General features: G+C 71.6%; 51 protein-coding genes (2 of these 51 only partly in view). 26 read left to right on the forward strand and 25 right to left on the reverse strand.

What is annotated here, in order from left to right; translation table 11 throughout:
• The 5 genes from AC5L38_RS19220 to AC5L38_RS19240 all read left to right on the forward strand — a co-directional run.
• Nucleotides 1-164 carry the 3' end of a hypothetical protein gene (locus tag AC5L38_RS19220; protein ID WP_495244171.1) on the forward strand. 505 nt of this gene lie to the left of the window's left edge, so only the last 164 of its 669 coding nucleotides appear in the window; its start codon lies off the left edge, out of view; its stop codon occupies nucleotides 162-164.
• 100 nt (nucleotides 165-264) lie between these two features.
• A complete protein-coding gene (locus AC5L38_RS19225) occupies nucleotides 265-1,362 on the forward strand; it encodes a C40 family peptidase (protein ID WP_495244172.1) in 1,098 nt (365 codons plus the stop codon).
• Nucleotides 1,363-1,376: 14 nt separating this feature from the next.
• Nucleotides 1,377-1,790: a (deoxy)nucleoside triphosphate pyrophosphohydrolase gene (locus tag AC5L38_RS19230; protein ID WP_386266051.1), complete on the forward strand. Its 414-nt coding sequence runs from the start codon at nucleotides 1,377-1,379 to the stop codon at nucleotides 1,788-1,790.
• A 128-nt stretch (nucleotides 1,791-1,918) separates the two neighbouring features.
• Nucleotides 1,919-4,153, forward strand: coding sequence for a hypothetical protein (locus AC5L38_RS19235; protein WP_495244173.1), 2,235 nt, complete (start codon nucleotides 1,919-1,921; stop codon nucleotides 4,151-4,153).
• A 117-nt stretch (nucleotides 4,154-4,270) separates the two neighbouring features.
• A complete protein-coding gene (locus AC5L38_RS19240) occupies nucleotides 4,271-5,731 on the forward strand; it encodes a hypothetical protein (protein WP_495244174.1) in 1,461 nt (486 codons plus the stop codon).
• 300 nt (nucleotides 5,732-6,031) lie between these two features.
• Here AC5L38_RS19240 and AC5L38_RS19245 read toward each other — a convergent pair whose 3' ends face one another.
• The 7 genes from AC5L38_RS19245 to AC5L38_RS19275 all read right to left on the reverse strand — a co-directional run bounded on the left by AC5L38_RS19245 (nucleotide 6,032) and on the right by AC5L38_RS19275 (nucleotide 14,468).
• Nucleotides 6,032-6,793, reverse strand: coding sequence for a succinate dehydrogenase/fumarate reductase iron-sulfur subunit (locus AC5L38_RS19245; protein ID WP_495244175.1), 762 nt, complete (start codon nucleotides 6,791-6,793; stop codon nucleotides 6,032-6,034).
• A gap of 2 nt (nucleotides 6,794-6,795) precedes the next feature.
• Entirely contained in the window at nucleotides 6,796-8,703 is a 1,908-nt protein-coding gene (locus tag AC5L38_RS19250) for a fumarate reductase/succinate dehydrogenase flavoprotein subunit (protein ID WP_495244176.1), read from the reverse strand.
• A 9-nt stretch (nucleotides 8,704-8,712) separates the two neighbouring features.
• Nucleotides 8,713-9,498, reverse strand: a complete 786-nt coding sequence (gene sdhC, locus AC5L38_RS19255) for a succinate dehydrogenase subunit SdhC (protein ID WP_495244177.1) — start codon at nucleotides 9,496-9,498, stop codon at nucleotides 8,713-8,715.
• Nucleotides 9,499-9,850: 352 nt separating this feature from the next.
• On the reverse strand, nucleotides 9,851-10,300 hold the full coding sequence (locus AC5L38_RS19260; RefSeq protein WP_344921319.1) for a response regulator: 450 nt from the start codon (nucleotides 10,298-10,300) through the stop codon (nucleotides 9,851-9,853).
• Nucleotides 10,293-11,906 carry a sensor histidine kinase gene (locus AC5L38_RS19265; RefSeq protein WP_495244178.1) on the reverse strand — a complete coding sequence of 538 codons (1,614 nt, stop codon included), beginning with the start codon at nucleotides 11,904-11,906 and terminating at the stop codon, nucleotides 10,293-10,295. The genes AC5L38_RS19260 and AC5L38_RS19265 overlap by 8 nt, the downstream gene beginning before the upstream one ends.
• A gap of 125 nt (nucleotides 11,907-12,031) precedes the next feature.
• A complete protein-coding gene (locus AC5L38_RS19270) occupies nucleotides 12,032-13,186 on the reverse strand; it encodes a PP2C family protein-serine/threonine phosphatase (protein WP_495244179.1) in 1,155 nt (384 codons plus the stop codon).
• 349 nt (nucleotides 13,187-13,535) lie between these two features.
• On the reverse strand, nucleotides 13,536-14,468 hold the full coding sequence (locus AC5L38_RS19275) for a LysR family transcriptional regulator (RefSeq protein WP_495244180.1): 933 nt from the start codon (nucleotides 14,466-14,468) through the stop codon (nucleotides 13,536-13,538).
• 296 nt (nucleotides 14,469-14,764) lie between these two features.
• On the opposite strand from AC5L38_RS19275, the gene AC5L38_RS19280 reads away from it, so the two are divergent.
• The 3 genes from AC5L38_RS19280 (at nucleotide 14,765) to AC5L38_RS19290 (ending at nucleotide 18,271) form a co-directional block, all read left to right on the forward strand.
• A complete protein-coding gene (locus AC5L38_RS19280; protein WP_495244181.1) occupies nucleotides 14,765-15,529 on the forward strand; it encodes a succinate dehydrogenase cytochrome b subunit in 765 nt (254 codons plus the stop codon).
• Nucleotides 15,530-15,608: 79 nt separating this feature from the next.
• On the forward strand, nucleotides 15,609-17,537 hold the full coding sequence (locus AC5L38_RS19285) for a fumarate reductase/succinate dehydrogenase flavoprotein subunit (protein WP_495244182.1): 1,929 nt from the start codon (nucleotides 15,609-15,611) through the stop codon (nucleotides 17,535-17,537).
• The gene (locus AC5L38_RS19290) at nucleotides 17,534-18,271 is read left to right on the forward strand and encodes a succinate dehydrogenase/fumarate reductase iron-sulfur subunit (protein WP_389909963.1); all 738 of its coding nucleotides are present in this window, start codon (nucleotides 17,534-17,536) and stop codon (nucleotides 18,269-18,271) included. The genes AC5L38_RS19285 and AC5L38_RS19290 overlap by 4 nt, the downstream gene beginning before the upstream one ends.
• Nucleotides 18,272-18,362: 91 nt before the next feature.
• Here AC5L38_RS19290 and AC5L38_RS19295 read toward each other — a convergent pair whose 3' ends face one another.
• A complete protein-coding gene (locus tag AC5L38_RS19295; RefSeq protein WP_495244183.1) occupies nucleotides 18,363-18,929 on the reverse strand; it encodes a Clp protease N-terminal domain-containing protein in 567 nt (188 codons plus the stop codon).
• A gap of 2 nt (nucleotides 18,930-18,931) precedes the next feature.
• The gene (locus AC5L38_RS19300) at nucleotides 18,932-19,165 is read right to left on the reverse strand and encodes an RNA polymerase subunit sigma-70 (RefSeq protein ID WP_329085846.1); all 234 of its coding nucleotides are present in this window, start codon (nucleotides 19,163-19,165) and stop codon (nucleotides 18,932-18,934) included.
• A 114-nt stretch (nucleotides 19,166-19,279) separates the two neighbouring features.
• Here AC5L38_RS19300 and AC5L38_RS19305 point away from each other — a divergent pair, with 114 nt between their 5' ends.
• Both AC5L38_RS19305 and AC5L38_RS19310 read left to right on the forward strand, forming a co-directional pair.
• Nucleotides 19,280-20,971 carry an ABC transporter ATP-binding protein gene (locus AC5L38_RS19305; protein WP_495244184.1) on the forward strand — a complete coding sequence of 564 codons (1,692 nt, stop codon included), beginning with the start codon at nucleotides 19,280-19,282 and terminating at the stop codon, nucleotides 20,969-20,971.
• Nucleotides 20,968-22,713, forward strand: a complete 1,746-nt coding sequence (locus AC5L38_RS19310) for an ABC transporter ATP-binding protein (RefSeq protein WP_495244185.1) — start codon at nucleotides 20,968-20,970, stop codon at nucleotides 22,711-22,713. The genes AC5L38_RS19305 and AC5L38_RS19310 overlap by 4 nt, the downstream gene beginning before the upstream one ends.
• Nucleotides 22,714-22,766: 53 nt before the next feature.
• Here the strand turns inward: AC5L38_RS19310 and AC5L38_RS19315 are convergent, their stop codons facing one another.
• A complete protein-coding gene (locus AC5L38_RS19315; RefSeq protein ID WP_495244186.1) occupies nucleotides 22,767-23,708 on the reverse strand; it encodes an SGNH/GDSL hydrolase family protein in 942 nt (313 codons plus the stop codon).
• 311 nt (nucleotides 23,709-24,019) lie between these two features.
• Between AC5L38_RS19315 and AC5L38_RS19320 the strand changes: the two genes are divergently transcribed.
• Nucleotides 24,020-24,433, forward strand: a complete 414-nt coding sequence (locus AC5L38_RS19320; RefSeq protein ID WP_495244187.1) for a hypothetical protein — start codon at nucleotides 24,020-24,022, stop codon at nucleotides 24,431-24,433.
• Between the two features lie 42 nt (nucleotides 24,434-24,475).
• Here the strand turns inward: AC5L38_RS19320 and AC5L38_RS19325 are convergent, their stop codons facing one another.
• Nucleotides 24,476-26,536, reverse strand: a complete 2,061-nt coding sequence (locus AC5L38_RS19325) for a S9 family peptidase (RefSeq protein ID WP_495244188.1) — start codon at nucleotides 26,534-26,536, stop codon at nucleotides 24,476-24,478.
• A 105-nt stretch (nucleotides 26,537-26,641) separates the two neighbouring features.
• Between AC5L38_RS19325 and mshB the strand changes: the two genes are divergently transcribed.
• From mshB to AC5L38_RS19345, 4 genes are all read left to right on the forward strand, one after another.
• The gene (gene mshB, locus AC5L38_RS19330) at nucleotides 26,642-27,559 is read left to right on the forward strand and encodes an N-acetyl-1-D-myo-inositol-2-amino-2-deoxy-alpha-D-glucopyranoside deacetylase (protein WP_495244189.1); all 918 of its coding nucleotides are present in this window, start codon (nucleotides 26,642-26,644) and stop codon (nucleotides 27,557-27,559) included.
• 14 nt (nucleotides 27,560-27,573) lie between these two features.
• Nucleotides 27,574-28,155, forward strand: a complete 582-nt coding sequence (locus tag AC5L38_RS19335; RefSeq protein ID WP_495244190.1) for a DUF6113 family protein — start codon at nucleotides 27,574-27,576, stop codon at nucleotides 28,153-28,155.
• A gap of 93 nt (nucleotides 28,156-28,248) precedes the next feature.
• A complete protein-coding gene (locus AC5L38_RS19340) occupies nucleotides 28,249-28,683 on the forward strand; it encodes a hypothetical protein (protein WP_495244191.1) in 435 nt (144 codons plus the stop codon).
• Nucleotides 28,684-28,741: 58 nt separating this feature from the next.
• Nucleotides 28,742-30,019 carry an MBL fold metallo-hydrolase gene (locus tag AC5L38_RS19345; protein WP_495244192.1) on the forward strand — a complete coding sequence of 426 codons (1,278 nt, stop codon included), beginning with the start codon at nucleotides 28,742-28,744 and terminating at the stop codon, nucleotides 30,017-30,019.
• A gap of 209 nt (nucleotides 30,020-30,228) precedes the next feature.
• Here AC5L38_RS19345 and AC5L38_RS19350 read toward each other — a convergent pair whose 3' ends face one another.
• Nucleotides 30,229-32,793, reverse strand: coding sequence for a penicillin acylase family protein (locus tag AC5L38_RS19350; protein WP_495244193.1), 2,565 nt, complete (start codon nucleotides 32,791-32,793; stop codon nucleotides 30,229-30,231).
• Nucleotides 32,794-32,876: 83 nt separating this feature from the next.
• On the opposite strand from AC5L38_RS19350, the gene rraA reads away from it, so the two are divergent.
• Nucleotides 32,877-33,356 (forward strand): ribonuclease E activity regulator RraA, encoded by a 480-nt coding sequence (gene rraA, locus AC5L38_RS19355; RefSeq protein WP_495244194.1) that lies wholly within the window; start codon nucleotides 32,877-32,879, stop codon nucleotides 33,354-33,356.
• A 190-nt stretch (nucleotides 33,357-33,546) separates the two neighbouring features.
• Here rraA and AC5L38_RS19360 read toward each other — a convergent pair whose 3' ends face one another.
• The 9 genes from AC5L38_RS19360 to AC5L38_RS19400 all read right to left on the reverse strand — a co-directional run bounded on the left by AC5L38_RS19360 (nucleotide 33,547) and on the right by AC5L38_RS19400 (nucleotide 45,709).
• Nucleotides 33,547-34,464 carry an aldose 1-epimerase family protein gene (locus tag AC5L38_RS19360; RefSeq protein WP_495244195.1) on the reverse strand — a complete coding sequence of 306 codons (918 nt, stop codon included), beginning with the start codon at nucleotides 34,462-34,464 and terminating at the stop codon, nucleotides 33,547-33,549.
• 102 nt (nucleotides 34,465-34,566) lie between these two features.
• On the reverse strand, nucleotides 34,567-35,037 hold the full coding sequence (locus AC5L38_RS19365) for a GNAT family N-acetyltransferase (RefSeq protein ID WP_495244196.1): 471 nt from the start codon (nucleotides 35,035-35,037) through the stop codon (nucleotides 34,567-34,569).
• A gap of 87 nt (nucleotides 35,038-35,124) precedes the next feature.
• Nucleotides 35,125-36,513 (reverse strand): cysteine--tRNA ligase, encoded by a 1,389-nt coding sequence (cysS, locus tag AC5L38_RS19370; protein ID WP_495244197.1) that lies wholly within the window; start codon nucleotides 36,511-36,513, stop codon nucleotides 35,125-35,127.
• A 215-nt stretch (nucleotides 36,514-36,728) separates the two neighbouring features.
• Nucleotides 36,729-38,570, reverse strand: a complete 1,842-nt coding sequence (locus tag AC5L38_RS19375; protein ID WP_495244198.1) for a sigma factor-like helix-turn-helix DNA-binding protein — start codon at nucleotides 38,568-38,570, stop codon at nucleotides 36,729-36,731.
• A 49-nt stretch (nucleotides 38,571-38,619) separates the two neighbouring features.
• Nucleotides 38,620-40,677 (reverse strand): UvrD-helicase domain-containing protein, encoded by a 2,058-nt coding sequence (locus AC5L38_RS19380; RefSeq protein WP_495244199.1) that lies wholly within the window; start codon nucleotides 40,675-40,677, stop codon nucleotides 38,620-38,622.
• 3 nt (nucleotides 40,678-40,680) lie between these two features.
• Nucleotides 40,681-43,254 carry a hypothetical protein gene (locus AC5L38_RS19385; protein WP_495244200.1) on the reverse strand — a complete coding sequence of 858 codons (2,574 nt, stop codon included), beginning with the start codon at nucleotides 43,252-43,254 and terminating at the stop codon, nucleotides 40,681-40,683.
• A gap of 111 nt (nucleotides 43,255-43,365) precedes the next feature.
• Nucleotides 43,366-44,118, reverse strand: coding sequence for a class I SAM-dependent methyltransferase (locus AC5L38_RS19390; protein ID WP_495244201.1), 753 nt, complete (start codon nucleotides 44,116-44,118; stop codon nucleotides 43,366-43,368).
• Nucleotides 44,119-44,245: 127 nt separating this feature from the next.
• Nucleotides 44,246-45,307 (reverse strand): ABC transporter substrate-binding protein, encoded by a 1,062-nt coding sequence (locus AC5L38_RS19395; protein ID WP_495244202.1) that lies wholly within the window; start codon nucleotides 45,305-45,307, stop codon nucleotides 44,246-44,248.
• A gap of 216 nt (nucleotides 45,308-45,523) precedes the next feature.
• Entirely contained in the window at nucleotides 45,524-45,709 is a 186-nt protein-coding gene (locus AC5L38_RS19400; RefSeq protein WP_495244203.1) for a putative acetyltransferase, read from the reverse strand.
• 160 nt (nucleotides 45,710-45,869) lie between these two features.
• Here AC5L38_RS19400 and fdxA point away from each other — a divergent pair, with 160 nt between their 5' ends.
• The 3 genes from fdxA to AC5L38_RS19415 all read left to right on the forward strand — a co-directional run bounded on the left by fdxA (nucleotide 45,870) and on the right by AC5L38_RS19415 (nucleotide 48,089).
• Nucleotides 45,870-46,196: a ferredoxin gene (gene fdxA, locus AC5L38_RS19405; protein ID WP_386244006.1), complete on the forward strand. Its 327-nt coding sequence runs from the start codon at nucleotides 45,870-45,872 to the stop codon at nucleotides 46,194-46,196.
• A 94-nt stretch (nucleotides 46,197-46,290) separates the two neighbouring features.
• Nucleotides 46,291-47,403: a succinyldiaminopimelate transaminase gene (gene dapC / locus AC5L38_RS19410; protein WP_495244204.1), complete on the forward strand. Its 1,113-nt coding sequence runs from the start codon at nucleotides 46,291-46,293 to the stop codon at nucleotides 47,401-47,403.
• 47 nt (nucleotides 47,404-47,450) lie between these two features.
• Nucleotides 47,451-48,089: a DUF4178 domain-containing protein gene (locus tag AC5L38_RS19415; protein WP_495244205.1), complete on the forward strand. Its 639-nt coding sequence runs from the start codon at nucleotides 47,451-47,453 to the stop codon at nucleotides 48,087-48,089.
• On the opposite strand, the gene AC5L38_RS19420 is transcribed toward AC5L38_RS19415, so the two are convergent.
• On the reverse strand, nucleotides 48,086-48,910 hold the full coding sequence (locus AC5L38_RS19420) for a hypothetical protein (protein ID WP_495244206.1): 825 nt from the start codon (nucleotides 48,908-48,910) through the stop codon (nucleotides 48,086-48,088). The genes AC5L38_RS19415 and AC5L38_RS19420 overlap by 4 nt on opposite strands.
• A gap of 69 nt (nucleotides 48,911-48,979) precedes the next feature.
• Between AC5L38_RS19420 and AC5L38_RS19425 the strand changes: the two genes are divergently transcribed.
• The 4 genes from AC5L38_RS19425 to AC5L38_RS19440 all read left to right on the forward strand — a co-directional run bounded on the left by AC5L38_RS19425 (nucleotide 48,980) and on the right by AC5L38_RS19440 (nucleotide 52,616).
• Complete coding sequence (locus AC5L38_RS19425) at nucleotides 48,980-49,834, forward strand: 2,3,4,5-tetrahydropyridine-2,6-dicarboxylate N-succinyltransferase (RefSeq protein WP_495244207.1); 855 nt, start codon at nucleotides 48,980-48,982, stop codon at nucleotides 49,832-49,834.
• 94 nt (nucleotides 49,835-49,928) lie between these two features.
• Entirely contained in the window at nucleotides 49,929-50,990 is a 1,062-nt protein-coding gene (gene dapE / locus AC5L38_RS19430) for a succinyl-diaminopimelate desuccinylase (RefSeq protein ID WP_495244208.1), read from the forward strand.
• A 234-nt stretch (nucleotides 50,991-51,224) separates the two neighbouring features.
• Nucleotides 51,225-52,019 (forward strand): LOG family protein, encoded by a 795-nt coding sequence (locus AC5L38_RS19435; protein WP_389910045.1) that lies wholly within the window; start codon nucleotides 51,225-51,227, stop codon nucleotides 52,017-52,019.
• 9 nt (nucleotides 52,020-52,028) lie between these two features.
• Entirely contained in the window at nucleotides 52,029-52,616 is a 588-nt protein-coding gene (locus tag AC5L38_RS19440; protein ID WP_495244209.1) for an LOG family protein, read from the forward strand.
• Here AC5L38_RS19440 and AC5L38_RS19445 read toward each other — a convergent pair.
• On the reverse strand, nucleotides 52,593-52,967 hold the full coding sequence (locus AC5L38_RS19445) for a hypothetical protein (protein ID WP_495244210.1): 375 nt from the start codon (nucleotides 52,965-52,967) through the stop codon (nucleotides 52,593-52,595). The two genes, AC5L38_RS19440 and AC5L38_RS19445, sit on opposite strands and share 24 nt — an antisense overlap.
• Before the next feature lie 234 nt (nucleotides 52,968-53,201).
• On the opposite strand from AC5L38_RS19445, the gene AC5L38_RS19450 reads away from it, so the two are divergent.
• Nucleotides 53,202-54,152 (forward strand): hypothetical protein, encoded by a 951-nt coding sequence (locus AC5L38_RS19450; protein WP_495244211.1) that lies wholly within the window; start codon nucleotides 53,202-53,204, stop codon nucleotides 54,150-54,152.
• A gap of 17 nt (nucleotides 54,153-54,169) precedes the next feature.
• Nucleotides 54,170-54,736, forward strand: a complete 567-nt coding sequence (locus tag AC5L38_RS19455) for a DNA-3-methyladenine glycosylase I (protein WP_495244212.1) — start codon at nucleotides 54,170-54,172, stop codon at nucleotides 54,734-54,736.
• Nucleotides 54,737-54,761: 25 nt separating this feature from the next.
• Here the strand turns inward: AC5L38_RS19455 and AC5L38_RS19460 are convergent, their stop codons facing one another.
• Nucleotides 54,762-55,544, reverse strand: a complete 783-nt coding sequence (locus AC5L38_RS19460) for an enoyl-CoA hydratase-related protein (RefSeq protein WP_495244213.1) — start codon at nucleotides 55,542-55,544, stop codon at nucleotides 54,762-54,764.
• Between the two features lie 143 nt (nucleotides 55,545-55,687).
• Nucleotides 55,688-56,470: a PaaX family transcriptional regulator gene (locus tag AC5L38_RS19465; RefSeq protein WP_495244214.1), complete on the reverse strand. Its 783-nt coding sequence runs from the start codon at nucleotides 56,468-56,470 to the stop codon at nucleotides 55,688-55,690.
• Nucleotides 56,471-56,659: 189 nt separating this feature from the next.
• Between AC5L38_RS19465 and AC5L38_RS19470 the strand changes: the two genes are divergently transcribed.
• On the forward strand, nucleotides 56,660-56,730 hold the beginning of the coding sequence (locus AC5L38_RS19470) for a DUF3117 domain-containing protein (protein ID WP_084195322.1). Its footprint extends 97 nt past the window's final position; the window shows 71 of its 168 coding nt (coding positions 1-71); its start codon is at nucleotides 56,660-56,662; the stop codon falls past the right edge of the window.

Genomic DNA, 56,730 nt, shown 5'->3' on the forward strand with positions numbered 1-56,730 from the left:
GCACCCAGAACGTCACGGCCAGGAGCGGGGTGAACGAGCGGACCGCGGAGTACGCCGTCACCCTCATCCAGGTCGGCGCCGAATGGCGGGTCCACGACCTCCAGCCGGCCGACTCCGGCCAGGAGGGGGACGAGCAGCCCTCCGAGACCGGCGCGACCGGATGAGCGGCGGGGTCGCGCACGGGCGTGGCGGGGTCGCGCACGGGCGTGGCGGAGCGGGTGGCGAGGTCGTGTACGGACTCGGAGGGACGGACGGCGAGGGTGGATGAGGGATAACAAGAACCTCCGGCTCGCGCTGATCCTCGGAGTCGCCGCGCTCTGCCTGGTCACGCTGATCATGGCGCCGATGATGATGATCAGCAGTTTCCCGTCCTTCCCCTCGGTCACCGGGGAGACGCAGCAGCCCGACTGCGAGGAGGGCGGGCAGGCGGACGACCAGTCGGAGACCGCGACGTCGGACATCCCCGAGGAGTATCTGAAGCTGTACCGCGAGCACGGCCGGAAGGTCGGCGTGCAGTGGAACGTGCTCGCCGGGGTCGGCAAGCGCGAGACCAACCACGGCCGCTCCACGCTCCCCGGTGTGCGGAGCGGCACCAACTACGCGGGCGCCGCCGGGCCGATGCAGTTTCTCATCAGCACGTGGGGCGGCAAGGCCAAGATCAAGATCCCGTCCAAGTTCAACGGCTACGCCTCCGACGGCGACGGAGACGGCTGGGCCGACGTGTACAACCCGGCGGACGCCATCCTAGGCGCGGCGAAGATGCTGAAGCGGAACGGCGCGCCGGAGGAGGTGCGGCGTTCGCTGTTCGTCTACAACCGTGCCTGGTGGTACGTCGACCAGGTCATGGAGATCGCCGGCAAGTACGCCAAGGACGGCGAGGTCACCACCCCGCCCGAGGCGGACGAGAGCTGCGACGAGCCCATGCTGGAGGCGGCGCCGACGAGCACGGTGGCCGCGATCCTGCAGTACGCGCTGGCCCAGCGCGGCAAGCCCTACATCTGGGGCGGCACGGGCCCCGCCGGCTACGACTGCTCGGGGATCATCTACATGGCCTACCGCAGCGTCGGCCTGACCATCCCGCGCACCACGTTCGGGCAGTGGCCGTTCGGCATCGAGGTTCCCGAGGGGGAGGAGCGGGCGGGGGACCTCGTCTTCTTCAACTCCGGGCCAGGAACCGGCCCAGACCGTCCCGGGCACGTGGGAATGGTGGTCTCTCCGGGCAAGATGGTCGAGGCGAGATGCCGGCTGTGCGGGCCGATCAAGGTCACCACCTACCGGGAACGCACCGGGATCGTGGGGTTCACCCGGCCGCTGCAACATCCCCAGATCCTCGCGCAGCTCAAGGCGCGGGAGCAGGGCTGACAGAATCGGGAGCCATGGAAAAGGTCGTTGTGGGCGCCGCCATCGTCGACGGTGACGGGAGACTGCTCGCCGCCCAGCGTGCCGACCCTCCCGAGCTGGCCGGAGGGTGGGAGCTTCCCGGGGGGAAGGTCGATCCCGGCGAGGACGAGCACACGGCACTGGTCAGGGAGTGCCAGGAGGAACTCGGCGTGCTGATCGAGGTGGGCGAGCGTGTCGGCGGCGACTGGGCGCTCGCCGGCGGCTACGTCCTGCGGGTCTGGCTCGCCGTGGTGGCCGAGGGCAAGCCCGAGGCGAGGGAGCATCTGGACCTGCGCTGGCTGACCGAGGACGAGCTCTACGACGTGGCGTGGCTCCCCGCGGACCTTCCAATCGTCCGGGCGGTACAAGGTCGTCTCAACGATGGGCAAGGTCGGTTCAATAAGGATTGATCGACTCCGCAACGTGACATAACTGCTACTGGACGTGGCGATGTCGCGTGTCCGTACCCGGGGAACGGAGATATGCGGTGACCGTATGGTGGCGTGGTACTGGGTTAGTGTCCGCTGTTGGAGCGGGGGTGCTCATCCTCGGATCCTCGGGGGTGTACGCCGTCCAGATGGACGAGCCGGCCGTGCTGCCACTCGACCTGGCCGCGGCCGACCCCGGCGCGTGGGCGCCGGGAAGCCGGGCCGACCGGGCGATCCGCTTCCGCATCCGCCTGCAGGGACCGGGCTCCGACGCGCGGCTGGCGGTCCTGACGACCCCCGCCGAGGCGCTCGCGGGCATCGAGTGCCCGCAGGAGACCAGGTCCTCGGTACCCGTTCCCAGGGGGGCGGGGGTGTGCGTGGTCGGCGCCCTGCCCGCCCGGGGCGGCACCGTCGACGTGCTGCTCGCCGTACCTGAGCGCCCGCAGGACGTCACGGTGACCGCGATGGCCCGGATGAGCGGGCCCGGCGGCGAGACGGTGAGGCAGCAGGCCCAGAGCACGATCAGGAGCACGGACGCGGCGATGCGGCCGGACAGGGGCGTCGTCGGAGGGCCGGAGACGCTGGAGCACGCCCGCGCCGCGAGGGAGGACAGGTCCGCGGGCGCCCGCGGGGTCGGGGCGCCAGGTGCCGCCAGCATGGTCCTCAGGGTGCCCCAGGCGACCGAGGACGCCGAGGGCGCTCCTTTGGCCGCACCGGGCGGCCCGGAGGCCGAGAGCGCTCCTCAGGTCGCGCCGGACGCCCGGGAGGGGGCCGAGGGGACTCCTTTGGCCGCACCGGAGACCCCGGAGGCCGTGGCGGCGCGAAGGGCCGAGCGGCGCACGTCGGAGTTCCTGTCCGATCTTCTCGGAAAGGCGTTCGTCGCCCCGGCCCCACGGTCGGGCGCGGCGGGTACGGAGACGGGCGGCACCGCCGCGCTTCCGGGCCCGGCTGCCTCCGCGCTTCCCGCCGGACCGGGCGCTCCGCCGAGGGCCGGCGCTCCGGTGAACCCGCCGGCGCGTGCGCTTCCCGGGGGCGCGGGGGCGACGGGAGGCCCGGCGGCCTCCCACGAGACGCGGGTCACCTCGCCGGGCGGGCACCAGGAGGCCGGGTCCTCCGTGGCCGCTCCCGCCCCCGCACGGGTTCCGGGCGTGGCCGCCGCTCCCGGCCGTCCCGCGGGTCCGGGCGCCCCCGGTTTCCCGCCGGAGGGGACGAGCCTTCCGGAGGGGGCCCGGCTTTCCGACGGCGCCGCGACCCCGGGCGTCGTGCCCGGGGCCGGGGTCGGCATGCCCGGTCAGGGGCAGGTCGCCGTACCGCCGGCGGGAGTGCCGGCGGCCCCCGCGCTTCAGGGTCAGAACGGCAGGAACCATTCGGCCGTGGGCTCCCAGGCGGGTCGCAAGGCGGCCGGGCGGAAGGCGCGCGGGCAGCGGCAGGCGGCGGGCCGGTCCGGTGCGCGCGGGCAGGGGGCGGGCCGGTCGGCTCTCCGGCACGCGGGAGTCGGCCAGCCGGGAGTCGGCCAGCCGGGGATGGGCCTGCCGGGAATCGGCCAGCCAGGGGTGGGGCAGCCGATGACCGGCCTGCCCGGGATGCCCGGGGTGCCGCAGCCGGGGGTGAACCTCCAGGCGCTCGGCCCCGTCCAGCCGGGAGGCGGGCGAAAGATCGTCGGGCGCCCCGGGGCGCGCCGGCCCGTGGTCGGGCCGATGGTCCCCGGCTATCCGGGGGCCGGTAAAAGGTCCGTGGGGCAGCCCGCCGTGCCGGGGCAGGGCATGGGCCGGCCGATGATCCAGGGCTACCCGGGGATCGGGGCCATGGCGCCGGGCATGGGCCAGCCGGGCGTGCCGCCGCGAGGCGTGGGCGGGCCGATGGGCGGGCCCCTGCCTCCCGGCCACCCCGGAGCGGGTTACCCGGCGGTGGGCCCGCAGCCGGGCGGGCCGCAGATGCCGGTTCCCGGCGGGGCGCAGATGCCGAACGCGCAGCCGGGAGTGCCGGGCGCGCAGCCCGGGGCGGGGGCGCCGGGCGCCCCGGGGCCCATGATGCCGCCGGTCTCGATGGGAATGGCGGGGGCGGGCCAGATGCCCGGTCTCGCGAACGGTCTCCAGCTGCCGCAGGCGGGCGCCTTCCCCGCCGCGCAGGTGCCCCTCCCGCAGGATCCGCGCCCGCAGGGCGCGCCCCTCCCGCAGGACCTCGACGGTTCGAGCGGCCAGGTCCAGCCGGTCGCCGAGTCAAGCCCGCTGCTGACAGGGGTCCGCGGGCTCCCGGCGGTAGTAGCGGCGGTGGGGGCGCTGCTCGGCCTCCTGTGGTTGCAAAGGAGGATCCAGCGCCGTCGTCGATCGCGACACGTTTTGTAAAACGCGGTTTACTGTTACTTTTGCCCAACTAGTATTTCTTTGACGTGTTCATGGTTGACTGCGCGGAGGGCACCGGTGACGCGAGCACGGCACAGGGCGGCTGTCTCCGCCGTTGTGATGTCCCTGGGACTCAGCGGCGTCGTCCTGCTCGCCCTGGCACCGCTCACCGGATCCTCCGCGGCCGGGGCGACCGTCAGGGTGATGGCTGTCAACCCGTCGCAGGTCGAGGGGTGTGACGTCGATCCGGCGGGCCCCTGCGAGGGGGATGCGGAGCCCACGCCGATCGTCACCGTCACGGTGACCGAGGACCCCCAGGGCGGCGACTCCGAGGAGAAGCCGGTGCCGCAGAAGACCGTGACCACCACGATCACCGTCCCGGCGTCGCCGAAGCCTCGCAAGTCCACGTCGGCACCGCCTCCTCCCCCCCAGGAGACCGAGGCCGCTCAGCCTCCGCCGCAGATCCAGAACACCCCGCCCCCGGTGACTCCGCCCGCGGAGACCCCGACGGAGAACGACGAGCCCCAGTTCCCGTCGACCAACCCCGAGCCGAACCAGCCGCTCCCCAGCGCCGTGCCCACGCCGTCCGACACCGCGACGCTCGACGAGAGCGCCTCGGGATCCTCCGTGTACGAGATCCGCAACGCGGGTTCCGAGTTCGACGGGGCCACGCTGAGCCGCCAGCTCGGCATCCCGGCGCTGATCCTGGTGTTGCTGGTGCTGTTCGCGGTCCTGATCTTCGAGGGCAGGCTGCGCCGCCTGGCGCACGCCGCGGCCATCCGCCGGGCGGGCCCGCGCGGGATGGGCCGCGACCCGATGGACCCGATGGCCTACCCCGGCGGCCCCGGTTACGGCCCCGGCCCCTACCAGGGCGGTACGGCCTACGCGCCGATCATCAGCTTCGTGCCCATGCAGATGTACGCCCCCGTCTATCCGGAGGGCTACGCCCCCGAGCAGTACCCCCAGGGGTACGACCAGACGACGGCGTACCTGCCCGCGCCCGGCTACGAGCAGCAGCCGGTCGCCGGCCACGGTGCCCCGTACGACCCGCAGACCGGCCACGTGCTGCCCACGCAGCCCGTGCAGCCCGGACAGGCGCCCTACGGCCCGACGCTCCAGGACGGCTCACCGGCCGCCTTCCAGGCCACCCCGCGCCTCGGCCCCGATTCCGGCGAGGTGCGCCTCCCGCAGGGGGCACCGGAGTTCCCCGGGGCGCCGTTCCCGCAGGAGCCCGCCCGGGGCGACCTGGGAGCCGACGGCCCGCGGGACGACTTCCGGGCCTCCGGTCCCGGTTTCGTCTCCGGCCCCGACCCCAAGGACGCCCCCGGCCAGGGGCTCTCACAGGATCGGACCCTCCAGGACGGCTTCACGCCGTCCGGCCAGGAGCGTCCCGCGGGGGACAAGTCCTTCGGACCCGAGCCGCAGGGTGGTCCCGCCCAGGGCCCCGGTGAGACGGGTTCCGGCGACGGGCCGGCCGGAGGCGAGCGGCCTTCCGCCGAGCCGACCCCGACGGCGGTCTACCCGCTCCCCGGCCAGGACTCCGGCAAGAAGAAGCGCGGCCTCTTCCGCCGTTCCACCTGAGCGGGCCTCTTCCGCCGTTCCACCTGAGCGGCCTCTTACCCGCTCGTCCCGGCTGCCCCGGAAGCCGTCCCCGAACGATCCCGGCCGCCCCGGAGCGGTCTCCACGGCCCTTTCACGGGCGAAGCGGGAAGCGGTGCGGTCACGGGGAGCCGGCGGCCCGAGGAAAGCACGGCCTGAGGAAAGCACGGCCTAAGGAAAGCACGGCCCGAGGAAAGCGCGGGCCGAGGAAACAACGGGAAAACACGACGGCGCCGCCCCGGGAGAGCCCGTGGGCGGCGCCGTCGTGAGAGGTGAGAGGGATCAGGTCTTCGAGCTGGGACGCTTGAAGATCTTGTTGCCCAGCCAGACCAGCGGGTCGTACTTCCGGTCGACGACGCGCTCCTTCATGGGAATCAGCGCGTTGTCAGTGATCTTGATGTGCTCGGGGCAGACCTCGGTGCAGCACTTGGTGATGTTGCAGTAGCCGAGACCGTGCTCCTCCTGGGCGGAGTCCTTGCGGTCGGCCACGTCGTACGGGTGCATGTCCAGCTCGGCGATCCGCATCAGGAAGCGCGGACCGGCGAAGTTGGTCTTGTTCTCCTCGTGGTCACGGATGACGTGACAGACGTTGTTGCACATGAAGCACTCGATGCACTTGCGGAACTCCTGGGACCGCTCGACGTCGATCTGCTGCATGCGGAACTCGCCCGGCTTCACGTCGGCCGGAGGGGTGAAGGACGGGATCTCCCTGGCCTTCTGGTAGTTGAACGACACGTCCGTGACCAGGTCCTTGATCACCGGGAACGTCCGCATGGGCGTCACGGTGATCGTCTCCTCCTCGGTGAAGGTGGACATCCGGGTCATGCACCCGAGCTTCGGCTTGCCGTTGATCTCCATCGAGCACGAGCCGCACTTGCCGGCCTTGCAGTTCCAGCGAACGGCGAGGTCGGGGGCCTGGGTGGCCTGGAGCCTGTGGATGATGTCGAGGACGACCTCGCCCTCGTTCACCTCGACCGTGAAGTCCTCGAGCTTGCCCTCGCCGCCCTCGCCCCGCCACACGCGGAACTTCGCCTTGTAACTCATGGTTACTCCTTGGCCAGCGCGTCAAAGGCGGCCAGCTCTTCCTCGGTGATGTACTTCTTCAGCTCGTCGCGGTCGAAGAGTTGGATGAGGTCGTCTCGCATCGGCTGCTGCACCTGCTCCTGGACCGTGACGCCGGAGCCGTCCGCGTCGAGGGCGCAGAGCAGGATCTTGGTCCGCCACTCGGCGGACATGCCGGGGAAGTCGTCGCGCGTGTGACCGCCGCGGCTCTCCTGGCGCAGCAGCGCCGCCTTCGCCACGCACTCCGAGACCAGGAGCATGTTGCGCAGGTCGAGGGCGAGGTGCCAGCCCGGGTTGTAGATGCGGCTGCCGGCCGCGCCGACGCCCTGGGCCCGCTCCTTGAGCTTCTCCACGGCCTCCAGCGCCTCGGAGACCTCCTCGGCCTTGCGGATGATGCCGACCAGCTCGTTCATCGTCCGCTGCAGCTCGTGGTGGACCTCGTACGGGTTCTCGCCCGCGCGCTCCAGCGGGGCCAGCGCCTCCGCGCTCGCCTCGGCCACGACCTCCTCGGAGATCTTCGGCCGGGCCGCCAGGCCGTCCACGTACGAGGCCGCTCCCGCTCCCGCGCGGCGGCCGAACACCAGCAGGTCGGACAGCGAGTTGCCGCCCAGCCGGTTGGAGCCGTGCATGCCGCCGGAGACCTCACCGGCCGCGAACAGGCCGGGCACGCCCGCCGCGCCGGTGTCGGCGTCGACCTCGACGCCGCCCATGATGTAGTGGCAGGTCGGGCCGACCTGCATCGCCTCCTTGGTGATGTCGACGTCGGCCAGCTCCTTGAACTGGTGGTGCATCGACGGCAGCCGCTTGATGATCTCCGTGGCCGGGAGGCGGGTGGAGACGTCCAGGTAGACGCCGCCCTGGGGTGATCCGCGGCCCGCCTTCACCTCGGAGTTGATGGCCCGCGCGACCTCGTCGCGGGGGAGCAGCTCCGGAGGGCGGCGGTTGTTGGCCTGGTCGGTGTACCAGCGGTCGCCCTCCTCCTCGGTGGTGGCGTACTTGTCCTTGAACACCTCGGGGATGTAGTCGAACATGAAGCGCTTGCCCTCGGAGTTCCTCAGCACCCCGCCGTCGCCGCGGACGGACTCGGTGACGAGGATGCCCCGTACGGAGGGCGGCCAGACCATCCCGGTGGGATGGAACTGGATGAACTCCATGTTGATCAGCTTCGCGCCGGCCAGCAGGGCCAGCGCGTGGCCGTCGCCGGTGTACTCCCACGAGTTGGACGTGACCACGTACGACTTGCCGATGCCGCCGGTGGCCAGCACGATCGCGGGGGCGTCGAACAGGATGAGCTTCCCGTTCTCCCGCCAGTAGCCGAAGGCCCCGGAGATCGCGCCGCTCCCGCCGGGACCCGTCTCCTTGAGCAGGCGGGTCACCGTGCACTCCTGGAAGACCTTGATGTACGCCTCGGCGTCGCCGTGGAGCTTCTCGTCCTCCTGCTGGAGCGCGACCACCCGCTGCTGCAGGGTGCGGATCAGCTCCAGGCCGGTGCGGTCACCGACGTGGGCCAGCCGGGGGTACTCGTGCCCGCCGAAGTTGCGCTGGCTGATCTTGCCGTCCTTGGTGCGGTCGAACAGCGCGCCCCACGCCTCCAGCTCCCAGACCCGGTCGGGGGCCTCCTTGGCGTGCAGCTCGGCCATCCTCCAGTTGTTGAGGAACTTGCCGCCGCGCATGGTGTCGCGGAAGTGCACCATCCAGTTGTCGTCGCTGTTGACGTTGCCCATGGCGGCCGCCGCGCCGCCCTCGGCCATGACCGTGTGCGCCTTGCCGAACAGCGACTTGCAGACGATCGCCGTCCGCTTGCCCTGCTGGCGGGCTTCGATGGCCGCCCGCAGACCCGCACCGCCGGCGCCGATGACGACGACGTCGTATTCGTGACGCTCGATTTCCACAGGAGATCCTTATGCGAACGAGAAGGCGATGATGCCCTTGGCGACCAGGCGCACGTACAGGTCGGCGCCCATGACGGAGAACATGGAGATCAGCGCGAGCTGCGAGTGCCTGGCGTTGAGCTTGGAGACGAATCCCCAGGCCCGGTAACGGATCGGGTGCTTGGAGAAGTGGTTCAGGCGCCCGGCCGTGATGTGCCGGCAGGAGTGGCACGACAGCGTGTACAGGTTGATCAGGACCGCGTTGGCGATCAGGATCCAGGTGCCCAGACCGGCCGGCCTCTCGATCAGCGCCTTCACCGCGTCGTACGCCAGGACGAGCCCGATGAGGATCGCCGCGTAGAAGAAGTAGCGGTGGACGTTCTGCAGGATCAGCGGGAACCGCGACTCACCGGAGTACTTCTTGTGCGGCTCGTTCACCCCGCAGGCCGGGGGCGAGAGCCAGAACCCCCGGTAGTAGGCCTTGCGGTAGTAGTAACACGTGAAGCGGAACCCCGCGGGCAGGCCGAGGATCAGCAGGCCGGGGGGCAGGGTGTACCAGTCGCCGAAGGGGGCGAGGCCGAACAGCCGCGCGTCCGGCGGACAGCTCGTCGCCAGACAGGGCGACGCGAACGGCGCGTGGTACGGCGATACGAAGTAGCTTGTATCAAAGATCGCCCACGTGGCGTAGACGAGGAATGCCGTGAAAATGATGAAAGTGACCAGCGGATAGCGCCACCACTGGTCGGTCCGCAGAGTGCGCTCCTTGATCTGCGCACGTTGCCTTCTGGCCGGGCTCTCGGCCGTTGTCTGGGTCATCGAGACCTCTCCACCTCCCACGGACCCCGCTCGCCCAGGGGTCCGGGTTGTTTCAGTTGTGCCGCGCGTCCGGCGCCTCGTCGCGCCGGCTCACACGTGCGCGCGCATGTTGGTGGGGGATACGTTACGACGGAGCCCAGGGGTTGTGTGTAAGGGGTCTCTCACAATTTCACCGACCCGGTGTGATTCCTGTCACGTTCGCGTGCCAAGGCGTCCCGCCTGCGGCATCTCACGAGGTGGACGATCACGGGGAGGTCTCGGGAGGCCGTAGGCACGGATGCGACGGATGGGCGACCCCTGATTTTCCTCGCCCTGCCGGCGACCCCGGCGAACCGCCGGCAGTGCCGGGCCGTCAGTAGTGCTGGCTGGAGTTGGGCAGCTTGACGACGGTCACGAAGAAGTCGTCGATCCGCCGGACCACGCTGATGAACTGGTCGAAGTCGACCGGCTTGGAGACGTAGGCGTTGGCGTGCAGGTTGTAGCTGCGCAGGATGTCCTCCTCGGACTCCGAGGTGGTCAGCACGACCACCGGGATCCCGCGGAGCTTCTCGTCGGCCTTTATGTCCTGGAGCACCTCCCTGCCGTCCTTGCGGGGCAGGTTGAGGTCGAGCAGGATCAGGTCGGGCCGGGGCATGTCGGCGTAGTCGCCCTCCTTGCGCAGGAAGGCCATGGCCTGCTCGCCGTCGTTGACCACGTGCAGCTTGTTGCGGACCTTGTTGAGCTCGAACGCCTCCCGCGTCAGCAGGACGTCGCCCGGGTCGTCCTCGACCAGGAGGACGTCGATCCAGCGCAGGTCATTCATCCATGTCTCCTGTGGGAAGGGTCCAGCGGAAGGTCGTGCCCGATTTGGCGGTTTTCTCGACGTTCTCGCTGTTCTCGGTGATAGCGGTGTTCTCGGTGTTGCCGTTTTTCTCGGTGGCCCCGGTGATCTCGGAAGTCCCGTTGTTCGCGCCGTTTCCGGTGTCGACCCAGATGTGACCACCGTGGTATTCGACGATCTTCTTGCAGAGCGCCAGCCCGATGCCCGTGCCCGCGTACACGTCCCGCCCGTGCAGGCGCTGGAAAATCAGGAAGATGCGGTCAGTGTATTTGCTGTCGATGCCGATGCCGTTGTCGGTGCAGGAGAACTCCCACATGTCGCCGTCGCGGCGCGCCCCGATGTGGATCACCGGCGGTTCCTGCGAGTGGAACTTGATCGCGTTGCCGACGAGGTTCTGGAAGAGCTGGGTCAGCTGCGCCCGGTTGCCGTACACCTCGGGCAGGTCGTCGTGGGTCACCGTCGCCCCGGCGTCCTCGATGGTCGCGCCGAGGTTGTTCAGCGCGGCCTTGAACGGCACGGTGGCGTCGATCCTGGTGCGCTCGCCGCCCATCCTGCCGACCCGGGAGAAGTCGAGCAGGTCGTTGATCAGCATCTGCATGCGCTTGGCGCCGTCGACGGAGAAGGCGATGTACTGCTTGGCGCGCTCGTCGAGCTGGTCGCCGTAGCGCTGCTCCAGCATCTGGGTGAAGCTGGCCACCTTGCGCAGCGGCTCCTGCAGGTCGTGGCTGGCCACGTAGGCGAACTGCTCCAGCTCGCCGTTGGAGCGCCTCAGCTCCGCCGTCTGGTCCTCCAGCTTGCGCTGCGTCTCGGAGGACCGCCGCCACTCGGCGAGGATGCGGCGGCGCATCGCGTCGACGTGGCCGGACAGCTCGGCGAGCTCGGCCGGGCGCTCGACCCTGAGCTTGTGGTCGAAATCCCCCTGGGCGACCGCGCGGACCTGCTGGTTCAGCTCGGCCAGCGGGCGGAGCACGGCGTACCGCACGATGAGCACCGCGGCGATCCCGGCCACGACCAGCGCCGAGGCCACCCCGATGAGCGCGATGTAGAAGGCCTGCCAGCCGAGGTCGAGCCGGACGACGCCGGCCTCGTGCAGCCGGTTCAGGTGATTCTGGAGCCCGGTGAGGGACTGGCGGACCTCGTTGAACCGGGTGGCGTTGATGGGGGCGTTCTGCCGGGACGCGTCGGTCTTCAGGGTCGGTACGGAGGCGATGACCTTCTCCGCGTAGTCGCGCCGCCAGGCCTCTCCCGTCGCCTTCAGCCGGGCCACCTCCGCGGCGACCACCTGCCGCTCCGGCATCCGGGGGAGCAGCGCTACGAGCGCGCCCAGCGCGGTGTTCTCCGCGACGATCGCGTTGCGGTAGTCCTGGAGGGAGATCTCCTCGTTGGTCCTGCCGTACGCCCGGACCGAGCTCTCCTGCGAGGTCATCGCGTTGGAGATCTCCAGGAGGCGCAGCGCCGCCGGGTCGACGACGTCGACCAGCGTCTCCCTGGCCTCCCGCGTCTCCTCGATCGACTTGATCGTGACGACGGCGGAGATCATGAAGACCAGCGCGATGCCCACCCCGGCGAGCGTGAACCAGCGGCCCACCGGGAGGTTCCCGAACCCCCTCGCGGGGGCGGGCGCGGACAGGGGGCGAGGGCCGTGGCCCGAGTGATCTGAATGGTCCGGGTGATCTGAGTGGTCCGGGTGATCTGTACGGTCCGAACGATCGGTCATCGTTTCCCGCTCCGAGAGATGAGCACGGTCGCCAGGTCGTCGCTGAGCGCGTCGCGGTTCAGCTCGATGACGCGTTCGATGAGGCGGTCGAGCTCGATCCCGCCCTGCTCCTGGACGAGGCTGAGCAGGCCCTCGGTGCCGAGCAGGTCGGGCCCGCCGCCCACGGTGGCCTCGATCAGCCCGTCGGTGTAGAGCAGCAGCGACCAGTCGTCGCCGAGCGGGACGTCGATCGCCGACCACCGGACGTCCTGGAAGATCCCCAGCGGGGGGCCGGAGGGGGTGCCGGGCACCACGTCGATCACGCCGTCGCGGATCAGCAGCGGCGGCGGGTGCCCGACCACGTGCATCCGCGCCCTGTCGAGCGCGGGGTCGATCGTGACGATGCACAGGGTGGTGAAGATCTCCACGGACTTGCGCTCCAGGCGGAGCACCGACTCCAGGGTGCCGAGCAGGTCGTTGCCGGTGTGCCCGGCCAGGACCAGGGTCCGCCAGGCGATCCTGAGCGCGACCCCCAGCGCGGCCTCGTCGGGGCCGTGCCCGCACACGTCGCCGACCACCACGTGGACGGCGCCGTCGGGGCTCTGCACGGTGTCCCAGAAGTCGCCGGCGAGAAGGGCGCGCCTGCGCCCCGGCAGGTAGCGGGCCTGGTGGTCCAGGACTCCCGGGGCCAGCAGCGGGACCGGCAGGAGCCCGCGTTCGAGGCGGGAGTTCTCCTTGGTGAGCAACTCGGCCTCGACCAGCCTGCGCTGGGCCAGGTCGGCGCGCTTGCGCTCTATCGAGTAGCGGATCGCCCGCGCCAGCAGGCGGGCCTCCACATCCTGTTTGACCAGGAAGTCCTGGGCTCCGGCGGCGACGGCCTCCACGCCGACGTGGGTGTCGTTCAGGCCGGTCAGCACGAGCACGGCGGCGTGCGGCGCCATCGACAGCACCTGCTCCAGCGCCTCGAGGCCGGTGGCGTCGGGCAGGGAGAGGTCGACGAGCACGCACTGCACCTCCTCGGTGAGGCGCTCCCGGCTCTCGGCCATGCTTCGCACCCAAATGATCTTGGGTGGGTTGTCCGCCTCGCTGAGCAGTTCCTCCACGAGGAAGGCGTCGCCCGCGTCGTCCTCGATGAGGAGGAGCGTGAGCGTGTCATTGGCGGGGGCGGTCACTGACGCCTCTTCGTTGGATCGGGAGAACCTGTCGACGCTACGTAGAATAGTGTGACACCGGGACTTAGAGGGTGTTGATCAGTCCCTGTGATCCACGCGGTCGATATCGTGACCCTCCGCACGTCAGGAACGCGCCACAGCGCCCCTCCGGAGGCCTGTCCGCAGGCCCGTCGGGAGCGCCCGCCGCCCCTGCCCGGCGCGAGGGTCCGCAAACCCGGCCCGTCGCGCGGGACAGGCGCCCGCGTCGCGTGCCGCGGCGGAGACCGGCCGTGCTGCGGCTTCCGGGACAGATCGACCACCTCGGTCATGATCGGTCCTGGTCGGTCCTGGTCGGTCCCGCAGCGTCGGCTCAGCTCTCGGTGATCAGATCGAGCCCCTGGGGGAGACTGCCGTCGCGGGCGGCCTCGGTGAGGAAGAGGAGCAGGGTCGAGCGGAAGGCCTGGGCGGCGCGGGTGGGCTGGACGTCCTTGCGATGCGCGATGGCTATGGTGCGGCGCAGCCCCGGAGGCGCCAGAGGCGTCCCGGCCAGTCCCGGGCGGCCGTCCAGCACCATCGAGGGGACCAGCGCGACCCCCAGCCCGGCCTCCACGAAGCGCAGCACGGCGTCCATCTCGCCGCCCTCCACCGCGAACCTGGGCTCGAACCCGGCCTGCCTGCAGGCGCTGAGCGTCGCCTCCCGCAGGTCGTACCCTCGCCTGAACATCACCATCGGCCGCCGTCGCAACTCGTCGATGCGCACGTACGGCCGGTGGGTGTGATCGTTCGAGGGGGAGGCGACGACGAGGTTCTCCCGCAGGATCTCCTCGGTGACGAGGGCGGGGTCGTCGCTGTGCAGCGGCATGATGATCAACGCCAGGTCGAGCTGGCCGCGGGCGAGGGTGCGGACCAGGTCGCGGGAGCCGCCCTCCTCCACGAACAGCTCGATGCCGGGGTAGGCGTGGTGGAACCTGGCCAGCGCGTCGGCGAGCAGCCCGGCGCAGAGCGAGGGGGTCGCGCCCAGCCGGACCCGTCCCCGGCGCAGCCCCGCGAGCTCGCCGACCTCGCTCCTGGCGGTCTCGGCGTCGGCCAGCATCCTGCGGGCCAGCGGCAGCAGGGCCTCACCCGCGGGGGTCAGCGTGACGTTCCCCCGGGCGCGGCTGAACAGCGGCGCGCCGAGCTCGGCCTCCAGGGCCTTGATCTGCTTGCTCAGCGAGGGCTGGGCGACGCGCATCCCCTCGGCGGCCTGGGTGAAGTGCCGGGACTCGGCGACCGCCACGAAGTAGGCGAGTTGCTGGAGCTGCACGTTTCCCTAGCGTAGGGGTTCCCTCGCGTACGGCCCCCTGGCACGCGCGCCGCCGAGGGGGCGAGTCGGCGGAACTCGGGCTCCTAGCGCACGGACCCTCCGGTCTCGGATCCGGGGCGTACGCAGGGGTGGGAGACGATGTGAGATTGGCGTAAAGAAGTTGTGAGATTGCTCGCACCCTGTCCGGTTCGCGTCGCCGGAAGCCGCAGGGACGCAGAGCTAATAGCCAAAGGCTATGGAAACCACATCCACGATGACTTGGACGCCGGTAAATCCTCCTACCTAGCGTGACAAACGTGACTGCCACGATTGAGCGCGGATCCGCCACCGCGTCGGTGAAACCCCCGGCGGACGTCCCCGCGAAGCCCGCACGGCACAGGCGGCGGGGCGGCTTCCTGAGCTCCTCCAACGGCAAGAAGGCCGTGATGGCCGTCACGGGTGCCGTGATGGTGCTCTTCCTTGTCGGCCACATGGCCGGAAACCTCAAGAGCTTCTTCGGCGCCGAGTCCTTCAACTCCTACGCGGCCTTCCTGCGGACCCTGGGCGAGCCGATCTTCCCGTACCGGACCCTGCTGACCGTCGCCGAGATCGGACTGGTCGTCGCGGTCGGGCTGCACATGTGGGCGGCGATCTCCCTGGCCCGGCGGGCGCGCAAGGCCCGTCCCGTCAAGTACGCGGCCAGGCGCAAGTCCCGGGCGAACGGCTACGCGGTCCACACCATGCGCTACGGCGGCGTCGTCATCGTGCTGTTCGTGGTCTACCACCTGCTGGACCTGACGTTCGGCGCGGTCAACCCCGCGGGCGGCACCGCCACCCCGTACGAGCGCCTGGTCGAGGGCTTCGCGCCCTCCCGCTGGTGGGTGACCCTGTTCTACGTGCTCGCGGTCGTCATGGTCGGCCTGCACCTGCGCCACGGCCTGTGGAGCGCCTTCCAGACGCTCGGCCTGGCGGGCCGCCGCAGCTACCGCTCGCTGAGGGCCGCCGCCACGGGCCTGTCGGCCCTGCTGGTCGTCGGCTTCCTCTCGGTCCCGGTCGCGGTCGCGTTCGGAGTGATCAAGTGAGCCGGGTCCGGCGTGACGGACACGGTGGCGTACAAGAAGCGGATCTTCCGCGTGGTGAGCGAGGAGCGGTGAGCGGGTCATGACCACGGGATACACAGAGGGCGCGCCGATCCGCGACACCAAGGCCCCCGACGGCCCGATCGAGGACCGCTGGGAGAAGCGCAAGTTCGGCGCCAAGCTGGTCAACCCGGCCAACAAGCGCAAGCTCAACGTCATCGTCGTGGGCACGGGCCTGGCGGGCGGCTCGGCCGCCGCGACCCTCGGCGAGCTGGGCTACAACGTCAAGTCCTTCTGCTACCAGGACACGCCCCGCCGCGCGCACTCCATCGCGGCCCAGGGCGGCATCAACGCGGCCAAGAACTACCGGGGCGACGGCGACTCGATCTACCGGCTGTTCTACGACACGGTCAAGGGCGGCGACTTCCGCGCCCGCGAGTCCAACGTCTACCGGCTCGCCCAGGTCAGCGTGAACATCATCGACCAGGCCGTGGCCCAGGGCGTGCCGTTCGCCCGCGAGTACGGCGGCCTGCTCGACACCCGCTCCTTCGGCGGCGCGCAGGTCTCCCGCACCTTCTACGCCAGGGGCCAGACGGGCCAGCAGCTGCTGCTCGGCGCCTACCAGGCGCTGGAGCGGCAGATCGCGGCCGGGACCGTCGAGATGCACACCCGCCACGAGATGCTCGACCTGATCGTCTCCGACGGCCGGGCGCGCGGCGTCATCGTCCGCGACATGGTCACCGGCGAGATCGAGCGGCACCTGGCCGACGCGGTCGTGCTGGCCAGCGGCGGGTACGGCAACGTGTTCTTCCTGTCGACCAACGCCAAGGGGTGCAACACCACGGCGATCTGGCGGGCGCACCGGCGCGGCGCGATGTTCGCCAACCCCTGCTACACCCAGATCCACCCGACCTGCATCCCGGTCAGCGGCGACTACCAGTCGAAGCTGACCCTGATGTCGGAGTCGCTGCGCAACGACGGCCGCGTGTGGGTGCCGCTGGAGCGGGGCGACGCCCGTCCGGCCTCGGAGATCCCCGAGGAGGAGCGCGACTACTACCTGGAGCGCATCTACCCGGCGTTCGGCAACCTGGTCCCGCGTGACATCGCCTCCCGCGCCGCCAAGAACGTCTGCGACGAGGGCCGCGGCGTCGGCCCCGGCGGCCTGGGCGTCTACCTCGACTTCGCCGACGCGATCCGCCGCCTGGGCCGCGACGCGGTGGAGAAGAAGTACGGCAACCTCTTCGAGATGTACGAGCGCATCACCGGCGAGGACCCCTACGCCCAGCCGATGCGCATCTACCCGGCCGTCCACTACACGATGGGCGGCCTGTGGGTGGACTACGACCTGCAGTCCACGATCCCGGGCCTGTTCGTGATCGGCGAGGCCAACTTCTCCGACCACGGCGCCAACCGCCTCGGCGCGTCCGCGCTGATGCAGGGCCTGGCCGACGGCTACTTCGTGCTGCCGACCACGATCGGCGACTACCTCGCGAACGGCCCGTACGGCGAGGTCGACGAGGAGGCCGTGGCCGAGGCCGAGGTCGCGGTGCGCGAGAAGATCGCCAGGCTGCTGTCGAACGACGGTGACCGCACCGCCGACTCCTACCACCGCGAGCTGGGCAAGCTCATGTGGGACTACTGCGGCATGGAGCGCACCGAGGAGTCGCTGCGCAAGGCCCTGGAGCGGATCCCCGAGCTGCGCGAGGAGTTCTGGAGGAACGTGAAGGTCTCCGGCGAGGCCGGGGAGCTCAACCAGGCGCTGGAGCGGGCCGGGCGGGTGGCCGACTTCTTCGACCTGGCCGAGCTGATGTGCATCGACGCGCTGCACCGCACCGAGTCGTGCGGCGGCCACTTCCGTGCCGAGTCGCAGGACGCCGACGGCGAGGCCCTGCGCGACGACGAGCACTTCGCGTACGTCGCCGCTTGGGAGTACGGGGAGCAGGGCCCGATCCTGCACAAGGAAGATCTCGACTACGAGTACGTCAAGATGAGCCAGCGGAGCTACAAGTGAACCTCACTCTCAAGGTCTGGCGGCAGAGGGGCCCCGAGGACAAGGGCCGCATGGTCACCTACCGCGTCGAGGACGTCTCTCCGGACATGTCCTTCCTGGAGATGCTCGACGTCCTCAACGAGCGGCTGATCCTGGAGGGCGACGACCCGGTCGCCTTCGACCACGACTGCCGCGAGGGCATCTGCGGCATGTGCGGCATGGTCATCAACGGTGTCGCGCACGGCGAGCAGGTGGCCACCACCACCTGCCAGCTGCACATGCGGCACTTCGAGGACAACGCGGTCATCACCATCGAGCCGTGGCGCGCCGCGCCCTTCCCGGTGGTGAAGGACCTGGTCGTGGACCGTTCGGCGTTCGACCGCATCATCCAGGCGGGCGGCTTCGTCTCCGTCCCCGCGGGGTCGGCGCCCGACGCGCACAGCATCCCGGTGAAGAAGGTCGACGCCGACTCGGCGTTCGACGCGGCCACCTGCATCGGCTGCGGCGCCTGTGTCGCCGCCTGCCCGAACGGCTCGGCCTCCCTCTTCACCGCCGCCAAGATCACCCACCTGAGCCTGCTGCCGCAGGGCCAGCCCGAGCGCGACTCCCGCGCTCTGGCCATGGTCGAGCAGATGGACGCGGAGGGCTTCGGCGGTTGCACCAACACCGGCGAGTGCACGGCGGTCTGCCCCAAGGGCATCCCGCTGGACACCATCGCCCAGATGAACCGCGACTACCTGCGCGCCTCCAAGTAGGTCCTCGCAGGTTTTCGCGGGTCTCCGGAAGCGGGAGCCGCCCCTGCAGGGGCGGCTCCCGCTTCTCCGTTCCGGGCCGCCGGGACTTTCCCTAGGGCTGTCCCAGCTCGGTGACGACCTCCCGGCGCAGGCTCGTGAAGTCGAGGCCCGCGTCGGCCAGCACCTTGCTGCCCAGCCCCTGGCCTTCGCGCATGATGCCCAGCAGGATGTGGCCGTCGCCGATGTAGTTGTGCTTGAGGTTGACGGCCTCGCGCAGGGACAGCTCCAGGGTCTTCTTCGCCCGGCGGCTGAACGGGATGTGGAAGTCGCCGAACATGCGGCCCCGCCGGTCGGTGCGGGGCTTGCGGTCCAGGGCGCCGGGCCCGAAGGCCGCCTCGACCTTCTCCCTGATGGCCGACAGGTCGATGCCGATCGACTCCAGTGCCTCGGCGTCGAGCGCGTCGCCCGGCTTCTGCGGGGTGAGGCGGACGACCGACCGGTAGGCGCCGTCGTGGTCGAGGCCGTGACGGCCCAGCACCCGCGCCGAGAGGCTCTCCGGCTGGCCGAGCAGGCCGAGCAGGATGTGCTCGGTGCCGATGATGTCGTGCCGCAACTTGCGGGCGTTCTCCTGAGCGAGGATCACCGCCTGGCGGGCCTCGCGGTGGAACCGTTCGAACATCGCTATCTCTCCCGTCTCAGCAAACCTCGGCCACCCGCGTACTTCTTGTGCACCGCCTGCCGGGTGACCTCCAGGCAGTGCGCGATCTCCTGCCAGGACCAGCCCTGCTCCCGTGCGTTCTCCACCTGGAGGGCCTCCAGCCGGTCGACCAGTGTCCGCAGGGCCCGCACGGCCCGCAGGCCCACGGCCGGGTCGCGGCTACCGGCGTCGGATGCCAGTTGCGCCGTATCACTCATGACGTCAATCTAAGTTGACGCGAATCATTTGTCAACCCTGATTGACGGCGACACGCCGGGAAGGCTGAAAATGATTTGCCTGGTCAGCGCGGAGTTTGTAACCCTTGCTGGGACATGCGCTCCTTACCTGCCGCCGACCCCGGCGTTCCCGATGCCCGCAGCCCGGCCAGATACCTGCGGTGGGTGATCCGCATGCAGGGGGGCCCGCTGGCCCTCGGCATCGGCTACGCCGTCCTGTGGTGGCTCGCGATGGCGCTCGTGCCGTACGCCATGGGCGAGGGCATCGACGCCATCAGGGCCAAGGACGTGCCGTCCCTGACGACCTGGGGCGGGGTGGTGTTCGCCCTGGGGGTCGCGCAGGCCGTCACGGGCGTCCTGCGCCACCGGCTGGCCGTCTACAACTGGCTGGCCGCCGCCTACCGGACCGTCCAGGTCACCGTCAGGCAGTCGACCCGGCTGGGCGCGACCCTGCCCAAGCGCATGTCCACCGGCGAGGTGGTCAGCGTCGGCAACTCCGACATCGCCCACATCGGCAACGCGATCGACATCCTGCTCCGGGGCAGCGGCGCGCTCGTCGCCGTCGCCGTCGTGACCGTCATCCTGATGGGCAGCTCGCCGCCGCTGGGCCTGGCGGTCCTGGTGGGCCTGCCCCTCATGGCGGTCGCCGTCGCCCCCATGCTCAAGCCGCTGCACCGCCGCCAGAACGCCCACCGCGACCTGCAGGGCGACCTCTCCACCCGCGCCGCCGACATCGTCACCGGCCTGCGGGTGCTGCGCGGCATCGGCGGCGAGAGGGTCTTCGCCGACCGCTACGGCGCCGAGTCCCAGCGGGTGCGGCACGCGGGCGTGCGGGTGGCCTCCGTCGAGTCCATGCTGGAGGGCGCGCAGGTCCTGCTGCCGGGGCTGCTGGTCACCGGCGTGATCTGGCTCGGCGCGACCCTCGCGACGCGCGGCGAGATCAGCGTCGGCCAGCTCGTCGCCTTCTACGGCTACGCCGCCTTCCTGATCGCCCCCGTGCGCACCCTCACCGAGGCCGCCGACAAGCTGACCAAGGGGCACGTCGCCGCCCGCAGGGTGGTGCGCATCCTCTCGCTGCGGCCCGAGGTGGAGGGCGGCGCCGGCCGCTCCGAGGGCGGCCTGCTGCGCGACGTGGCCTCCGGGGTCGCCGTGCGCCCCGGCATGCTCACCGCCGTCGCGACGGCCGCCCCCGAGGAGGCGGCGGCCATCGCCGACCGGCTCGGCCGCTACAGCGAGGGCGACGTCGACTTCGGCGACGTGGCGCTGGAGACCCTGCCCATCTCCGAGGTGCGCCGCCGGATCCTCGTCGCCGACAACGACGCCAAGCTGTTCGCCGGGGTGCTCAGGGAGGAGCTCGACGTCACCGGCCGTGCCACGGCCGAGGAGCTCGACCAGGCGCTGAGCGCCGCGTGCGCCGAGGACATCGTCGAGGCGCTGCCCGGCGGTCTCGACGGGCGCGTCGCGGAGGCGGGCCGGGAGTTCTCCGGCGGCCAGCAGCAGCGGCTCCGGCTCGCCAGGGCGCTCACCCTCGACCCGGAGGTGCTCATCCTCATCGAGCCCACCAGCGCGGTCGACGCCCACAGCGAGGCGCGCATCGCCGACCGGCTCGCCAAGGCGCGCGCCGGCAAGACCACGCTGGTCTGCACGACCAGCCCGCTGGTGCTCGACCGCACCGACCACGTCGTCTACGTCGAAGGAGGCGTCGTGCGCGCCGAGGGCACGCACCGGGAGCTGCTCGCCGCCCACCCGGGTTACACCGCCGTCGTCACCCGGGGAGAGACGTCATGAGCAGGCAGATCCTGCCCGTCGCCGACCGGGCGCAGGTCCGGGCGTACGCCCGCAGGCTCACCCTGAAGTACCCCCGAGACCTGACCGTGGCCCTGCTCCTGCACGCCCTGGCCGCCGTCGCGGGCCTGGCGGTGCCGTGGCTGCTCGGCGGCCTCGTCGAGGGCGTCCACACCGGCTCCGGGGTCGACGTCACCCAGGTGTCGCTCGCCATCGGCGGCTTCGTGGTCGCCCAGGCGGTGCTGGTCAGGTTCGCCGTCTACGCCTCCTCCAGGCTCGGCGAGAAGGTCCTCGCCGAGCTGCGCGAGGAGTTCGTCGGGCGGGTGCTCGGCCTGCCGCTGTCCACGGTCGAGCGCGCCGGATCCGGCGACCTGATCTCGCGGACCTCGCGCGACGTCGACTCGCTGTCGCGCACCGTGCGGCACGCCGTGCCCGAGACGCTGATCGCGCTGGTCACCTGCGTGATCACCGTTGGCGCGCTGCTGCTGGTCGGGCCGCTGCTCATACTGCCCTCGCTGCTCGCCGTCCCCCTCCTGTGGATCTCCACCCGCTGGTATCTCAAGCGGGCCAGGGACGGCTACCTGCGCGAGAGCGCGGCGTACGCCGACATGACCGACGGCCTGGCCGAGACCGTCAACGGCGCCCGCGCCGTGGAGGCCCTGGGCCTGCAGCGGCGGCGCCACCGGCGCACCGACGCCGACATCGCCGAGTCGTGGGCGGCCGAGCGCTACACGATGAGGCTGCGCACGGTCTGGTTCCCGTCGGTCGAGCTCGGCTACGTGATCCCGATCGTGGCGACGCTGGTCCTGGGTGGCCTCTTCTACGTTCAGGGCTGGGCCACACTGGACCAGGTCGTCACCGCCACGCTGTACGTCCAGCAGCTCATCGACCCGCTCGACCGGCTGCTCATGTGGATCGACGAGCTCCAGGTCGGCGGCGCCTCCATGGCCCGCCTGCTGGGCGTCGCCGAGGTGCCCGACGACCGCGAGACCGGTTCCACCGCCCCGGAGGGCAGCGAGCTGAGGGCCGACGGCGTCCGCTACGCCTACCGCGAGGGCCACGACGTGCTGCACGGCATCGACCTCACGGTCAGGCCGGGCGAGCGGCTCGCCATGGTCGGCCCGTCGGGGGCCGGCAAGTCCACGCTGGGGCGCCTGCTCGCGGGCGTCCACGGCCCCCGCACCGGCGCGGTCACGGTCGGCGGCACCCCGCTGGTCGAGCTCCCCCTGGAGGATCTGCGCGGCCACGTCGCCCTGGTCACCCAGGAGCATCACGTCTTCCGGGGCACCGTACGCGACAACGTGCTGATCGCCCGGCCCGACGCCGACGACGCGCGGGTCCGCGAGGTGCTGGAGGCCGTCGACGTCTGGGAGTGGGTCGAGGCCCTGCCCGAGGGGCTCGACACGGCCGTCGGCTCCGGCGGCGAGCCCGTCCCCGCCGCCCAGGCGCAGCAGCTGGCCCTGGCCCGGCTGGTCCTGGCCGACCCGCACACCCTCGTCCTCGACGAGGCCACCTCGCTGATCGACCCCCGTGCCGCCCGCAACCTGGAGCGCTCGCTCGCCGCCGTCCTCGACGGCCGCACGGTCATCGCCATCGCCCACCGCCTCTACACGGCCCACGACGCCGACCGCGTCGCGGTGGTGGAGGACGGCCGCATCAGCGAGCTCGGCTCCCACGACGAGCTGGTCGCGGCGGGAGGCTCGTACGCCGCTTTGTGGAGCAGCTGGCACGGCACGTCCCGGTGAGAACTTCCCGTGGCTCTCACCGGGACGCGCCGTCCGGCTGTCCGTGATGCGGGTCAGAGTGCGGCGCGGATCGGGACCTTGCGCTGGATGAGGGCGGCGAGGGCGGCGTGGCCCCCGCGGTTGAGGTGCAGCACCGCGACGCCGCCCTCCTGGCCGGGGGCGAGGGCGTCGAATCCCCGGTAGAACGGGGTGGTCGACTCGCACAGCGAGTGCCCGGCGAACTCGGGACGCAGGGTGGTCGAGTTCAGGTGCGGGCCGACGAACCGGACGTCGACCCCGCGTGCCCTGGCGGCCTGCGCGGCCCTGGACAGGGTCGCGTCCAGCGCGCCGGAGACCTTCGCACCCGCCAGGCGCTCCTCGGCGCTGAAGACACCGGTGTCGCAGATCGGGTCGAGCGGTATGCCGGTGGCGTTCTGGCCACGGGTGACCGCCCTGCCGTACCCGGTCATGACGATCTGGGCGTGGGGGCTGCGGCGCTTGATCTCGGTGAGGAGGCCGCTCACGGACCGCTTCAGGGCGGGCATGCGGTCGAGGATCGCCGTGGTGGGCGCGCCCGTACAGTCCGCCTGGACGCACACGCCGCCGTATCCGGCGAAGTCGATGTCGTTGCCGCCGATGTTCAGCGTCACCAGGTCGGTGTTCCGGCGGAGCGCGTCGAGTTGCGGGGGCTCTCCCTTGAAGGTCTGCCGCAGGTCCTGAACGGCCGCGCCGCTGCACATGACGTTGGTGAACTTCACATTCGTTCCGCGCTGCCGGAGCTCCTCGGCGAGGATCGTGGAGGCGGAGTTGCGGCTGCGGTAGCAGGTTCCCTCGGTGCCCGGCTCGTAGTCCCCGGCCCCCGTGCCGGATCCGTAGGAGTCGCCCAACGCCACCACGTCGAAGGACGGTGTGACACCGGCCGCCGCCGCGGCGGGGGCCGCCGCGCCCACCGCCGTCCCGGCGGCCATGACAAGGCCCGCGAGGCCCGCGACGATTCTTGTGCGAGTAACCATCATCAGTAGTGCATCCTCCCGTGAAGACGACGAAGGCCACGGCGGCAGGAATCCCCCCGTCCCCGTGGCGCCTCCCCCTGCGAAGCGTGGATTCGCGCCGGTGCGTCCATGGTCCGGAACCTGGCCTGGAAGACAAGGAATTCCGTCGGCTGTACGGACCACTCACGACCGGTTTGGGCACTTACGTTAGGGATGTCACGTCGGGAAATCGTGAAAAGCGACAGATTCGGTATAGCGGGCTGTCCGTAATGGCCAGGAGTGCGCGCCTGTCGCGGCCTGAAGCGCTTCGGCCCGGGGAGCTACACTCTCGCCCCATGGGTATAGGCCGCATCCTCTATCTCACCTTCGGCTGCATAGTGCTGTGCATAGCCTTTTTGCTGGCCATGGAGGAGGAGGACCCCAACAACATGCCACGGGCACAGGTCTTCGCGCTGGGGGGCATCGCGTTGATGGTCGCCGGCGCCGCCTGCGGAGCCGCCGAGCGCCGGACCGCCCGCCTTCCGCAGGCTCCCCCGCAGCACCCGGTCCCGCAGGCCTACCCCGAGCAGGGCCACAATCCCCAGCAGGGTTACGCCCCGCAGGGGTACGCCGCCCCGCAGGGTCACAACCTTCAGCAGGGATACACCGCTCCGCAGGGTCACAACCTTCAGCAGGGGTACGCCGCCCCGCAGGCGTACAACCCGCAGCAGGGCTACACCGTCCCCTACCCTCCCGGCCAGAACCACTGAGGTCCTCGGTAAGGCTCAGGCCAGAGCCTTACCGAGGAGAGCTCAGGACAGCGCCTTCCTCAGGAAGTCGACCTGGAGCAGCAGCAGGTTCTCCGCCACGGTCTCCTGCGGGGTCATGTGGGTGACCCCCGACAGCGGCAGCACGTTGTGCGGGCGGCCCTCGGCCAGCAGGGCCGAGGACAGGCGCAGGGTGTGCGCGGCGACCACGTTGTCGTCGGCCAGGCCGTGGATCAGCAGGAGGGGCCGGTCCAGCTTCTCCGCGTCGGCGAACAGGGACGAGGAGTCGTAGTGTCCCTCGTCCGGGTGGCCGAGGTAGCGCTCGGTGTAGCAGGTGTCGTACAGGCGCCAGTCGGTCACCGGGGCCCCGGCGACGGCCGCGTGGAACACGTCGGGGCGGCGGAGCACGGCCAGGGCGGCGAGGTAGCCGCCGAACGACCAGCCCCTGATGCCGACCCGCGACAGGTCCAGGTCGTCGGGGAACCGCGCGGCGGCGCCGTGCAGGGCGTCGATCTGGTCCTCCAGGACCGGGGTGGCCAGGTCGTGCAGGACGGCCCGCTCGAACTCCGGGCCGCGCCCAGGGGTGCCCCGGCCGTCGGCCACGACCACCGCGAAGCCCTGGTCGGCGAACCACTGGCTGGTCAGGTACGCTCCGGCCGCGGCCAGCACGCGCTGGGCGTGCGGCCCGCCGTACGGGTCCATGAGGACCGGCAGCCTCGCCGAGCCGGGCACGTGCCCGGAGGGCAGCAGGACGGCGGTGGCCAGGTCGCGCTCGCCCGCCCTGATCAGGGAGACCCGCAGGTCCAGGCCGGGGCGCTCGGCGTGCGAGGTGATGTGGCCGCGGGGCGTGCCGTTGTGCAGGACGCGGGTGACCGAGCCCTCGCCGCTCAGGGTCTGGCCGGTGATCACCAGGGTGCCGCCCGCGGTGTGGCCGCTGTAGACGCCGCCCTCGGTCGGGCTGACGAGGGTGATCTGACCCCTCCGGTAGGCCCAGACGGCGATCTCGGTGGGCTCCCCGCTCGCCCGGAAGAGCACGGTCTCGCCGTCGATGTCGAGGATCTCGCGGACCTGGAGGGTGGGCGGGGTGACGGGGGAGTCGCCGACGACCAGGCGGTGGCCGCCCTCCGAGGTGGCGGCCCAGACGAGGCTGCCGTCGGACAGGTGGCCGGGGACGCCGGTGACGACGTCGACCCAGGCGGGGTCGGTGTCCTCGCGCACGACCGTGGAGGCGCCGGTGGCCGGGTCGACGTCGAGCAGCCGCATGGTCCGCTGGTCGCGCGTCATGGTGACGATCGACAGGCCGTGGGCGTCCCAGGCGGCGTTGACGAGGTACTCGTCGTCGAAGGGCACGGCGACGCGGGCCCCGCCGAGGGTGAGGACGAAGAGCTCGACCCCGGCGTTGGCCGTACCGGCGGAGGGGTAGCGCTGCTCGGTGGCGGGCCGGGCCGGGTTGGCCGGGTCGGCGATGTGCCAGCGCTGCACCGGCGAGTCGTCGGCCCGCTCGACCAGGATCGCGTCGCCGGACGGGGACCACCAGTAGCCCCGCATGCGGTCCATCTCCTCGGCGGCGATGAACTCGGCCAGGCCGTACGTCACCTCCGGGGACTCGGGGCGGGCCAGCGCGTGGTCGACCTCGTCCTCCAGGTCCTGGATGTGGAACGCGCCGCCGGTCACGTAGCCGACGTGGACGCCGGTGGGGGACATCCGGGGGTCGATCACCGGGCCGGAGGTCTTCAGCCGCCGTACCAGCCCGCTGTTCAGGTCGACGACGTAGAGGCCGCCGGAGAGCGCGAACGCCGCGACGGTCACCGCCGCGTCGGTGCTGTACCCGACGATGCCCCCGGCCTGCTCGCGGCTCCGCTCGCGGCGCGCCCGCTCCTCGGGCGGCAGGTCCTCGTCGTCGGCCGTCAGGGCGCGCGGATCGACGACCAGCCGCTCCGTGCCGCTGAGGACGTCGTACTCCCACAGGCAGGTCACCGGGTCGAAGCCGCTCCTGGTCCTGAGGAACACGACGCGGTCACCGCCCGGGGCGATCGTGAAGCCGCGCGGCACTCCGAGGGTGAATCGACGGGTCCTGGCGTGCAGGCGAGGGAAGCTCTCACTCATACGAGCCATCTTGCCAGTTCCGCATCGAGTGTCTTGTTTTCGAGGTCGGAGGGAGCCGGGAATCCGGCGTCACGCACGATGTCCGGCATCGATACCCTCGGACGCATGACTGATCGGCGCCTGATGCTCGTGCACGCCCATCCGGACGACGAGACGATCGGCAGCGGGGCCACCATGGCGAAATACGCCGCCGAGGGCGCGCACGTCACGCTGGTGACCTGCACCCTGGGGGAGGAGGGGGAGGTCATCCCCCCGGAGCTCGCCCACCTGGCCGCCGACCGCGACGACACCCTGGGCGAGCACCGCGTCGGGGAGCTCGCCGCGGCCTGCGCGGCGCTCGGCGTCACCGACCACCGCTTCCTGGGCGGTCCCGGCCGCTGGAGGGACTCCGGCATGATGGGCGTCGCCTCCAACCACCGGGCGAACGCCTTCTGGCAGGCCGACCTGGACGAGGCGGCCGGCGAGCTCGCGAGGATCGTCCGCGAGGTGCGGCCCCAGGTGCTCGTCACCTACGACGAGAACGGTTTCTACGGCCACCCCGACCACATCCAGGCCCACCGCGTCGCCTGGCGGGCCGTCGAGCTGGCCGCCGACCCGGCGTTCGAGCCGATGTCAGGTGAGGACGGGTCGTGGCGGGTCGCGAAGGTCTACCACACCGCCCTGCCCAGGTCCGTGATGTACCGGACCGAGCAGGCGATGCGCGAGAGGGGCGCGCCCTTCCTCGCCGAGCCGGTCGACGACCTGCCGTTCGGCTGCGAGGACAAGGACGTCACCACCGAGATCGACGCCCGCGCCCACATCGGCCGGAAGATCGACGCGATGCGGGCGCACGCCACCCAGATCACCGTGGACCCGCCCTGGTTCGCCCTGTCCAACGACGTCGGCCAGGAGGTGCTCGGGGTCGAGCACTTCATCCTCCGCTCCGGCGTGCCGGGGCCCGCCGGTCCCGGGGCGCCGATCGAGGCGGGAGGGCTCGGCGAGCCGTACGACCGCGAGGACGACCTCTTCGCCGGGATCCACTAGCCTCGGTGCTTGTGATGGAGCAGGTACCAGCCGTGCGCGAACCCTCGGAGACGGTCGTCACCGTGGCGGCCAACGCCGTGCTCGTCATGCTCGGGCTCCTGCTGGGTGTCCTCGGCGGGTTCCAGCACTCCTGGTACGTCAGGCCCGTCCCGGTCTCCGCCATCGGCTGCCTCGCCCTGCTGTTCGCGGTGACCTACGGGGCGGGCCGGATGACGCGCGGCAAGGCGGCGCCCCTGGCGTTCGCGGCGGGCTGGGCGCTGATCACCATGCTCTGGATCTCCGGACGGTCGGAGGGCGACCTGGTCATCGCCAACGACCTGTCCGGTTACCTCTACCTCTACGGGGGGCTGGCGGCGGTCGCCACGGGGGTCATGCTCTCGCCGTCGGCCTCCGTGGCCGGGTCGTGGCTGCTCACCCCGCACGGCTACGGCTCCGGTCAGGGATCATCGCCCGTGCCGCCGGGCCCTCCCGGCCCGTTCGGATCGCCCGGCCCATCGGGCCCGCCCGGCCCGTTCGGCCATCCCGGCCATCCCGGTCCGTCCGTGCCTCCCGGCCCGCAGGTCCCACCCGTGCCGCCGGGCCCGCCCGCTCCCTGACAACCTCGTCGGATGAGTCGGATGAGGGGGAAAGCCGGGGAAAGCCGGGGAAAGCCACTGTCGCCCGTCCCCAGGATGACGCACAATCCCGATATGCGGCGGTTGCATCGGGTACGGCGAACTCTCAACTACGTCAACCTGTCCACCCCACTGGGCCTGCTCCTGGCACGCGTCGGCCGTGCCCAGGTGACCGCGGGCCCCGACGGGCTGCTCCTGGCGTACGGCTACCGTTTCCGGTTCCCGATCGCCTCGGCCTTCACCGTGGGCAACGTGGTGCTGACCAAGCACCCGGAGGGCTTCCTCACCGGCTCCCTGCTCAAGCACGAGGACCGGCACGCCTCCCAGTACATGTGCTGCGTGGGCCTGCCGATGCTCCCGCTCTACGTCGTCGCGGTGGCCGTCTCCATGATCATCTGCGGCAACCAGGCCTCGTGGAACCTTTTCGAGCGGCTCGCGAACCTGGAAGACGGTAACTACAGCCGTAAATCCCCCTGGTGGTTTCACACTAGACCCCCGCAAAAGGAATGAATCTCTGTGTGGGGGGATCTACAAGGGGTGAGCTGTCGATGACCGAAGGGGGCCGCCCATGTCGCAGACGTCCCACCCAGAACTCACCTCCCACGCACCCGCGGAACCCGACGGCCTTCTCGAAGAGCCCCCACGGCGTTCCGGATGGTCGGCCCGCTTCAACACGCGCCCGGTACGCGCGCTCAGGCAGCTGGGCCGGACCGCCGGCCGGGCGGTCAGGGACCGCTCCGCCGAGCGGCGGGCCATCGGGCCCGAGGCGGCACTCCGCCCCCCCGAACTCCCGGGACTCCCGGGCCTTTCCGATGGATCCGCACCGCCGGTACCTCCCGCGCGACCGGCGCCTTCCACGGGGGCCACGGCTCCCGTACGACCGGCGCCGCCGAGGCGGCCCGAGCCCCTGCCCAGGCGGTCGTGGCCGGGTGGTTTCAAGGACCGGCTGACCTCGCCGATCCCGACGTTCCAGGAGCTGCTGGCGGTCGCCTGGCACGGCACGCTCCGGCCCGGCGTCGGGGACGAGGACCGCATCCCGGTCCACCGGGACGGGCTTCCCCCGGCGACGGGCACCGACGCGGTCGTCACCTGGGTGGGGCACGCGACGTACGTGGTGCAGATCGGCGGGCTCACCATCCTCACGGACCCCGTCTGGGCGAGGAAGATCGCCGGTATCCACCGGCCCCGGCTCACCCCGCCCGGGGTCGCGTGGGCGGACCTGCCCAGGATCGACGCCGTGGTGATCAGCCACAACCACTACGACCACCTGGACGCGCGGACCGTGCGGCGGCTGCCGCGCGGCACGCCCGTCCTGGTGCCCGCGGGGCTCAGGTCCTGGTTCACCCGGCGCGGGTTCCGCGACGTCACCGAGCTCGACTGGTGGGAGAGCACCTGGGTGGGCGGTGTCCGCTTCGACTTCGTCCCGGCCCACCACTGGAGCCGCCGGTCGATCTGGGACACCTGCAAGTCCCTGTGGGGCGGCTGGGTGATCGCCTCCGACGACCAGACGATCTACTTCGCCGGGGACACCGGGTACGGCGAGCGCTTCGCCCAGATCGGGGCCCGCTACCCGGGAGGCATCGACCTGGCCCTGATGCCGGTGGGGGCCTTCGAGCCCCGCTGGTTCATGCAGGCCGCGCACGTCGATCCCGCGCAGGCCGTACGGGCGTGCCAGGACGTGGGGGCCCGCCGGATGGCGACCATGCACTGGGGCACGTTCGTGCTGTCCGGCGAGTCGCTCCTCGCGCCGGTGGAGGAGGCCAGGGTGGCCTGGGCGGAGGCCGGGCGGGACCGCGCCGACCTGTGGGACCTCGCCGTCGGGGAGTCCCGCGTCCTGACGTCCTGACGTCCCGGCCGGTACTCGGCGCCGACGATGGAGGCGGCGTGGAGGTGGCATGGAGGCGGCATGGAGGCGGCGCGGTCGGAGGCGAGCCCGCCCCCTGACGTCCCGGCCGGTACCCCGGCGTCCTGACAGCGGCCCGAGGGGGACCCCGGGCCGCGAACGGTCCGTCTCGCGGCCCGGGGAGGCCGGGGCCGGGCGTCAGGGGCTGAGCGTCAGGGGCTGAGCGTCAGGGTGTGGGTGGCCGCCTTCTCGATGGATTCCCGGCGGGCGAGCATGGGAGTGGTCTCGCCGCCCGCCCACAGCGGAGCCTGGTCCCAGTAGTTGTCGTGGAACGCGTGACCGGAGGCGCCGGTCAGGTTGATCCACCGGGACTTGTCCAGGTCGGCCAGGTCCACCACCATCCGCATGGACGGCAGCCAGCTCACCGCGTAGCCGTCCTGCGCGTCCCACCCGGCGGCGTTGACCGCGTCGTCGCTGCCGGACACCGGGAACGGGCCCCGGTTGAACAGCCACTCGACCGGGCCGATGCCCGAGGTGCCGAAGGTCTGGTGGACGAGTTCCAGGGAGTGCAGGTCACCCCAGCGCCAGTCCTTGAGGTCCGGGCCGAGCAGGTCGCTCAGCTCGTCGTAGGCCATCGCCATCGCCCGCCGCAGCATGTCGTCGCGGGTCTCGGCGCCCGGGGTGGCGGTGTCGTTCCAGAACGCGTCGTCCGGCCTGTCGAGCATGACCCGGACGACCTCGAACCAGCGGTCGCCGCCCTGGGACCTGGCGCCCTCGGGGAGGTCGTCGTTGAAGGTCTCGACGAGCAGGTGCCGCCAGACGGCGTTGAAGTACATCGCGGGACCCGACTCCATGCCCTGCGCGCGGTCCCACTCGCGCAGCAGCTCGCGGGCGTCCTTGGCGGGCCCGGCCATCTCGACGTCCAGCAGCTTGGGCACCAGGAACCGGGCGAGGCCGTTGTCGCTGTCCTGCTGCAGCTCGCTCATCGCGGCCACGTCCACCTTGCCGCCGTCCTTCACCGCCTCGCGGATGCGGTCCAGGATGCGCTGGGAGCGGTACCCGTACGCCCAGTCCTTGGTGAGGGTGTACGGATAGCGGCCGGGGTCGATGACCGCGTTGTTGGCGGTCACGATGTAGCCCTCCGGCGGGTTGTAGAGGCTGGGCAGCTCGTTGAAGGGGACCGTCGACTGCCAGCCGTACTCGCCGGTCCAGCCGGGCACCGGCCAGGTGCCGTCGCCGCGGGTCCGCACCGGGATCCGCCCGGGGGCCTGGTAGCCGATGTTGCCCGCGGTGTCGGCGTAGATCAGGTTCTGCGCGGGCACCTCGAACCTGGCGGCCGCGCCTCTGAACTGCTGCCAGTCCTGCGCGGTGTTCAGCGCGAAGATCGCGTCAGCGGTCCTGCCGGGCTCCAGGGCCGTCCACTTGAGCGCGACCGCGTCGGCCTGCTCCTCGAAGACCGCTTTCATGCCCGGGAGCGTGTTCTCGACGTTCTCCATGACGTCGGAGATGATCGGCCCGTGCATGGTGTCGCGCACCTTGAGCCGTACGTCGGCGCCCCCGGCCACCTTGATCGTCTCGGTCCTGGTGGTGAGCGGCTTCCATTTGCCCATGAACAGGTACGAGTCGTCCTTGACGCGTTCCAGGTAGAGGTCGGCGACGTCCGGGCCCAGGTTGGTGAAGCCCCAGGCGATCTTGTCGTTGCGGCCGATGACCACGCCCGGCACGCCGGAGAAGGTGAACCCGGTGACGTCGAACGGGCACTCGGGGCTCTTGACGCGGCAGTGCAGCCCGGCCTGGTACCAGACCGAGGGCATGCCCGGCCCCAGGTGGGGGTCGTTGGAGAGCAGCGGTTTGCCCGACGCGGTGTGCTTGCCGCCGACCACCCACGAGTTCGAGCCGATGCCGTGGCCGCCCGCGGGGTCGCCCATCAGGCTCGGCACCGCGAGGACGGCCTCGGAGGCCCGGGTCAGCGCCCTCGTGGCCGGAGCCACCCCGGACCGCTCGGTGTCGACCTTCTTGGGCTCCTGGCTCTGGTCGAACCCGCGCTCGCCGACCGAGCCCCGGGTGACGATCGGCTGGTGGGTGTCGTACGGGTAGCCGGGCCAGAGCTGCTCCACCCGGCCGCGCGGCAGTTTGCTCGCCGCGAGCGCCCGGCCGATCTCGTCGGCCATGTTGGAGCGCAGGTCCCAGGCCATCGCCTTGAGCCAGGCCAGCGAGTCGACCGGGGTCCACGGCTCGGGCCGGTAGTCCGGGCTGGTCGCCCGCAGCAGCACGTACTCCAGGCTCCGGTCGGCGAAACCGTCGTTCCGCCCCATCCAGGCGTTCACCCCGGCGGCGTAGGAGTCCAGGTAGCGCCGGGTCCGCTCGTCGAGCAGGGGCAGCTCCTTCTCGGCCACCTTCCGCCAGCCCATGGTCCGGATGACCCTGTCCTCGGTCAGCGTCGCCGAGCCGAACATCTCCGACAGCCGCCCGGCGGTCACGTGGCGGCGGAAGTCCATCTCGAAGAAGCGGTCCTGGGCGTGCACGTAGCCCTGCGCCAGGAACAGGTCGCCGGGAGAGTCCGCGTAGATGTGCGGGATACCCGTCTTATCGCGATAAACGGTGACTTTTCCCTTTAAGCCACTTACCTTGAGCTCGCCTTCGAGCTGCGGGAAGGACGCCCGCACGCTCCACACGCCCGCTCCGGCGAGCAGCAGCCCGAGCACCAGGAAAACGGTGAGCACCCGTGCCAGCCACTTGAGCGGACGGGGCAGCCAGGCATACGGGCGGAACCTCACAAAAACCTCCTACGCGACATGCTCCCGCAAGTGTGGCAGCACCCCCGTGGTGTCGGCGTCGGGGTCAGGGCGAAGATGCACGCATGAGACTTTCCACGGCCGACCTGGTCGACGCCCACGGCTCGGCGGTCGCGAGCTGCCTGACCCAGTTCCGCTCCTACGGCCCGAGCCCCCGGTTCGCCGGGCCGATCGCGACCGTCCGCTGCCTGGAGGACAACGCTCTCGTCAAGCGGGTCCTGGCCACCCCGGGCGAGGGGCGCGTGCTGGTCGTGGACGGCGCGGGGTCCCTGCGCACCGCACTGATGGGCGACGTCATCGCCGCCTCCGCCGTCTCATCCGGCTGGTCCGGCGTCGTCGTCAACGGCGCCGTCCGCGACACGGCCGCCCTCGCGGGACTGGACCTGGGGGTCAAGGCGCTCGGCTCGAACCCGGCCAAGAGCGCCAAGGAGGGCACCGGCGAGCTCGACGTGCCGGTCACCTTCGGCGAGGTCGTCTTCACCCCCGGAGCCTGGCTCTACAGCGACGAGGACGGCATCCTCGTCAGCCCCGCCGAACTCTCCTGAGGGTTCTTCCCGTGACGCTGATGGGCCCCTCCCTGCCAAGGGGCCTCTCCTCGGTACTTCCCCGAGGGTCTTTCCGTGAAGCCGGCGGGCCCCTCCCTGACCAGGGGCCTTCTCCTCATTCCCGAAAGAGTCCCCGCGCCTCCGGCGGGCCGCTCCTACGAGGCCCGGTCCGGCGGCCGGGCGCCGGCCGTCAGATCGGGCCGATCCCCCAGTGGTGCACGGCGCGGTCGCCGGGGGCGAGCCGGATGACGTCCTCGCCGGTGCGGAAGGCGTTCGGCGGGCAGGTCATCGGCTCCACCGCGAGCCCCTGGCGGCGGTGGCCCTCCGGCAGGGTGTCGCCGGTGTAGAGCTGGAGCCACTCGACGCCCTCGCCCGCCCACAGCTCGACCCCGGTCCCGTCCGGGGCGGCCAGCGTGACCCGCACCCGGCCGTCGGGGCCGCGCTCCAGATCGGTGAACGCGGTGTCCAGCTCCGTCCCGCCGATCGGGCGGGCGGTCCTGAAGTCGTACTCGGTGCCCTCGACGTCGTGGCGGCCGGTGGGGATCTTCCGCTCGTTCACCGCGATCCACTGGCCGGCGGGAAGCGTGAGCACGGCGTCGTCGAGGGCGCAGAGGGCGCCGAGGGACAGGTAGGGGTGGGCTCCGAAGCCGTACGGCGCGTCGCCGGCGCCGACGTTCTCCGCGCTCACCTCGACCTCCAGGCCGGCGGCGCCCAGGGCGTACCGGATGGAGAGGTCGAGGACGTGCGGGTAGCCGAGCTGCGGGAACAGCCGCAGCCCGAGCCGGATCGAGGCGTCGTCATGGGACAGGACCCGCCAGGGGAACGTCCGCGAGAAGCCGTGGATCGCGTTGCCGGTCTTGGGCTCGCTCAGCGCGAGCTGCCGGTCCTCGCCGTCGAAGGTGTAGCGGCCGTCCTCGACCCTGTTCGGCCAGGGAAGCAGCGGCAGCCCCGCCCCGCCGAGCGGGGGCTGGTCCTCGGGGAAGTCGACGACGAGCGGCCTGCCGTCCAGGGTGAGGCTTCTGAGGCCCGCCCCGAGTTCGGTGATGACGGCCTGGAAACCGCCGGCCGCGATGGTGTGTTGGGCCCCGGTGGGCACGATGTATGTCACCCGGCAATTCAACACCTATTGCCCGCCCCTTCCCGTCCGCACCACCGCCGCCCACACGCGCCACCCGCCCTGCGGTGCCGGTCTGGCACGTTCCTTACGGCCCTACAGCACCGTCTCCAGGACCGTGGACTGCACGGCGAAGCCGTTGGTCCGGTAGAAGCGGACGGCGGCCTCGTTGCTCGCGTAGGCGGTCACCCCGGCGTAGCGGGCACCGTGGTGGCGGGCCCACTTCCTGAACTCCTCCACCAGCCTGGCCCCGATCCTCCGGCCCCGGTAGGGCGGCTCGACGTACATGCTGCCCAGGGTCGCCACGGTGACCGGCCGCATCGCGGTGGGCCCGGACAGGGCCCCGGTCAGGTGGCCGACGATCCGGCCGCCGTCCTCGGCGACCATCACCAGGCGGTCCGGGTCGTCCAGCGCGTCCACGAAACGGGCCCGCCCGTGCTCCTCGGGCCACTTCACGTTCAGGGCCGGGTCTCTGGTCCCGGCGTCCTCGGCGAACAGCGCGGAGCTGCAGGCGACGATCCCGTCCAGATCCGCGATCGTTCCGGGTCGTACGACGATCTCACTCATGATCACGACGCTATCGGTCGCGACCGACATTCCGAGTGATCCGCCGCTTTCGTCCCTCCCGTGCTTTCGTCCCCGGTGAAACCGCCGTCAGGACCAGGTCTGGCCCTCCGGGGTGTCGACGACCTTCACGCCGAGGGCCGCCAGCTCGTCGCGGAGGCTGTCGGAGGCGGCCCAGTCCTTGGCGTCGCGGGCCCGCGCGCGCCGCTCCAGCAGCTCGGCGGCGCCCTCGGGCAGGGGCTTCGGCCGGACCGTCCTGCCGATGTCGAGGGAGAGGTCCAGGGCGAGGATCTGGTCGAGGTGCAGGAACGCCTCGAAGCGGGAACCGGGGGAGATCGAGCCGTCGCGCTCCAGCTCGCGCAGGAGCCGCAGCGCCAGCGGGGTGTCGAGGTCGTCGTCGAAGGCGGCCTCGATCCGGGAGACCCGGTCGGCGGGCATCGGGCCGCTCGGCGACTCCGACCACTCGGCCACCTGGCCGCGCCAGCGCCGCAGCGTCTTGTCGGCGGCCCGCAGGGTGTCCCAGGTGAGGTTCATCTGCTGGCGGTGGCGGTGCTCCAGCAGCGCGAGCCGCACGGCCAGCGGGTCGAGGCCCGCGTCCGCCACGTCCTTGAGCAGGACCACGTTGCCGGTGGACTTCGACATCTTGCGCCCGTCGAAGAGCAGGTGCTCGCCGTGCACCCAGTGCCGCACCACCTCGTGCCCTGCGGTGGCGTCGGACTGGGCGCGCTCGTCCTCGTGGTGCGGGAAGCGCAGGTCGATCCCGCCGGTGTGCAGGTCGATGTTCTCGCCGAGGAAGCGCAGCGACATGGCCGAGCACTCGATGTGCCAGCCGGGAAAGCCCCGGCCCCACGGGGTCTCCCAGGTCAGCCCCTGGTCGGAGGGCTTCCACAGCGCCCAGTCGGCGTGGAACCGCTTGCGCGGGTCGACGGCCTCGATCCGGTGGCCCGGCCTCAGCTGGTCGAGCCGGTTGCCGGAGATCTCCCCGTACGACGGGAAGGAGGCGGCGTCGAAGAAGACCGACCCGTCGGGCACCGCGTACGCGTGCCCCTTCTCGATCAGCTTGGCGATCATCTCGACCATCAGGTCGATCGTCTCGCTCGCCCGGGGCGAGTGCTCGGGCGGGCGGATGTTCAGCGCGGTCGTGTCCGCCACGAAGGCGTCCTCGTAGAACCGCGCGACCTCCAGGACGCCCCGCCCCTCGGCCCTGGCCTGGGCGAGCACCTTGTCCTCGCCCGAGGGGTCGATCTCGGTGTCGTCCACAAGGTGCCCGACGTCGGTGATGTTGCGGCAGGCCACCACCCGGACCCGCTGCCGCTCGCTGACCCGCCTGATCAGGTCCGCCAGCAGGTACGACCGCATGTTGCCCACGTGGGCCGACCGGTAGACGGTCGGGCCGCAGGTGTACATCCGCAGGGAGCGGCTCCCCTCGGGGACGATCCGCTCAACCCGGCGATTCCGCGTGTCATACAGGCTCAGCATGTGTCGAGCCTACGCAATCCCGTCCGGTCTCACAGCGTAAGAGTCCACACGGGTGAGTCAGCGCGGGGGAGTTCGCACGGGGGAATTCACGAGGGGGAGTCAGCGCGGGCGCGGCCCGGGTCCGGTCGTGTGTCCGGGCCCGGGGCACGACGCCTCGGCCTTCAGCCTTCTAGCCCTCTCAGCCTTCTAGCCCTCTCAGGCCCTCTCAGGCCCTCTCAGCCTTCGAGGAAGGCGAGGATCTCGCGGTCGCCCCGGTCGCGCAGGCGGGCGATCACCTCCTCGCGGGTGCAGCCCTCCGACAGGCCGATGCGGGCGCCGATCAGGCGGACACCCTCGGCCTCCGAGGCCACCGGGGCCGTGTAGCCGATCAGGTGCAGCGCCCGGTTCAGCGCCGGCAGGGCCGGCGAGGCCGCGGGCAGGTAGCGGGTGAGCAGCTCGCCGCCGTCGGAGACCGTCAGGAAGACGTGGTCGCCCTCGGAGGCGTTGGCGGCGATCAGGACGGGGCGGATGGACCCCATGGTCGGCTGGTTGTGCCAGCTGATCACCACGTCGCCCGAGGGGGTGGAGGCGGTCAGCTGGCCGCCGGGGGCCATGCCCAGGTGCGCGGCGAAGCCGGTCGGCAGCGGGGAGCCCGAGCCGCGCAGGTGCTCGGCGTTGACGTCCACCCGGTGCCACCAGCGCCCGTCGCGGCTGCGGAAGCAGCGCCGGGTCTCCGAGACGTCCCGGCGCGGCTGGTAGTCGGCCTGCTCGGCCCCGGCCACCCTGATCCACCCGCGCTGCGTGCGCTCGAAGCCGGGCCCGCCCGCGTACGCGCGGACCGAGCTCTCGCTCACGTCGTAGCGGCCGGTGAGGTTGGTGACGATCGTGTTGACCGACGCCTCGCCGTTGGACCGCTCGATCTCCCTGACGATCATCTCCCGGATGCCCAGGTACTGCTCGCCGCCCCAGCGCGACAGCCCGTACTTGTTCCGGTCGACCCGCAGGAAGCGGTCGTCGGCGGTGAGCTGGTTGCGGATGCCGACGAGGCTGTAGTCCTCGCCGATGCGCTCCTGGATCTCCTCGGGCGTCAGCGGGCCGCCCGCCACCGCCAGCACGGCCTCGGCCTTGTCGTTGACGCTGCGCGGCCAGGGGACCACGTGGTTCTCCAGCACCCGCAGCTGGGGCACCGCGATGAGCCAGCGCTCGGCCACGTCCTCGCGGATGCCGAGCTGGCTGGCCAGCGTCACGGCCTCGTCCAGCGGGCGCGGCCCGTCGGTGAACAGCTGCCGGGTCTTCTCCCTCAGCTCGTCGGCCCCCCCGGCGACCAGCCAGCCGTCCACCTGCTCGTAGCCGGTCAGCAGGGTCCGTACGAACCGCCAGGAGGGGATGCCCAGGGTGGCCAGGTCGGTGCGGTGCCACGGCACGGCGGCGGCGAGGTCGTCGGCGGGCACGGCGGAGCCCAGCCGGCCCCGCAGCCACGACACGTGGGCGATCAGCGGCGCCGCGTCGTCCTTGGCGAGCCAGGCCTCGACGTGGTCGCGCAGGTCGCGCTCGATCTGCCGGATGCGCTCCCTGGTGACCGAGAACCGCTGGGCGAGATCGTCGAGCGTGGCCCGCTGGGAGGCGTACAGCCGGTCCCTGGCGATGGCCCGCTGGCGCTCGTCCAGCGTGGCGAAGACCTCGTCGATCAGCTCCGGCAGCGGCCGGTCGGGCCGGGAGGGGCGGATCCTGGCGACGCTCTCCTCGGTGACCGGTTCGAGGAGCCGCTCCAGCACGCCGGTGAACAGCTTGTGCACCACCTCGCGGCCGAGCCCCTCGGGCGTGCGGACGCTCGCGGCGGGGTCGGCGAACCTGAGCAGGGGGAGAACGTCACCGAGCATCAGGTGACCCCAGCACGCCAGGGCGAGGTCGGTCAGGCGACCGGCGACCTCGGACGTCCCGATGGTCGAGCAGGCGGTGTCGAGCGGGAGCGCCTGCCACCACGCCTCCGGGAGGCGGGGGTCGGTCGCGATCGGCGCTACCTGGCCGGGAGAGGTCCAGCGCAAGGGTGGCGCGATGTCGCTCAGGCTGAGGTTCATTGAGGTCCAACCGGCAAAGGGGAATATATCCGCAGTTCAGACTATGTGGTCAGGTAGGAAGGAAGGGACTTGCCCGTCCGTAATGAGAAACGTAGAGGAGTTCCCTCGCCCGGGTGCAGGCCACGTAGAGCAGGCCGCGCTCGCGCTGGAGGTCGTGTGCCCTGGCCGCGGGATCCTCGCCCACCGGGGTCAGGGAGTCGGGGGCGGGCACGATCCCGTCGGCCACGCCGATCACCGCGACCCGCCGGAACTCCAGCCCCTTCATACCGTGCAGCGTCGTCACCCGTACCCCCAGATCACGCAGAGCGGCCCGCGCGTCACGCACGAGGCCGGCGGTCCTGGCGGCCACCGCTATCTCCTCGGGCGTCACGCCCTCATTCACCCACTGTCCCACCTGTGCCAGCAGACCCGTCAGCTCATCCTGCGCCGAATGGTAGGCGCGGACCACCGGCCGGAGCCCGTGCCGGGTGCCCCGGAAGCCGTAAAGCTCCTGCACACCGTTGACGAGGCCGTCGGCCGGACCGCCCCCGCGTAACCGGACCCCCCAGGACAGGATTTCCCTGGGCAGCCGGTACGACACCCTCAGGCGCTGCTGGATCGCGTCGATCCCGACGGCGCCGAGCGTCACCCGCGTGTCGAAGATGCGCTGGTGCGGGTCGCCCACGACGAACAGGTCGTCGCGGGCGTGCGGCACCGCCGCCCGCAGCAGCCGCCACTGCGCCGGGTGCAGGTCCTGCGCCTCGTCCACCACGATGTGCCGGTACGGCTCCCGCGCCGGCTCCGCCTCCTCCAGCAGGTCCCCGGTCGTCTGGCCGAGCAGCGTCGACGCCTCGGAGGCCAGCTGCAGCAGGGTCCGCTTGCCGCGCTCCCGCAGCCGCCCGGTGACGTGCTCGACGGCCTTCCACACGGAGACGCGCTCCTCGGCCGCCAGTTCGACGCTGCGGCCCGGACGGGGGGCCTCCAGGTATTCCTCCAGGGTCCGCAGGTTCTGCGCCAGGACCACCTGCTCCCACTCGCGCAGCAGGAACGCCGGGCTGTGGCCGCTGCGGGTCTCCTCCCAGAGCGCGGTCAGCTCGCCGGCGCCGACCAGGGCGGGCGGGCGCCCCTCGGCCTCGGCGACGATGCGGTGGGCCAGCCGGTCCACGTTGCCGACCTCGATCCGCTTGCGGACCACCTCGTCCTCGATGAGCAGGTCCAGCCTGGCCGCGAGCTCGGCGCTCAGCCCCTGGGAGAAGGTGACGAGCAGGATCTGCCCGCTCGCGCGCCCGGCCAGGTGGGCCGCCCTGTGCAGGGCCACGAGCGTCTTGCCGGTGCCGGCGCCGCCGGTGACCAGCGTCGGCTGCTGGTAGGAGTCCCAGTACGCCAGCCGGTGCTGCGGCGGGTACAGGAACACGCACCAGTCCGGCGCGTCGAGCACGCGGTTCAGCTCGCTCGGGTCGTCGGTGAAGACGGCGCGGTCCGGGCTGCGCAGGAGCGCGGCGCCGAAGTCCTCGGGATTGATCGGCTCGGGATCCGCGGCGACGGCGCGGCAGTTCTCCAGCTCCCGCCAGGCCCCGGCCATCGACTCGCCCCTGGCGAGCGCCGCCAGCGGCTCGTACTGCGTCGGGGGCAGCAGCGGTTCGAGGGCCTCCAGGGTGAGCTGGTCGGTGATCTGCCTGACCAGCGGCAGGAACCGGCCGTCGACCCCCAGCTCGGCCAGGTCGCTGTCGCAGAAGTCGGAGAACAGGCGCGTCGCGGACGCCTCGGCCGCCCTGCGCACCGCGGGCCGCACCCGGTCCAGCGCCTCGGCGTCCCACATCTCGACCACGCCCAGCGCCGTGTTGACGCCGAACCGGTAGCGCTGGGCGTACGCCCACGCCTCCGCGTCCGGCAGCACGGTCAGCAGCCAGTAGACGTCCCGCTGCTTGACCACGACGCCCCGGTGCCGGTCGGCCAGCCTCAGGGTCGCCACCCGGGGGTCCCTCGCCCCCCTGACCCGCTCGGGGTGCGGGGCGCCCGCCACGTTCTGCAGGAACCTGCGCGCCGAGACCACGACGTCCCGGCGCACCGGCTGGGCCAGGGCGCCGAGTTCGACGGGGAAGTCCGGGGAGATGGCGAGGCGGGGCATGGGTCAGGCCAACAGTGAAAGGAGATCGCGGTCCCCGCGTTCTCGCAGCCGGGTGAGGAGTTCCGGGGTGGCCACGGGGCCCGTCATGCCGACCCGGGTGGCGATGACCCGCCCGGCCTGCTCGGGGGTGCCGCCCGTCGCGGTGTAGCCGACCAGCCGCAGCGCCCGCGCCGTCGCCTCCACCTCCTCGCCCGCGGCCGGCAGGTGCCTGGCCCGCAGCACGCCCTCGTCCGACAGGGTCAGGAACAGGTGGCTGCCCTCCCTGGCGCCCACGTCCTCCAGGAGCGTCATGAGCGACTCCAGCACGGGCCGGTCCTGCCAGCTGAGGACCAGCTCCCCGACCGCGCTGCTGACCGTACGGCCGTCACCGGGAGACATCCCGAGGTAGGCGGCGAACCCGCTGGGCAGCGGGCACTCGGCGCCCCCGAGGTGCTCCGCGGTGACGTCGATCCTCAGCCACCAGCGGCCGTCGGGCTGCCGGAAGCAGCGCCTGGTCAGCGAGACGTCCTTCAGCGGGCGGAACGGGGCCTTCTTCGGCTCCTGGCCGTTCGGGGGCCCGCCGGTCCCCTCCGCGGGCTTCTCCGCGGTCAGGGCCGGGGCGCCGTTCGAGCGCTGGGGAGGCCGCTCGCCCGCGCCGAGGATGCGCAGCTGAGGGACGTTCTCCAGCCACTCCTTGGACACCTCGGGGTGGATGCCCAGCGAGGAGACCATGTCGAGGGCCTTGTTGATGGTGAGCGGCGGCTTGGCGCCGCTGATCATGTCGCGGGTGCGGTGGCGCAGCTCGGTGATGTCGCCCTCCACCAGCCACTCGTCGACCAGGTGGTACCCGGGCAGGCCGGCCAGCACGAACTGCCAGGCCGGCACGTCCAGGGAGTGCAGCTCCAGGGTGTGCCAGGGGGCCGCGTTGATCAGCCGCTCCCTGGGCGCGGCCTTGCCGAGGATCCCCTTCACCTCCTCCAGGTGCTCCCGGTACGGGGTGGCCTCGTCGGAGGCGGTCCACTCGGCGAGCTCCCGGCGCAGGTCGGCCTCGATGTCGCCGATGACCTCCGGGGACACCGCGAAGAGCTTGGCCAGCGCCTCCACGGTCGCCGGGGCGTCGCTGAACAGCCTGTTCTGCGCCACCGCCCAGCGCTTGTCCTCCACGTTGGCGAAGACGCCGTCCACCAGCGCGTGCAGGCTCTTGCGTCCGGGCTGTGCCGCCCTGTGCTCCTCGTCGCTCCCGTGGCCCTCGTGGCCCTCGTGGCCCTCGTCGCCCTCGTCGCTCTTCGCGACCGGCTGGGGGGCGTCCTCCGCCTCGGGGGCGTCGGCGGGTGCGTGGTCGTCCGCCCGGTCGTCCTCGGAGCTGTCCTCGAAGCTGTCCTCGCGGTCGTCCCCGGACGTGCCCTCGACCTCGGGGGCCGGTTCGGAGACGGGCCCGGAACCGGGCGGGAGGACGGGCTCGGCCTCGGCGACGGCGTCCGCCTCCGCGGAGCCGGTCCTGGCGACGGCGTCCGCGTCCGCGCCGGTGGGTCCGGTGGGTCCGGTGGGTCCGGTGGGTCCGGCCTCGGAGGCGAGCCCGGCCTCGGCGGGCCTGGCGGCCTCGGCGAGCCTGATGGCCTCGGCGAGCCTCACGTCGTCAGGGGACCTCGCGTCCTCGGGGGCGGCCGGGAACCGCTCCTCCTGCCGGTTCCTCCTCGCGGAGGCGGGCTGGAAGAGCGACCCGGGGGCCTCCCGGGGGCCGGCGTCCGCGTCCCGCGTGCCGCGGTCCCCGGACGCCGGCAGGGCGTCGCGCTCCCGGGGCGGTTTGCGCTTCGGCAGGACGATGGGCTCGGCGAGGGCCTCGGGGCCCGTCTCCGGCGCCTCCTCGGGGTGGGAGGCGGCGACGGGCGGAGCGTCCGGAACCGGGAGGTCTCCGGCGGCGGGCTCGCTCGCGACGGGTCCATCGGCGGCGGGTTCTCCCGAAGCAGGATCGCCCGAAGCAGAGCCGCCCGAAGCAGGGCTACTCGGGACAGAGCCGTTCGGAACAGGGCCGTTCGAGACGCTCGCGACGGGTTCGCCCGAAACGGTGCCGCTCGCGACGGCTCCGTTCGAAGCGGGCTCGCTCGCGGCGGGCGCGAGGGGGGCCACCGGTCCGGGGGAGGAGACGGGTGCCCGGGAGGACCCGGCCGCTTGCGACGCCGGGGCCGCGTGGCCGGGGGTCACCAGGCGCGTGAAGACCGCCGTGAAGAGGGCCTGCAGCAGCGGTACCGGCTGGATGAACGGCTGGTCGCGCAGATCGTGACCGGTCAGCGAGAGCAGGCCGGGCCAGGACCCGGCCCGGTCGAGGGCGATGGCCGTGTAGGGCTCGTCCGCGTCGTCCGGATCCAGGACGTGCAGGGCGGGGAGCACGTCACCCACGGCGGCGGCCGGCCAGTGGTTCAGGGCGACCGAGGCGAGGATGTCGGCCAGCCTCTCCGGGCCCAGCACGGCGAGCACGCGGGCCATCGGCAGGCTTCGCCACCAAGCGTCCGGTAGGTCGGGCTGTTCGCGCAGAAGTGGGATCGTGGCCGCGTCGCTCCAGCGCAGCGGCGGCACGAGGTCACTCAGACAGAAGTTCATCCGTTCCCTTCACCAGCCCCTCAAGCCGCCCGAGTCACTCCATGTGGCCGGGGAACGAGACTCATGGAACAGACCATAGTCTGGCAAATCGCCCCGGCGCATAGGGGCGGTTCAGCGGCGTACGGCCGCGAACCGCAGTCGAACGTAGTCGGCCATCCAACCGCTCTCCCGCCGCAGGGCGGGTGCTGCCAGCTCGTTCACCCTGCGGAGCAGCGGGTCGATCATCTCCGCGGGCACCTCCTTGAGCAGCGAACCCGCGAACATCCGGACCCAGTCGGCCGCCCCGCCGGGGCACTCGTCGAGCGGGGTCGGCCGGTCGAAGTATTCCAGCAGGCGGACGGTGAAGCCGCCCTTCTCCAGCCGCGTGGCGTATTCGGCGGGCGTGGGGAAGTACCACGGCAGGTCGGGCTCGCGCAGCCCGTACTCCCGCCAGGCGGTGGAAAGCGCGGCCGTCAGCGCGGCGCAGTTGCCCGCGCCGCCCATCTCGGCCACGAACCGCCCGCCGGGGGTGAGGGCCTCGCGGACGCTGGTGATCACCGCGTCCGCCTCCCGGCCCATCCAGTGCAGGGCGGCGTTGGAGAAGACCGCGTCGTAGGGCTGGGCCACCGTGAAGTTGCGGCCGTCGCCGACGATGAAGTCCAGCCCCGGATTCTGGGCCAGGGCCTTCTCGATCATCGCCTGCGACCCGTCGATGCCCAGGACGCGGGCGCCCCGGGAGGTGATCTCGGCCGTCAGCACCCCCGTGCCGCAGCCGAGATCCACGATGCGCTCCCCCGGTTGCGGGTCGAGGAGGTCGACCAGGGGGGCGCCGTGCGCCGAGACGTACCCGAAGCTGCTGTCATACGCGCGAGCGTTCCACCTCATCGAGCTCGGGGTGTCGTATCGCAAGACGATCAGCTCACATTCTGAGACGCGAGACCTCTTGTCGGTCTCTCCAGACACTTTAGAGCCTCTGGGAAGTCACGACATATCAGTCTCAGCAGCCTCAGGTTCATCTCACCTTCCTGGCCCATTCCCGCTGGACGTAGGCCCTGGCCCTGTCGATCTCCGGGATGGAGAGGATCACCGGCTTCGCGCTGGTCGCGGGCAGTTTCGCGGCCAGCTCGCGGTCAAGGGTTCCGCGCATCTGCAGGGCCTCCATCCTGACCGGGCGGGCGTAACCCTTCAGGAACAGGTTCTGGCCCCTGTCGGAGAACAGGAACTCCTGCCAGAGCCGGGCCGCGGCCGGGTGCGGGGCCCGCTTGCTGACGGCCTGGACGTAGTACGCGCCGAGCACGGCGTCACCGGGGATCGCGACCCGCCACGCCTTGTCGGCGGCGGCCCGCTCGGCGTTGTGGTAGTCCCAGTCGACGAGCACCGAGGCCGCCTTGGGGGTGGCCGCGAGGTTGCCCTCGCCCTTGAGGCGGTGGAAGAACTCCACGCCCCGCTCGGCCCTCACCTCGCCGCCCCTGAGGGAGGCGGCCATCACCCCGTTGAAGGCCGCGGAGACCTCCCGGGGATCGCCGGGCAGCGCGACGCTGTGCCCCGGCTTGAGCAGGTCGGAGAAGGACGCGGGGGCCGCGACCTTGCTCGGGTCGTAGCCGATGGACATGTATCCGCCGTAACCGGCGTACCAGAGCCCCCTGTGGTCCTTCAGGCGGTCGGGGATGTCCTGCCAGCCCTGGACCTTGTACGGCGCGAAGAGGGCGGACCTGGCCGCGGCGACGTCCATGCTCAGGTCGAACACGTCCGGCTTGAGCTCGGCCGCGGCGGCGATCTCCCTGGCGCTGCTGGCGTCGGGCTCCAGCTGGCTGACCTTGATCCCGTACTCCTCCGAGAAGGTGTCGATGATCTCGCCGTAGTTCACCCAGTCGCGCGGCAGCGCGATCACCGTGAGCGCCCCCTCCTTCCTGGCCGCCTCGACGAGGCGCTCCATCGTCGCGAAGCCCTCCTTCAGGGAGGCGGCCTGCGTGTTGAGGGGCGGGAATTGGACGTTCTGAGGAGCCGGGGCGCCACATCCGGCGATCGTGGCCGTGAGGATCACGGCGGCTGCGGCGCTGGTACGTACGGTCACGAGCGGAATACTCTCCGCTGTCATTCGTCTGGTCGAGCAGGCGCGACCCTTCTTAACGAACGGCTTACACGTGTCTTGGCGAGCGGCTTACCCGGCGAGGGGCCGGACGTCGTCCGCGCGCGTCGCGCCGGCACTTCGCCAATGCCCGAGACCGGCCGCTCCGTTCACACCCGGATGCGGGCTCCGGCCCGTTCACCGGCTTGAGAGCCGGTCCGTTCAAGGGCGCGGGCGCGGGGAGTCCGGGACGACCTTCGCCGCGGCGAGCGTCTCCTCGTCGATCTCGACCAGGACGCCGTTTCGCCTCCGTACGCCGAGCACGCCGTCACGCCAGAACTCCAGCTCACCCACCGCGTCGCGGAACCCTTCGGGGACCCGTCTCCGAGTGGTGACTCTTTTGCCCACGTCGGAAGGGGTTATGGTGATGTTCAGGCGAGCGCTGAAACCAAGGGCCATCGGCTTTTGCCCCCTCCCGTTTCAGACACATGGCAGGCACGGCAATACTAGGGCTTAGCAACTCGCGGTCGAAGTCGTGCCTAGGTGCGTAAAGAAGAAGGAGCCCGAGGTGACCTACGTCATCGCGCAGCCTTGCGTGGACGTCCTGGACAAGGCGTGCATCGAGGAGTGCCCCGTCGATTGCATCTACGAGGGTGAGCGAATGCTCTACATTCACCCCGACGAATGCGTCGACTGTGGCGCGTGCGAACCCGTCTGCCCGGTGGAGGCCATCTTCTACGAGGACGACCTGCCCGAGCAGTGGAAGGACTTCTACAAGGCGAACGTGGACTTCTTCGAGGACATGGGGTCGCCCGGCGGCGCCTCCAAGGTCGGCAAGATCGAGAAGGACCACCCAGTCGTCGCGGCCCTGCCCCCGCAGGCCGAGAGCCACTAGGAGCAGGTGCCGGAGGGGACGGTCGCGACGGCCGTTCCTCTCCGGTGACCGCCTCCGGCAGACCCGCTTCAGCGAAGGACGACGGCTGATCACCATGAACGTCACACCCGACCGGCCGGAGGCCCCCGTGAACGGGCTGCCCGACTTCCCGTGGGACCGGCTCACGCCGCTGAAGGAGCTGGCGGCGTCGCATCCCGACGGGATCGTCGACCTGTCGGTGGGCACTCCCGTCGACCCGGTGCCCGCCGTCGTGCGGCAGGCTCTCGCGGACGCCTCCGACAGCCCCGGATACCCGCTGACGTACGGCACGGAGCGCCTGCGCTCGGCCGCCGCGGGCTGGCTGCGACGCAGGCACGGTGTGACCGTCGACCAGGCGGACGTGCTGCCGCTGATCGGTTCCAAGGAGTTCGTGGCCTGGCTGCCGACGCTGCTCGGCGCCGGCCCCGGGCAGCGGGTGATCTTCCCCGAGCTGGCCTACCCCACCTACGACGTGGGGGCGCGCCTCGCGGGCGCCGAGCCGTACGCCACCGACGGGCTGCTTCCCCTCGGGCCCGAGCGGGTGCCGCTGGTCTGGGTGAACTCCCCGTCCAACCCGACCGGCAGGGTCCTGCCCGCCGAGCACCTGCGCAAGGTCGTCTCGTGGGCGCGCGAGCACGGCGCGGTCGTGGCCTCCGACGAGTGCTACATCGAGCTGGGCTGGGAGGAGCGGCCGGTCTCGGTCCTGCACCCGGACGTCTGCGGCGGCTCGCACGAGGGCCTGCTCGCGGTGCACTCGCTGTCCAAGCGCTCCAACCTGGCCGGTTACCGGGCCGGTTTCGTCGCGGGCGACCCCGTGCTGATCAAGCGGCTGCTGGAGATACGCAAGCACGCGGGCATGATCATGCCCGCGCCGGTCCAGGCGGCGATGGCCGTGGCCCTGGACGACGACGAGCACGCCGAGGAGCAGCGGGCCCGCTACGCCGCCCGCCGCGCGGCGCTGCGTCCCGCGCTGGAGGCGGCCGGCTGGAAGATCGAGCACTCCACCGCGGGCCTGTATCTGTGGGCGTCCAACGGGGCGGGCTGCTGGGACCAGGTCCGCGCGCTGGCCGACCGGGGAATCCTGGTCGCGCCCGGCGACTTCTACGGGACCGCCGGCGAGCGGCACGTCAGGATCGCCGTGACGGCCGGTGACGAACGCATCAGTGCGGCGGTGCGCCGCCTCCAGTAGGATCGCGCGGCATGACCCCCGAGGTCGCCGTGATACTTGGATTGAGCGTGGCCACACTCGTCCTGTTGCTCGGCGCGTTCTTCGCGACGACGCGTCAGGACAGGAAGGCCGGCGATTCCGAGCGTTCCGGCGAGACCCCCCTCCCCTCGGTTGAAGCCGCGCAGCCGCGAGCCCAACCGTCCATGGGCCGTGTCGGCATCGACTACCCCGACCCGCGCACGATCAAGGTCGGCGACACGATCGACTGCCAGGGCGTGCGCAGCCGCGTCCTCGGTGCCCTGTACCTGTCGTGGCAGGGCACCCAGTGGACCGAGTACCTCCTCGACGACGGCACCCGGCGCTACCAGTGGCTGTCGATCCAGATGCACGACGGCCTGACGGCCGGTGAGCCTCCGCACCTGGAGGTGCTGCTGTGGACGCAGGTGCCCACCGAGGGCATGATCCCCGCCAAGGCCACGCTGAGCGTCGAGGGGGTCGACTTCTTCCCCGTCGACCGGGGCACCGCGGCCTTCCGCGGTGAGGGCGTCACCTCGATGCCCGAGCGGGGCCTGCTCGACTTCGCCGACTACCGGGCCGCCGACGGCCGCCTGCTCAGCTTCGAACGCCTCCAGGGCAAGCGCTGGAGCTCCTCCCACGCCCAGCCCCTGGCCCCCGGCACGATCAGGATCGAGAAGAAGGGCGGCTAGGAGAGCTCGACCCTCCCGGCGGACAAGGCGGGGTCGGCCTTCCAGCCGTCGTGGCCCTTCGCGGAGACCCACGACCGGCCGTCGTAGCGGATCCCGGTCAGCCCGAACGTCTTGGCGTGGGCGATCGACCAGGCGGCCACCAGCCAGCCGCGCCTGCGCGAGGGGGCCTCGAAGGACTTCCCCGGCCCCAGGGCCCTGGCGAGCCCGCGCTCGGCCCCCCGCTCGTCGGGAAGGGGGGTCTTGCCCGTCGGGACGGGGAACCAGCAGTGCACGGCCCCGGGCACCCGCCCGGTGAACCCGGCGGCGAGGATCTTCCCGTCGTCCTCGTGCTGGGCGTACGCCGACCCGTCGGCCGAGCGCTGCACCTCCTGGGCCGCCTCGTGGAGCGGCAGCTTCCGGTACCCCTTCACCTTCACCAGCGCGGCGAAGAACCTCCCCGAGGCGTAGACGGGGTCGACGAGCTGCTTGGGAGCGCCCCACCCCTGGGAGGGGCGCTGCTGGAACACGCCGACCGAGTCGCGGTCGCCGCCGGGGAGGTTCTCCAGCTTGGACTCCTGGATGGCGGTGGCGTAGGCGATCACCACGGCCCGCTCGGGCAGCTTCCTGCGGGCCGCCACGACCGCGATCACCGCGGCCACCTTGGCCTGTTCGAGATCCAGCTCCACCGAGCCCTCCGGTGTCGTGATCTTGCAGCCCTCGCCGAGGTCGACGAGCGGTGTCACCCGCCGGAGCAGGGTGAAGAGACCCACGGTGATGGCCACCGCGAGCACGGTCACGATCACGATGATCGCGATGACCCCTTTTGAGAAGCGCCGTCGCACGGTCAAGAACCTACAGGTCCCCCGCGATTGCGCGGTCCGGTAGAACCCCGCGAACGTAGGCTCCGGGCCATGACGCAGAGCGATGCCAGCCCGTTGCCCGCGGCCGTCGACGAGCTGTGGTGGCGCAGGGCCGAGCTGAGTCCCGCCGACACCGAGGCCCGTGCCGTCGTGGTCAGCGCGGTGGACATGCTCGACAGCGGCAAGGCCAGGGTGGCCGAGGTCTCCCGCGCCGGCGAGGTGGTCGTGGACGAGCGCGCCCGGCGGGCCGTCATGCTCGCGTTCCGGGTGCTCGGCATGGCCAGGTCCCAGGTGGGCGACTTCCACCACCACGACCGCGTCCCGCTCAAGACCTCCGTCGAGGGGGTGCGCGTCGTGCCGGGGGCGATCGCCCGCTGGGGCTCCTACCTGGCGCCGGGTGTCGTGCTGATGCCCTCGTTCGTCGACATCGGCGCCCACGTGGACGAGGGCAGCACGGTGGGCGCCTGGGTGTCGATCGGCGCGGGCGTCCAGATCGGCAGGAACGTGCGCCTGTCCGGGGGAGCCGGTGTCGGCGAGACCGGCGGCCGGGACGGCGAGGAGGACCCCCACGCGGCCGGGGAGCCGCCGGGACCGGCGCCCGTGGTCGTCGAGGACGGCGCGCTGATCGGCGGCCGGGCCGTGATCGTCGACGGGGCCCGGGTGGGCCGGGGCGCCGTGGTCGGGGCGGGGACGGTCCTGTCGGGCTCGACCCCGGTCGTCGACGTGCGGACGGGCGAGGAACTGGACCGCGGGCGCGTCCCCGACTGGTGCGTGGCGACCGGGGGCACCCGGTGGCGCGAGTTTCCCGGCGGCGGCTTCGGCCTGCGCTGCGTCCTGGTGCTCGAACGCCTGGCGGAGGGCCACCGGCCCGGCCGGGCCGAACTCGACCGCCTCCTGCACGAGTAGGCCGCCTCCCGGCCCCGGTGCGGGGTCTCCTACGGAGCCGGACCCGCGGAGCCGGACTCGGCCCGGATCCGGTACGAGTACTAGGGTCGCGGGCATGAGTACGCGTCTGGACCTCACGCAGGATGTCGGGGAGCTCACCGCCAGGATCGTGGACGTCGAGTCGGTCAGCGGCGGCGAGAAGGCCCTGGCCGACGCCGTGGAGGAGGCACTGCGGCCGCTCGGGCACCTGACCGTCGAGCGCGACGGCGAGTCGGTCGTGGCCCGCACCCACCTGGGCCGGGGCGAGCGGGTGGTGATCGCCGGACACCTCGACACCGTCCCCGTCGTCGGCAACCTGCCCAGCCGGGTCGAGGGCGACCGGCTGTACGGCTGCGGCACCTCGGACATGAAGGCCGGCGTCGCGGTCGCCCTGAAACTGGCGGCCGGTCTCCCCGAGCCCAGCAGGGACGTGACCTACGTCTTCTACGACTGCGAGGAGATCGAGTCCGAGCGCAACGGGCTGCTGCGGCTCAGCCGCAGGCATCCCGACTGGCTCGCGGGCGACTTCGCCGTCCTCATGGAGCCCACCGACGGCGTGATCGAGGGCGGCTGCCAGGGCACGCTCAGGGCTCAGGTCGTCACCCGGGGCAAGCGGTCGCACAGCGCCAGGTCCTGGCTCGGGGTCAACGCCGTCCACGCGGCCCAGCCGGTGCTCGCGATCCTGAACGCCTACGAGGCCAGGCTTCCCGTCGTGGACGGGCTGGAGTACCACGAGGGCCTGAACGCGGTGGGCATCGGCGGCGGCGTCGCGGGCAACGTGATCCCCGACGAGTGCGTGGTGACCGTGAACTACCGCTTCGCCCCCGACCTGTCGCTGGACGACGCGCGCGCCCACGTGAGCGAGGTGTTCGAGGGGTACGAGGTCCGCTTCACCGACGCCGCCGCCGCCGCACGGCCCGGCCTGACCCATCCGGTGGCGGCGGCCTTCGTCGGCGCCGTCGGCGGCACGCCGCGGGCCAAGCTCGGCTGGACCGACGTCTCGCTCTTCTCCGGCCTGGGCGTGCCCGCGGTCAACTACGGCCCCGGAGACCCGAATCTGGCGCACCAGAAGGACGAGTTCGTCTCGTTGCGGAAGATCGCCGACTGCGAGCGCGGAATGCTCGGCTGGCTGTCCTGAAAGGCCGGGCCCCTCGGGGCCGGGGCGCTGTTCGCGAGGTTCTCGGCGCGTGGGGGCCTGGAGAGACCCGGTACAAATGAAAGTGGCTTTCCTCGCCGGCCATTTGGCGGGGAAAGCCACTTTCAGTCCCGAGCAGCACCCTCGTGCAGTTAGACGCACCCTGTTCAAAGTCCGGTTCCATGTTTTCATGGAGATTTTTCAAGATTTTTCTGGGACGGCGCTACGGTGACCCGCATGAAGAAAAAACGTCCGGAACGTCGCCAGGGAGCCGCGGTGGTTCGCGGCGACCTGCTCTCCGACTCCACCCACGACCAGCGGCTTCTTGATCGGAGAGGCCCGGCCGACTGGCTGCACATGGACCCGTGGCGGGTGATGCGCATCCAGTCCGAGTTCGTCGAGGGCTTCGGCCAGCTCGCGGAGCTGCCCCAGGCGGTCACCGTCTTCGGCTCCGCGCGCACCCCCGTGGACAGCCCCGAGTACGAGATGGGGATCCAGCTGGGCCGAAAGCTGTCGGAGGCGGGCTACGCCGTGATCACCGGTGGCGGCCCCGGCTGCATGGAGGCCGCCAACAAGGGAGCGGTGGAGGCCGAGGGCGTCTCGGTGGGCCTGGGCATCGAGCTGCCCTTCGAGCAGAGCATGAACGAGTACGTCGACCTCGGCATCGAGTTCCGCTACTTCTTCGTCCGCAAGACCATGTTCGTGAAGTACTCCTGCGGATTCGTCACGCTGCCCGGCGGCTTCGGCACCATGGACGAGCTTTTCGAGGCGCTCACCCTGGTCCAGACCCAGAAGGTCACCTCCTTCCCGGTGGTGCTCATGGGGACGGAGTTCTGGGGCGGCCTGCTCGACTGGATCAAGAACACCCTCGTGGGGACGGGCAAGATCTCTCCGGCCGACGTGGATCTCATTCATGTCACCGACGACGTGGACGAGGCGGTCCGGATCATCGTGGAGGCCGACAGCAACAGGGGCGGGAGGCTGGAGGACGAGCGGAAGGCGGCCATGACCACGGTCGGCGATGCCGAATAAGGTCAGCGTGTGTTCATTTGTGTATTCCTCGCATCGAGTCAGAAGATCGACAAGAAGTATCTGGAGCTGGCGGAGCAGGTCGGCACCGAGCTCGCCGGCCGGGGGCACGGCCTGGTGAGCGGCGGGGCCAGGGTCTCCTGCATGGGAGCCGTGGCCCGCGCGGCCCGCGCCGGCGGTGCCCGCACCATCGGGGTGATCCCCCAGTCGCTGGTGGACATCGAGCTCGCGGACGAGGAGGCCGACGAGCTGGTGGTCACCACCGACATGCGCGAGCGCAAGGGGATCATGGACGCCCGCTCCGACGCCTTCCTGGTGCTGCCCGGCGGCATCGGGACGCTGGAGGAGCTGTTCGAGATCTGGACGGCCCGCACGCTCGGCCTGCACGACAAGCCGCTGGTGATCCTCGACCCCTGGGGGATCTACGAGCCGCTTCGGGAACTGGTCAACGGCATGGACGAGGCGGGCTTCACCCGCCCGAACGTCTTCGACGCCATCTCCTGGACCACCACGGTCGACGAGGCGTTCCAGCTGCTGGAGAAGTCGACCAGGCACCTGGAGCCGAGCCCGGAGGAGCTAGGCGAGGCCACGGCGGGTTAGCGCGGGCGGGCGCCGCCCGGCGAGGGAGTCGGTCATCTCGACCGCGAGCCGCACCTGCTCGGCGCGGCCCGTACGGAAGACGCGGGCGCCGGCCCAGGCGCAGATCGAGGCCGCGGTGAGCTCCGCGGCCTCGGCGTCCCGCTCCCTCGCGACGGCGTCGTCAGCGTCCCCTGTGTCCCCGGCGTCCCCCGCGTCCCCTGTGCCCCCGACGTACGCGGCGGCCAGCCGGGCGGGGGTGACGACCACGGTGTGCCCGGCCCGGACGAGCTCCTCGACCTCACCGACCGAACGGGCCTCGGCCCAGCCGGGCTCGCCCGGGTCGTCGGGCCCGAGCACGACGAAGGCCGTCACCGGGGGTGCCTCTCGTCGCGCGGGGCCGGCCCGCCGGGGGCGGGGTGTGCCGCGATGACCAGGTGGGACATGTCTCTCCGTACGCGGCGGGGTGTGCCGTGTCTGCGCGGGAGGTCCCGGGGGCACCCGGGCCCGTGGGCCGCGATCCGACAGGCCCGGCCGGAGGGCCGGGCGCTGGAACCCCCGGCTTCCACGCCGGGGAGGACGTCATGATCCGATCCTAGGCCAGCGGAGATGTGGCACGATTCGTATGTGCTGGTCGTATTAGCTTTCGCTGCCGTAGCCGTCATCGCCGGTGTCACGGTGGTCGCCATGGGCCGGGGAGGCGAGCTGAGTGAGTTCGCCCCCGACGTGCCCCCGCTGAACCTGCCGCAGGCGGGGCAGCTCGGCGCGGTCGACTTCATGGCCCTCCAGCTCCCGGTGAGCCTTGTTGGCTACAACACGCAGAGCGTGGACGAGACCCTGAACCGGGTCGCCGGGGCCCTGAGCGAGCGCGACACCAGGATCGCCGTGCTGGAGCAGCGGGTGTCTGAGCTGCTCGCCGGCAGGCTCCAGGCCCGCCACGAGCTCAACCCCGGCTCCCAGCCCCCCTCGCGCGGGCTCGAGTCGCCGTACGAGCTTCCCGGCGGGGACGGGTTCGGGGCGCCCGAGGAGCTGTCCAGCGGGTCGCCGGCCGTCTCGCGCGCCGAGCGCGGGACGGCGCCCGGCCTCTCGGGCGAGGACGGCCCGGGGACGTCCGAGGAGCCCTCCAGCCGGTCCTCGGAGGCGTCCGGGGAGCCTTCCGGCTGGTCGCGGGCCGCCCACGAGCCCAGGGGGGCCGACGAGCCCTCCGAGCCGGAGAGCCTCCCCGAGGCCGCCGGGACGACCGGGTCCGCTGAGGTCCCTGAGGTCCCTGAGGTCCCTGAGGTCCCTGAGGTCCCTGAGGCCGCTGGCGGCACCGAGGTCACCAGGACCACCGGGACGACCGGGACGACCGGGACGACCGGGACGACCGAGGCCGCCACGCCGTCCGGCGTGTCGCGGTTCGCCAGGCCGTCCGAGAAGCCGGAGCCGTCCTCGGCGCCGGACTCGCCGTCGTCCTCCTCCGGGGTCTCGGATTCCGGGGCCTCCGACGCGAAGGAGTCGTCTCCCGGCTCCGTCGGCCTCCGCACCGGGGAGCGGCGGGAGACGGAGGACCCTCGGTGACCGAAACCTCCAGAACCGTGACTCCTGTGACGCCGGTGGAGCCCGCGGAGCTCGTACGCTGCGGCTGGGCCACCTCCGCCCCCGACTACGTCGCCTACCACGACGAGGAGTGGGGCCGTCCGGTCACCGGCGACGACCGGGTGTTCGAGCGGATCGCCCTGGAGTCGTTCCAGTCCGGCCTGTCGTGGATCACCATCCTGCGCAAGCGGGAGAACTTCCGGACGGCCTTCGCCGGGTTCTCCATCCCGGCCGTGGCCGGGTTCGGCGACGCGGACGTCGCCCGCCTGCTCGGCGACGCGGGCATCGTCAGGAACCGGGCCAAGATCGAGGCGACGATCGCCAACGCGCGGGCCGCGCTCGACGTCGACCTGTCCGACCTCGTCTGGAAGCACGCGGACCCCGACGCGCCCGTCCCGGTGAACCCGGCGGACGTACCCGCCCAGACCGCCGGTTCCAAGGCCCTGGCCAAGGAGCTCAAGGCGCACGGCTTCCGCTTCATCGGCCCGACCACCGCCTACGCGCTGATGCAGGCCATCGGCCTGGTCAACGACCACCTGGCCGACTGCTGGACACGCCGGGCCTGACGCCCTGCCCGGGAGCGGCCCGAGGTCAGCGCCCCTCGAAGACGGGGCGTTCCCTGGCGAGGAAGGCGCGGGTCGCGTTCAGGTGGTCGCCGGTCTCGGCGCAGGTGTCCTGGAGGTCGGCCTCCAGCTCCAGGGCCTCGGCCAGCGAGCCGGTCGCGGCGAACCGCAGGGCGCGTTTGGTCGCCGCGTAGGCGCTCGTGGGGCCCTGCGCCAGCCGTACGGCCAGGGCGCGGGCCTCGGTGTCCAGCTCGCCGGCCGGGACGACCCGCGAGACGAGGCCGAGTTCGAGCGCGCGGTCCGCGCCGAAGGGCTCGCCGAGCAGCAGGAGCTCGGCCGCGCGGGCCGTGCCGACCAGGCGCTGGAGGGTCCAGGAGGCGCCGGAGTCGGGGGCCAGGGCGATCCCCGAGAAGGCCATCGCGAACCTCGCCCTCTCCGAGGCGATCCGCAGGTCGCACGCGAGGGCCAGGGAGGCGCCCGCGCCCGCGGCGACGCCGTTCACCGCCGCGACGACCGGCTTGCCCATCTCGGTGATCGTCTGGACGATCGGGTTGTAGTGGGTGCGCACGGTCCCGTCCAGCCCCCGGCCAGCCTCCAGGTTCGCGGCGTGCTCCGCCAGGTCCTGGCCGGCGCAGAAGGCCCGTCCCGCCCCGGTCAGCAGCACCGCCCGCACGGAGGGGTCGTGCGCCGCCGAGACCAGCGCCTCCAGCAGGGCGGTCTTCGCCCGGACCGTCAGCGCGTTCATCGCCTCCGGCCGGTTGACGACGATGGTGGCGACGGCGTCGTCGACGGAGTGGAGAACGTCGTTCAACGGATGCTCCTTCCGGACCTCCCGGCTCCGCCCGAGAACTCACCGAGGCCCTGTCTGTGCTGTTGGCGTGGCTCTGCCGAACATGTGGCTCTGCCGGTGGATTCGAGTCTCGCGCCGTCCGCGGGTGCCCGCCGAGGCGTTCGCTACGCCTCGGCGAGGTGGCGGTCGACGAAGGCGGCGGCGGCCGGGAGCAGCCGCCCGGCCTCGTGTTCGAAGTAGATCCTGGCCTTCTCTCCCGGCCAGCCCCTGGGCAGGAGCTCGGCGGGGAGCCCGGGGTCGCGGAACAGGAAGTTGCGCCAGCCGTGCAGCAGCCTGCTCCGGGTGGCGAACACCCGGTCGCCGCCCGCGTTGTCGGGCAGCCCGCCGACCAGGTCCATCGCCTGGGCGATCCACTCCTCGTAGGCGGCCCCGATGCCGTCCAGGTCCCATGTCCTGGCGACCAGGGCCGCGGGGTCACCGTCGAGCACCGCGTCGAACCGGTCGGCGGACAGGCCCTCGCCGTCGAGGATCGCGTCCAGCCCGGGGGAGGGGCGCGGCCCTATCCAGGTCGTCTCCGACATCGGCGCGTATCCGATGAAGGCCAGATCGGAGCGCAGGCGCTCCCGCCTGGACCGCTCGCGTACGGGTTCCACCACGAGGATGTGCCACCGGCCGTTCCAGGTGATCGTTCCGACTCGGTAAATTCTCAGCGCGGCCTCGTCGAGGCGGTGCACGCATTTGGGGGTGACCTCGTAGCCGGGGCCCCGGGGAAGCCTGGCGGGCGCGAGCCAGCCCTGCCGCACCATCCGCGAGACGGCGGTGCGTACGGCGGGAGCCGCGATGTCCAGCGGGGCGAGCAGGCGGACGAGGGCGGCCACGGACGCGCGACCGCCTCGGGACCTGAGGTGGTCCCCGTACAGATCGAAGAGAGCGGCGCGGGCGTTCACGAGGACAAGTTTGGTCGTCTGAGGGGTCTCGGACAACGGTCTTGATCGCCGGATGAGCCGACGCTAAGACTGATCGTTCCCATTCTCCGTGCGGAGGCGGGATAATAGGACATCACAGAAGACGTGAATGCGTCGGCCACCCTCGGGTCAGTCGGAGATCCGGAGCCCGAAGCAGGAAGGGATACACGCATGGCGGCTATGAAGCCGAGGACCGGTGATGGTCCGCTGGAGGTCGTCAAGGAAGGCAGGGGGATCGTCAT

The sequence above is a fragment of the Streptosporangium nanhuense genome (genome assembly GCF_059358815.1).

Coding starts and splice junctions, on each gene's coding strand:
- AC5L38_RS19225 (WP_495244172.1), top strand. CDS start 265: ATGAGGGATAACAAGAACCTCCGGCTCGCGCTGATCCTCGGAGTCGCC.
- AC5L38_RS19230 (WP_386266051.1), top strand. CDS start 1,377: ATGGAAAAGGTCGTTGTGGGCGCCGCCATCGTCGACGGTGACGGGAGA.
- AC5L38_RS19240 (WP_495244174.1), top strand. CDS start 4,271: ATGTCCCTGGGACTCAGCGGCGTCGTCCTGCTCGCCCTGGCACCGCTC.
- AC5L38_RS19245 (WP_495244175.1), bottom strand. CDS start 6,793: ATGAGTTACAAGGCGAAGTTCCGCGTGTGGCGGGGCGAGGGCGGCGAG.
- sdhC (WP_495244177.1), bottom strand. CDS start 9,498: ATGACCCAGACAACGGCCGAGAGCCCGGCCAGAAGGCAACGTGCGCAG.
- AC5L38_RS19260 (WP_344921319.1), bottom strand. CDS start 10,300: ATGAATGACCTGCGCTGGATCGACGTCCTCCTGGTCGAGGACGACCCG.
- AC5L38_RS19285 (WP_495244182.1), top strand. CDS start 15,609: ATGACCACGGGATACACAGAGGGCGCGCCGATCCGCGACACCAAGGCC.
- AC5L38_RS19295 (WP_495244183.1), bottom strand. CDS start 18,929: ATGTTCGAACGGTTCCACCGCGAGGCCCGCCAGGCGGTGATCCTCGCT.
- AC5L38_RS19300 (WP_329085846.1), bottom strand. CDS start 19,165: ATGAGTGATACGGCGCAACTGGCATCCGACGCCGGTAGCCGCGACCCG.
- AC5L38_RS19305 (WP_495244184.1), top strand. CDS start 19,280: ATGCGCTCCTTACCTGCCGCCGACCCCGGCGTTCCCGATGCCCGCAGC.
- AC5L38_RS19310 (WP_495244185.1), top strand. CDS start 20,968: ATGAGCAGGCAGATCCTGCCCGTCGCCGACCGGGCGCAGGTCCGGGCG.
- AC5L38_RS19315 (WP_495244186.1), bottom strand. CDS start 23,708: ATGATGGTTACTCGCACAAGAATCGTCGCGGGCCTCGCGGGCCTTGTC.
- AC5L38_RS19320 (WP_495244187.1), top strand. CDS start 24,020: ATGGGTATAGGCCGCATCCTCTATCTCACCTTCGGCTGCATAGTGCTG.
- AC5L38_RS19325 (WP_495244188.1), bottom strand. CDS start 26,536: ATGAGTGAGAGCTTCCCTCGCCTGCACGCCAGGACCCGTCGATTCACC.
- mshB (WP_495244189.1), top strand. CDS start 26,642: ATGACTGATCGGCGCCTGATGCTCGTGCACGCCCATCCGGACGACGAG.
- AC5L38_RS19335 (WP_495244190.1), top strand. CDS start 27,574: ATGGAGCAGGTACCAGCCGTGCGCGAACCCTCGGAGACGGTCGTCACC.
- AC5L38_RS19340 (WP_495244191.1), top strand. CDS start 28,249: ATGCGGCGGTTGCATCGGGTACGGCGAACTCTCAACTACGTCAACCTG.
- AC5L38_RS19345 (WP_495244192.1), top strand. CDS start 28,742: ATGTCGCAGACGTCCCACCCAGAACTCACCTCCCACGCACCCGCGGAA.
- rraA (WP_495244194.1), top strand. CDS start 32,877: ATGAGACTTTCCACGGCCGACCTGGTCGACGCCCACGGCTCGGCGGTC.
- AC5L38_RS19365 (WP_495244196.1), bottom strand. CDS start 35,037: ATGAGTGAGATCGTCGTACGACCCGGAACGATCGCGGATCTGGACGGG.
- cysS (WP_495244197.1), bottom strand. CDS start 36,513: ATGCTGAGCCTGTATGACACGCGGAATCGCCGGGTTGAGCGGATCGTC.
- AC5L38_RS19375 (WP_495244198.1), bottom strand. CDS start 38,570: ATGAACCTCAGCCTGAGCGACATCGCGCCACCCTTGCGCTGGACCTCT.
- AC5L38_RS19380 (WP_495244199.1), bottom strand. CDS start 40,677: ATGCCCCGCCTCGCCATCTCCCCGGACTTCCCCGTCGAACTCGGCGCC.
- AC5L38_RS19385 (WP_495244200.1), bottom strand. CDS start 43,254: ATGAACTTCTGTCTGAGTGACCTCGTGCCGCCGCTGCGCTGGAGCGAC.
- AC5L38_RS19390 (WP_495244201.1), bottom strand. CDS start 44,118: ATGAGGTGGAACGCTCGCGCGTATGACAGCAGCTTCGGGTACGTCTCG.
- dapC (WP_495244204.1), top strand. CDS start 46,291: ATGAACGTCACACCCGACCGGCCGGAGGCCCCCGTGAACGGGCTGCCC.
- AC5L38_RS19425 (WP_495244207.1), top strand. CDS start 48,980: ATGACGCAGAGCGATGCCAGCCCGTTGCCCGCGGCCGTCGACGAGCTG.
- dapE (WP_495244208.1), top strand. CDS start 49,929: ATGAGTACGCGTCTGGACCTCACGCAGGATGTCGGGGAGCTCACCGCC.
- AC5L38_RS19435 (WP_389910045.1), top strand. CDS start 51,225: ATGAAGAAAAAACGTCCGGAACGTCGCCAGGGAGCCGCGGTGGTTCGC.
- AC5L38_RS19450 (WP_495244211.1), top strand. CDS start 53,202: ATGTGGCACGATTCGTATGTGCTGGTCGTATTAGCTTTCGCTGCCGTA.